Genomic DNA, 55,783 nt, shown 5'->3' on the forward strand with positions numbered 1-55,783 from the left:
CGCCGATCGCCGGGCACCAGCTCGTGCAGGAGCTCATCAGCGACATCGCCGTCGACGTGGACGCGGCCCGCCTGCTGACCTGGCGGGTCGCCGACCTGATCGACCGGGGGCTGCCGTTCGCCACCGAGTCGTCCAAGGCCAAGCTCTTCGCCTCCGAGGCCGCGGTGCGGGCCGCCAACAACGCCCTCCAGGTCTTCGGCGGCTATGGCTACATCGACGAGTACCCGGCGGGCAAACTCCTGCGCGACGCCCGCGTGATGACCCTGTACGAGGGCACCAGCCAGATCCAGAAACTCCTCATCGGGCGGGCGCTGACGGGCGTTTCGGCGTTCTGAGTACCTCCCTGAGTATCCGGACGGATGTGGCGCGGGCCACGGCGGCCGATGCTCTACCCATGAGTGACACACCGGTCAGACACCAGAACACGGCCGCCTTCTACGGGCAGGCCGTCGCCTCCTTCGCCCTCGCCCTCACGGCCACCGCCATCGGCGTCTTCCGGCTGCACGCCGACGCCTGGGTGCGCGGCTTCCTCGGCATCGCCGTGCTCTACCTCGTCACCTCCGCCTTCACTCTCGCGAAGGTCGTCCGCGACCGCCAGGAGGCCGGGCAGATCGTCAGCCGCGTCGACCAGGCCAGGCTGGAGAAGTTGCTCGCCGAGCACGACCCCTTCGAGAAGCTCTGACCCTTCGGCAGGCTCTGAGGCCCCGGCCGCCCGTGAAAAGCTCTGAGCGGGCACACTAAGCGCTCGCTCAGCCGGGGCGGTATGGTGGAGCTCCGGTATCGAGAGGGGCGAGCGAGCGATGAGTACGGCGGAGGAGACGACCGGCGGCGAGGTCGAGCCGTGGGAAGAGGTCACCCCTGACGCGGCCCGGCGCCTGCTGGTCGCCGCCGTGGAGGCCTTCGCCGAGCGTGGCTACCACGCCACCACCACCCGCGACATCGCGGGCCGGGCCGGCATGAGCCCCGCCGCGCTCTACATCCACTACAAGACCAAGGAAGAGCTGCTCCACCGGATCAGCCGCATCGGGCACGACAGGGTCCTGGAGGTCCTCCAGTCGGCCGCGCGGCGCGAGGGCACCGCCACCGAGCGGCTCGCCGACGCCGTCAGCTCCTTCGTCCGCTGGCACGCCGGGCGGCGCACCACCGCCCGGGTCGTGCAGTACGAACTCGACGCCCTCGGCCCCGACGCCCGCGCCGAGATCCTCGGCCTGCGCCGCCAGGTCGACGCCGAGGTGCGCGCGATCATCCGGGAGGGCGTTGAGTCCGGCGAGTTCGACGTCATCGACGTGCACGGCACCACCCTGGCGGTGCTGTCGCTGTGCGTCGACGTCGCCCGCTGGTTCAACGTGGACGGTCCCCGGACCCCCGAGGAGGTCGGCGCGCTCTACGCCGACCTCGTGCTGCGGATGGTCGGGGCCAAGTAGCGCCTCGCCGTCCTCAGAGGTAGTACCGGGACACCGACTCCGCGACGCAGACCGGCTTGTCGCCGCCCTCGCGCTCCACGCTGAAGGCGACCGTCACCTGGACGCCGCCCGTGACGTCCTCGACGCCGGTGATCTGCGCGGTGGCGCGCAGCCGGGAGCCGACCGGGACGGGAGCGGGGAAGCGGACCTTGTTGGTGCCGTAGTTCACACCCATCTTGACGCCCTCGACCGTGATCAGCTGGGGGCCGAAGAGCGGGAGCAGCGACAGGGTCAGGTAGCCGTGCGCGATGGTCGTGCCGAACGGGCCGGCGGCCGCCTTCTCGGGGTCGACGTGGATCCACTGGTGGTCGCCGGTCGCGTCCGCGAACAGGTCGATCCGCTTCTGGTCGACCTCCAGCCAGTCGGTGTAGCCCAGCTGCTCGCCCACGGCCGCCTTCAGCTCGTCGGGGGAGGTGAAGATCCTCGGTTCTGCCATGTCGCCGGCCCTCTCGCACTCACGGATCACGCGTGCATTGTCTAAGCAACTGCTTAGCATGGTCGGGTACGGGCGCTCTGTCAACGGACCGCGGCCGGGGCCCGGTGGGTAGTCTCTACGGGATGCCGCAGATTCCCGAGAAGATCCACGAGCTGACCGTGGGCCAGTTGTCCGCGCGCAGCGGTGCCGCCGTCTCCGCGCTGCACTTCTACGAGTCCAAGGGCCTCATCAGCAGCAGGCGGACGTCGGGCAACCAGCGCCGCTACACCCGCGACACACTGCGCCGGGTGGCCTTCGTCCGGGCGGCACAGCGCGTCGGCATCCCCCTCGCGACGATCCGCGAGGCCCTTTCGGAACTCCCCGAGGAGCGCACCCCGACCAGGGAGGACTGGGCCCGCCTCTCGGAGGCCTGGCGCGCGGAACTGGACGAGCGCATCAGGCAGCTGAACCGGCTCCGCGACCACCTGACCGACTGCATCGGCTGCGGGTGCCTGTCCTTGAGCAGCTGCGTGCTGTCCAACCCGGACGACGCGTTCGGCCAACGCCGTGCGGGGTCCCGTCTGCTGCCGGAGACGGGGCGGCCGTAGTTCGGCTGCGGGCCGGTGGGGGCTGGTCGCGCAGTTCCTCCCCCAGCCTTCGGCCGGGGGTACCCCCAGCGCCCCTGAAAGACAAAGACATAGCTGCGGGCAGGCGTGCCTCCCCCAGTGCCTCAAGGGCCTGGGAGGTGCCCCCATGGCGGCACGGGTGGGCGATGGGGGTGTCCCCTCGCGCGAGCGAAGCCGAGCGTGGGGGAGGCACCCTGCAAGCGCCGGTAAGCGACCCCCGCCCCAGCCCCCACCCCGGGCACCTACTCGAACTCGGTCCCCCCTTTCCGCGTCAGGTACGCCCCGCTCACCGCCTTCGCGATCGCCCGTCCCCCGGTCACCGCGCTGTACCGCTCCACCACCGGACGGATCACCACGCCCTCCCGCAGGTGCAGCCCCCGCCCGGACACGGTCTCCCGCCCGCTCGCGACCTCCAGTACTCGCTCGATGTCGTACGCCCCCTCGAACAGCCGTGGTACCAGCGGCAGTTCGCCCGCCAGGAACTCCGCCGCGTCCAGCCACCGCACCACCCCGCCGAACTCGGCCGACACGTCGAACGCGGCGTACCCGAGCGACTCCCGCCGCCCGTCGGCGCCGTATGTCAGGTCCTGGACCCCTGCCCCGTACACCTCCCCGAAGATCCCGACCCGGCGCGCGCCGAGCCGTTCGGCGAGGCGGCGGGCCACCGCGGCGACGCCGTGGCCGCGCACCGCCCGCCAGTAGAGGTTGCGCGGGTCCTCCTTGAGGGCCAGGGACTTCGCGCCGAAGCCCTTGGAGGACACGTACACCCGGTCCTCGTCGGCGACATAGGTGACCAGGCACGCCGAACCGTGGAGTTTCTCGGTGAGGACCACCGGTTCGCCGGACTCGAAGATGCCGGGATAGCGCTGGATGTTCTCGATGTCGACCCAGGGCAGCAGATCGGGCGCCGACTCGACGTCCCCGTCCATCGTGGGCGGGATCGGCGGCACCCACTTGGTGATGCCGAGGGTCTCCGCGAAGTCGGTACCCTCCGCCGCCGCCCGCGCCAGGTCGGCGCCGGCCAGCGCCTTCGGACGGCACACGATGCCCTGCGACAGCTCACCGCGCAGCCGCACCGCCCTGACCCGGTCCGCGTTGCTGCCCGCCAGCCGCCCGGTCAGCCCCAGTTCCTCGATCAGCCCGGCCGGCAGCACGGCCTGCTCGGGGATGTAGAGGGCGGTCTCGCCGGTCCGGTACACGCCCTTCGCGACGACCGCGCGGTAGAGGCCCACCTGGGCCAGCTCCAGCGCGTCGGCGTTGGGGTGCTCGTGGACGGTCAGCACTTCGGCGGTGACGCGCAGCGTCGACATCGGTGCTCCTCGCTCGGAGGGAACCCGCGGGGCTCCTCAGCTGGGTTTCATCGGACCCAACTCTCCGGACGGGAAACGGGTGGAACCAGTGGATTAGCCGCTGCTATGGCGGTGTCGTGAGCGGTGTCCACCGCGGGCCGCCGGCAGTTGGGGGGTGCGGCATCCCCGGCGCACCCCCATGTGGTCAGGCCGACATGAGAAGCCGCCCGCGCCTGGCATAGGCCAGGGCCTCGGGGGTGAGGACCGGACGCGGCACCAGGATCCCGCAGTCCGCGCAGACCGGACCGGCGGAGGGCTCGTGGTCCAGGTCGTACTTCCAGATGAGGCGCTCCCCTTCGCATACCGGGCAGACCGTGCCCGGCTCGCGCTCCAGGGCGGCGATCAGCCGTCGCAGCACCTCGGCGAGTGGTTCGTCGGGATGGACCCGTGGGTCGTCGCACCAGGCCACTCCGAATCCGCCCCAGGTCAGCCGGTGCCAGTCGTCCACGCTGCCCGGGCGGCGCAGCCCGTCGTGCTTCTCCTTCTTGCGGCGCTCGGCGAACTCGCTCTCATAGCCGAGCCATACCGTCCGCGCCTCCTCCAGCTCCTCCAGCGCGCCCACGAGACGCACCGGATCGGGGGACCGGTCCTCTGGACCGAACCCGGCCCGCGAGCAGAGATGGTCCCAGGTCGCGCGGTGCCCGTAAGGAGCGAACCGCTCCAGGCACTTGCGCAGCGAGTAACGCCGTAGCGCCAGATCGCACCGTGGGTCTCGCACCTGTCTCGCCAGACTCCGGAAACCGGCCATCGCCCTGCACCTCCGTCACACCTGCAGCTGTACTTCGGTCACTTCGGCGTCGCCGCACGGGCTCCGCGCGGCGTTGCCGTATAGACGTATCGACACTCGAATCGGCTCCATCCGATTTCCGATGCCGTCCATAAGGCCTCCCGCCTTGACCGACGGCGGGTGACACCGCCGACGCGGGCGACCACTCCAAAACTTGACGCATGTTCATCTTCAATCCCGGGGATACCGGCGGTAACGTCCGGCACCACCCCCGTCGTGAGGAGCTGCCATGCCACGGCGCACCAGACATCACGCGTTGTTCGACAGACTGAGAACTCCCCGCAAGCTCCCCGGGTTCCTGAAAGCCGCATCCGTATGCGCGCTCATCGCCGGGCTGCTCTCCCCGCTGGCCCAGGCGACCCCCGCAGTGGCGGCCACGGCCTCCAACGACTACTGCGGCGGCCAGTGTTCCGACATCCTGCCGCCCGGCGAGAACGGCAACGCCACCCTCGCCCAGATCCTGCTCAACCAGGTCTTCGGCACCGAGCCCGACCATGCCGAGGACCAGCTGGGCACCTACAACAGCCTGGCCACGGGCTACTCCACCCTCACCGACGCGAAGATCAACACGTTCTTCAACGACTCGTCGTTCGGGGTCGCTTCCGATCAAGTCGCCTCCACCGAGAAACCGGCCGGCCGCAGCGACGTCAGCATCGTCCGCGACAAGAAGACCGGTGTGCCGCACATCACCGGTACCACCAGATACGGCACGGAGTTCGGCGCGGGGTATGCCGCCGCTGAGGACCGGCTGTGGCTCATGGACGTGTTCCGGCACGTCGGCCGCGGCCAGCTCACCACCTTCGCCGGCGGTGCCGCCTCCAACCAGGGCCTCGAGCAGGAGTTCTACCGCAACGCCCCCTACTCCGAGGCCGACCTGCAGGCGCAGATCGACAACGCCGTCGCCAACAACGGCACCCGCGGCCAGCAGGCCCTCGCGGACGCCAACGCCTACCTCGACGGCATCAACTCCTACATCGACGCCTCCGACAGTGGGCGGTACTTCCCCGGTGAGTACGTGCTGACCGGGCACAAGGACTCGATCACCAACGCCGGCACGATCGACCACTTCAAGATCACCGACCTGGTGGCGCTGGCCTCCGTGATCGGCGCGCTGTTCGGCTCCGGTGGCGGCGGCGAGGTCAACAACGCCATATCGCTGCTGGCCGCGCAGGAGAAGTACGGCGTGACGGAGGGCACCAAGGTCTGGGAGTCGTTCCGCGAGCGCAACGACCCCGAGGCCGTGCTCACCGTCCACAACGGCGAGAGCTTCCCGTACGGCACCAAACCGGACAATCCGCAGGGCGAGGCGCTGCCCGACTCCGGCTCGGTGACCACCGAACCGCTGGTCTACAACGCCACCGGCACCGGCGCCGACCAGAGCGCCACCGCGGCCGCCGAGACGGCGACCAAGACCGCGCTCAGCTCGGCCAGACGCGGCATGTCCAACGCCCTCGTCGTGAGCGGCAAGTACACCGCGAGCGGTCATCCCATCGCCGTGTTCGGACCGCAGACCGGCTACTTCGCCCCGCAGCTGCTCATGCTCCAGGAGATCCAGGGTCCGGGCATCAGCGCCCGCGGCGCCTCCTTCGCCGGCCTGAGCATGTACGTCGAACTGGGCCGCGGCCAGGACTACGCGTGGTCCGCGACCACCTCCGGCCAGGACATCATCGACTCCTACGCGGTCGAACTCTGCCAGGACGACTACCACTACATCTTCCACGGCACCTGCACGGCCATGGACGAGGTCGAGCAGACCAACTCCTGGAAGCCGACCACGGCCGACGGCACGGCCGCCGGGTCGTACACCATGAAGGTCTGGAAGACCAAGTACGGTCCGGTCGAATACCGGGCCACCGTCGGTGGGAAGAAGGTCGCCTACACCACCCTGAGATCCTCCTACATGCACGAGGCCGACTCGATCATCGGCTTCCAGATGCTCAACGATCCCGACTACGTGAAGAGCCCGCAGACCTTCCAGAGCGCGGTGCAGCACATCAACTACACCTTCAACTGGTTCTACGCCGACTCCACGCACACCGCGTACTACAACAGCGGCAACAACCCGGTGCGGGCGAGCGGCGTCGACGCCGAGTTCCCGGTCTGGGGCCAGGCCGCCTACGAGTGGCAGAACTGGAACCCGGCCACCAACACGGCCGACTACACCCCGGCCGCCCAGCACCCCCAGTCGATCGACCAGGACTACTACGTCTCCTGGAACAACAAACAGGCCCTGAACTACACGACCGCGAGCTGGGGTGACGGCTCGGTCCACCGCGGCAACCTGCTGAACGACCGGGTCAAGAAACTCGTCGCGGCCGGGGGTGTCACCCGATCTTCGCTTGTCAAGGCCATGGCAGACGCGTCGCTCACCGACCTGCGTGCCGAGGACGTCCTGCCGGACCTGCTGAAGGTGATCAACAGCAGCACGGTGACCGACTCCACGGCCGCCGCGGCCGTCACCAAGCTCCAGACCTGGCTGACCGCGGGCGGCAAGAGAACGGAGACCTCGGCGGGTTCGAAGACGTACGCCAACGCCGACGCCATCCGGATCCTGGACGCCTGGTGGCCGCTGCTGGTGAAGGCCGAGTTCCAGCCCGGCCTCGGTGGCGACCTGTACACCGCGTTCACCAACAACCTGTACGTCGACGAGACCCCGTCGGCCGCCCACGGACCGACCGGTGCGCATGCCGGAAGCTCCTTCCAGTACGGCTGGTGGAGTTATGTCGACAAGGACATCCGGTCGGTGCTCGGGCAGACCGTGTCGGGACCGCTCGCCGAGCAGTACTGCGGCGGCGGCAGCCTCAGCGCCTGCCGGGACATCCTGATCAGCACCCTGAAGACGGCGGCCGGCACCAGCGCGTCCACCGTCTACCCCGGGGACTCGCTGTGCTCGGCGGGCGACCAGTGGTGCGCCGACTCGATCGTGCAGCGCACCCTGGGCGGCATCAAGCACTACAACATCAGCTGGCAGAACCGGCCGACCTTCCAGCAGGTCGTGGAGTTCACGTCACACCGGTGAGCTGATGCCCCACGGCGGCGGGGTCACACGATGTGCCCCGCCGTCAGCACCACCCGCGCCAGTTCGGGGTGCACGATGTCACTGTGCGCCCCGGACGGCGGACCGCCCCTCTTCACGACCGCCGCCGCGTCGACGTTGACACAGCCCGGCGCGGCGAGCGGCCCGCGCAGCGCCGCCGCCAGGTCCAGCGACCGGGTTCCCGGCACCTCCTGGACGCCGTCGTGGCCCATCGCACCCCACTTGGCGCCCAGCATCCGCGCCACGTCCTCGCCCAGCGCCGACTCGCAGTCGTCCGCCATCCGCGAGGCCAGCGGGTACAGCGTGCCGAGCGACTCGTCGAAGTGGGAGTAGCAGCACACCAGCGGGCCGTCGATCCGGTTCTGCTGCCCCTGGAGCACCCCGCCGGCGCGCGGATCGTGGGGCAGCCGGGCGGCGAACGCGTAGTGCGAGAAAGCCCCTTGCAGCAGGGTCACGGACTTCACCGTACGCACCCCGTCCGGCAGTCCGCGCAGCGCGAACGACACCAGCCGGCCGCCGAAGCTGTGCCCCACCAGATGCACCCGCACGTCCGGCGCCACCCCGGCCAGCTGCCCGATCACCCGCCCGAGCCCACGCTCCCCGACGGTCCCGGCGCGCCGCTTCATCGCGTAGTACGTCGCCTGCCGCAACAGTTCCTTCGCGCCGTCCCAGGGGTTCGGCATCGTGAACCCGGCCGCGCCGCCGTGCCCCTGAAGGGTGGCCAGCGTCGCCGCGAACTCCTCGCACAGGGCCGTCGGGTCCCCGCTGAACAGCACGGGCTCGCTCTGCGGGACGCCCTCCGCGAGCGTGTCCGCCGCGAACAGCGGCTGCGGTCCGCCGGGCAGCACCTCGACCAGCAGCCGGACCAACCGTCCGAACTCCTCCAGCTCGTTCGCCGGCCGCTGGTCCAGCATCCGCGCGATCTGGTCGACCACGGTGGCCCGCCCCGGGAACGCCTCGAGGAGCGCGTGCCGGGTGTCCTTGTCGAGGACGGGGGCCTGTGTCTCCTCCGCCTCCGTGGCCACCACCGACTTCGGGAAGTCGGGGATCGGCTCGTCGCAGAACCGCATCGACGGCCAGATCACCCCCGCGTACCCGATCCGCGCCTTGGGCGCGAGCTTCGGGATCGGCGCGAAGAACCGCCGGTACAGGCGGGTCGCGCCCGAGCGGTCGTTGTTCCAGCCGTGCGCGAAGACGATCAGGTCATGGAGGCCATGGCCGCCGATCTCGCCCAGCAGCCGGTCGCGTTCGGCGCCGTCCGGGTCCCCGTCGGCGTCGAAGGTCAGCTCCCAGTAGGGAGTCACACTCATCCCAGGATCCGCCATACCAGGCTCCTCGTCCCCCGAACCGGTGCGATGTGCGCGCATCGTCCCGCTGCGGGGCAAGGTTGGCCATACAACGCGCCTCACCTGTAGAGGAGAAATTCCGTTCGGATCCGGCGGAATGCGGCGAGTTCGTCCTGCCACGCGCCGACGATCTCGTCCGGGCCCGCGCCGGCGTCGGTCATCGTGCGCACGCGCGTGGACCCGGTGAGCTTGTCGATCCAGTCGTCCGGGCGCCAGGCGAAGCCGCTCCACACCTTCTTCGCGGTGACCAGGAGGGCGATTCCGGTGCGTACGGGGTCGTAGGCGGCCCGGTCGTGCACGTGGATCTGCACCCCGCCGACGGTCCTGCCCTGGAACTTGGAGAAGGTGGGCGCGAAGTACGCCTCCCGGAACCGCACGCCCGGCAGCGCCAGCTCGTTGGCGGCGGCCGCCCAGCGCGCGTCGATGCCCTCCGCGCCCAGCAGTTCGAAGGGGCGGGTCGTACCGCGTCCCTCCGACAGGTTCGTGCCCTCGAAGAGACAGGTCCCCGAGTAGACCAGGGCGGTGTCCGGGGTGGGCATGTTGGGGCTCGGCGGCACCCAGGGGAGGCCGTAGGCGTCGTAGAAGCGGGAGCGTTGCCAACCGGTCATCTTTACGACGTCCAAGGCGACCGGCGTGCTCAGGAACCGCTCGTTGAACAGCCGCGCGAGCTCGGCGACCGTCATCCCGTGCGCCTGCGCGATCGGCTGCCGGCCGACGAAACTGGCGAACTCCCGGTGCAGGACCGGGCCCTGGGCCGTGCGGCCGGTCACCGGGTTCGGGCGGTCGAGGACGACGAAGCGCTTGCCCGCCAGCTGTGCGGCCTCCATGCAGTCGTACAGCGTCCAGATGTACGTGTAGAAACGGGCGCCGACGTCCTGGATGTCGAAGACGACGGTGTCCACGCCGGACGCGGTGAAGACGTCGGCGAGGGGCTGTCCGCTCTTGAGGTACGTGTCGTACACGGGGAGGCCGGTCGCCGGGTCGTCGTAGCGGCCCTCGGAGCCGCCGGCCTGGGCGGTGCCGCGGAATCCGTGTTCCGGGCCGAAGACCGCCGTCAGCCTGACCCGGGGGTCGGCGTGCATGACGTCGACGATGTGGCGGGCGTCGGGGGTGATGCCGGTGGGGTTGGTGACGATGCCGGTCTTTTGGGCGGCGAGGAGGGAGTAGCCGTCGGCGGAGAGGTGGTCGAAGCCGCTCTTGAGGGTGCCGTGGGCGTCGGCCGTGGTGGCCGGCACTGCCGTGAGCGAGGCGGTTGCCGTGGCAGCCGTGAGCAGAGCTCTTCTGGACAGGCGCATGGGGTGACCTCCACGTCGAGTGCTCCCGCAGGAAGTTTGGCAGGCCGCGGGCGGCATGTGGCTGGTCGCGCAGTGCTCCGCGCCCCTTTCGGGGCGCGTTGCGGGGGGCCCTTTCCTGGAACATACCGACCGGTTAGTGTGTCGGTGCTGAGCCGAGTCTGGTCGCGTCGTGTCGAAGGAGACCGATGGTGGGAGCCGTGCAAGATGCCCGAGTCGTCGTCACCGGGGCGGGAGGGGGCATCGGGGCCGCCCTTGCCCGTCGGTTCGCCGCCGAGGGCGCGCGCGTCGTCGTGAACGACCTGGACGGGGAGAAGGCGGCCGCCGTCGCCGGGGAGATCGGCGGGATCGCCCTTCCGGGGGACGCGTCCGGCATCGTCGGCGCCGCCCGGGACGCGCTCGGCGGGAGCGTCGACGTCTACTGCGCCAACGCCGGGCTCGGGTCGGCCGGGTCCGAGGCGGCCGACGCGGTCGTGTGGGAGTCCGCCTGGGACGTCAACGTCATGGCTCACGTACGCGCCGCGCAGGAGCTGCTGCCGGAGTGGCTGGAGCGGGGGAGCGGGCGGTTCGTGTCCACCGTGTCCGCGGCCGGCCTGCTCACCATGATCGGCGCCGCGCCCTACAGCGTGACCAAGCACGCCGCCTACGCCTTCGCGGAGTGGCTGTCGCTGACCTACCGGCACCGTGGCCTGAAGGTGCACGCCATCTGCCCACAGGGCGTCCGTACCGACATGCTCGCCGCCACCGGCAGCGCGGGCGACATCGTGCTCCAGCCGACCGCCATCGAACCGGAGACCGTCGCGGACGCGCTGTTCAAGGGGATGGCGGAGGACCGGTTCCTGATTCTGCCGCATCCCGAGGTCGCCGACTTCTACCGGGCCCGGGCCACCGACCCGGACCGCTGGCTGACGAGCATGAACCACATCCAGCAGAAGTGGGAGGCATCCCGGTGAGCGAGTCGGTGACCGAGTCCATCTACGCCGCCCGGCCCTGGGTGGGGCTGCTCAACGACGCCCAGCGCGGACCGGTCGATCCGCCCGCCTCGCTGGTGCACGCCCTGCGGGCCGCCGTGGCCGAGGCGCCCGACCGCACCTGCCTCGCCTACTTCGACGCCCGCCTCAGCTTCCGCGAGGTCGACGAGCTGAGCGACTCCGTCGCCGCGCATCTCGCCGAGCGGGGCCTGGCGCGCGGCGACCGGGTCGCCGTCATCCTGCAGAACTCGCCGCACTTCGTGCTCGCGCTGCTCGGTGCCTGGAAGGCGGGCGCGACCGTCGTGCCGGTCAACCCGATGTACAAGTCGGGGGAGGTCACGCACGTCCTGCGGGACGCCGAGGTGGCCGCGCTGGTCTGCTCGCAGCGGGCCTGGGAGTCGTATCTGCGTGACACGGCCGCCGACTCGCCGGTGCGGATCGTGCTCACCGCGAGCGAGCTGGACTTCCAGACGCGCGACGACGCACGGGTGCTGGCCTTCGAGCGGCTGCCGCAGGCCGCGGACGCCGAGGACCTGGTCGCCGTCGCGCGCAAGGGCGGGAAGGCGCCCGAAGGGCGGGACCCGGAGCCCTCCGACATCGCCCTGATCAGCTACACCTCGGGGACCAGCGGCACCCCCAAGGGCGCCACCAACCTGCACTCCAACATCATGTACAACGCGGAGCGGCAGCGGACCGGGCTCGCGCTGCCCGACGCGCCGGTCTACTACGCCCTCGCGCCCCTCTTCCACATCACCGGCATGGTCTGCCAGCTCTGCGCCTGCCTCACCAGCGTGGGCACGCTCGTGCTGACCTACCGCTTCGAGCCGGGCCTGGTGCTGGAGACGTTCGCCGAGCACCGCCCGCAGTACACGGTCGGCCCGTCCACCGCCTTCATGGCCCTGGCCGCCCACCCGGACGTCACCCCGGAGCACTTCTCGTCCTTCGTCAACATCTCCTCCGGCGGCGCGCCGCTGCCGCCGGCCCTGGTGGAGAAGTTCCGCGCCGGGTACGGGCCGTACATCCGCAACGGCTACGGGCTCACCGAGTGCACCGCGCCCTGCGCCTCCGTGCCGCCGCAGCTGGAAGCGCCCGTCGACCCCGTCTCCGGGACCCTCGCGGTCGGGGTGCCCGGCCCCGACACGGTCGTCCGCATCATCGACGACGAGGGCAACGAGATGCCCTTCGGCGAGCAGGGCGAGATCGCCGTGCGCGGGCCGCAGGTGGTGCCCGGGTACTGGCGGCGGCCCGAGGCCACCGCCGGGACCTTCCCGGACGGCGAACTGCGCACCGGCGACATCGGCTTCATGGACCCGCAGGGCTGGCTGTACGTCGTCGACCGCAAGAAGGACATGATCAACGCGTCCGGCTTCAAGGTCTGGCCGCGCGAGGTCGAGGACGTGCTGTACACCCACCCGGCGGTACGCGAGGCGGCCGTCGTAGGCGTCCCGGACGGGTACCGCGGCGAGACCGTCAAGGCCTACATCAGTCTTCGCCCGGGAACTGCAACCGACCCGGACGATCTCGCCCTCTATTGCAAGGAGAGACTGGCCGCCTACAAATATCCGCGCCAGGTGGAGATCCTGCCCGACCTGCCGAAGACGGCGAGTGGGAAGATCCTCCGACGGGAACTGCGTTCCCGACCGCAACAGGGTTAGCAGAATTACGAGAAAGGCAGGTGGAGGCAGTGCCCAGGACGACGGACGGAGACGGGGCTCCTGTTCCGCAGCGGCTTCTTGCCGCCGCCACCCGGCTCTTCGCGGAGCAGGGGTACGACCGGACCTCCGTGCAGGAGATCGTGGAGGCGGCCGGCGTCACCAAGGGGGCGCTGTACCACTACTTCGGCTCCAAGGACGATCTCCTGCACGAGGTGTACGCGCGCGTGCTGCGCGTCCAGCAGGAGCGGCTCGACGCCTTCGCGAACGCGGACGAGCCGATCGAGAAGCGGCTGCGGGGCGCGGCGGCGGACGTGGTCGTCACGACCATCGAGAACCTCGACGACGCGATGATCTTCTTCCGGTCCATGCACCACCTGAGCCCGGAGAAGAACAAGCAGGTGCGCGCCGAGCGCCGCCGCTACCACGAACGCTTCCGCGCACTCGTCGAGGAGGGCCAGCGCGAGGGCGTCTTCTCCACCGCGACCCCGGCCGACCTCGTCGTCGACTACCACTTCGGCTCGGTCCACCACCTGTCGACCTGGTACCGCCCCGACGGCCCCATGACCCCCCAGGAGGTCGCCGACCACCTGGCCGACCTGCTGCTGAGGGCACTGCGCCCCTGAGGCGCCTGGGCTGGACGGCTGAACTCCGCTACGAGTCGACTCGCGGGGAAGCAGACCGAGTGCGATGGAGAAAGTCCTGTTCCTCGTCGGTGCAGGGGCCGTAGACGTCGGCGGTGTCGAGACGCCAGGATCCTCCTCGACATGCCCGGCCCCCCGCACCGGCCCGACCTCCCCGACCGCTCCGAGGTGCGGACCCACGACCGGCGACCGGGACCCGGCGACCACTGACCGGCCCGCCGCCGTCACTGGTGGCGCGCGGCACGTGCGCATAGCCTCGCCCGTATGGCAGATGCGTTTGCGGGCGTCCGGCTGCTCGGCCCGCCGGAGACCGACGGCGAGTACATCGAGCTGAGCGAGCACGAGACCTTGCACCTGCACGAGTACACGCGGATCTACGCGGTGCCCGGTCTCTACGAGCATGTCGTCCAGGAGCGGCTGCGGTGCAGATCGCCGCAGGTCGCGGCCGAGGGTTTCCTGCGCGCGGCCGCGCGCCTCGGGCTGGAGCCGCAGTCGACGACGGTGCTGGACGTGGGCTCCGGCACCGGACTGGTCGGCGAACTCGTGCGGCGCGGAGGCGTGGCGCGGGTGGTCGGGGTCGACGCGCTGCCGGCGGCGCGCGAGGCGTGTCTGCGCGACCGGCCGGGCGTCTACGCTGGCTACGTGGTCGGCGACTTCCAGCTCGGCGACGGACTCCGTGCGGCACTGCGCCCGTACGCCTTCGGCGGGCTGGTGTCGGCCGGCGCGTTCGGCGGCACACACGCCACACCGCGGGCGCTGGTCAACGCGCTCGCGGTGCTGCCGCCCGGCGCGCCCGTGGCCTTCACCGTCCACGAGCAGTGGATGGACGAAGCGGATCCGGACGGGTTCGGCGTCGCCGTCGAGCGGCTGGTGGCCGAAGGACGTCTCGAACTGCTGGAACGGACCCGGTTCCAGCACCGGGTGACCACGACCGGCGAACCGGTCTGCTACCAGCTCCTGGTGGGCCGGACGGGCTGAGGCGGACGGCGACGGGCCGGTGCGGGCAGCTCCGATGCCCGCACCGGCCCCGAACCGCGCGTCCCCTACAGGTACTTCTTCAGCTCCCGCCGCGCCAGCGAGCGCTGGTGCACCTCGTCCGGGCCGTCGGCGATCATCAGCGTCCGGGCCCCGGCGTACAGGTCGGCCAGGGGGAAGTCCTGGCTGACACCGCCCGCGCCGTGCAGCTGGATCGCGCGGTCGATGATGCCGACGACCGCCCGCGGGGTCGCGATCTTGATGGCCTGGATCTCGGTGTGGGCGCCCCGGTTGCCGACGGTGTCCATCAGCCAGGCGGTCTTGAGGACCAGCAGCCGCAGCTGCTCGACCGTCACGCGCGCGTCGGCGATCCAGTTGTGCACCACGCCCTGCTGGGCCAGCGCCTTGCCGAAGGCCTCGCGGGACACGGCCCGGCGGCACATCAGCTCGATCGCCCGCTCGGCCATGCCGATCAGCCGCATGCAGTGGTGGATCCGGCCCGGGCCGAGCCGGGCCTGGGCGATGGCGAAGCCGCCGCCCTCCTCGCCGACCAGGTTCGACACCGGCACCCGCGCGTGGTCGAAGATCACCTCGGCGTGGCCGCCGTGGTAGTGGTCCTCGTAGCCGAAGACCTTCATCGCGCGCTTCACGGTGACGCCCGGGGTGTCACGCGGGACCAGCACCATGGACTGCTGGCGCCGGATGTCGGTGCCGTCCGGATCGGTCTTGCCCATCACGATGAAGATCTTGCAGTCCGGGTTCATCGCCCCGGAGATGTACCACTTGCGGCCGGTGACGACGTAGTCGTCGCCGTCCCGCTCGATGTACGTGGTGATGTTGGTGGCGTCCGAGGAGGCCACCTCCGGCTCCGTCATGGCGAACGCCGAGCGGATCTCACCGGCGAGGAGCGGCTCCAGCCACTGCTTCTTCTGCGCGTCGTCGGCGAACTGGGCGAGCACCTCCATGTTGCCGGTGTCCGGGGCCGCGCAGTTCAGCGCGGTGGGCGCCAGGTGCGGGGAGCGGCCGGTGATCTCGGCGAGCGGCGCGTACTGGAGGTTGGTGAGGCCCGCGCCGTACTCGGCGTCGGGGAGGAAGAGGTTCCACAGGCCCTGCCTGCGCGCCTCGGCCTTCAGCTCCTCGACCACGGCCGGGGTGTCCCACGGCGAGGCCAGTGCGGCCCGCTGCTCCTCGGCCACCGCCTCGGCCGGGTGGACGTACTCGTCCATGAAGGCGAGCAGCTTGGCGCGCAGTTCCTCGGTGCGCGCGTCGAACGCGAAGTCCATGGCCGGTCAGCCTTCCTGAAGAGTGGTCAGTCCGTGGTCGATGAAGACGGGCACGAGGTCGCCGATGCGGTCGAAGCCCTGCCCGAGCGTCTGGCCCAGCGTGTACCGGTAGTGGATGCCCTCCAGGATCACGGCGAGCTTGAACCAGGCGAACGCCGTGTACCAGGAGATGTGCGAGACGTCCCGCCCCGACCGGGCCGCGTACCGCTCGACCAGCTCGCGCGGGTCCGGGTGGCCCGGCGCCTCGGCGGTCGTCGACACCGGTGAGTCCGGCGTGCCCAGCGGCAGGCTGTACATCACCAGCAGGCCAAGGTCGGTCAGCGGGTCGCCGAGCGTCGACATCTCCCAGTCGAGAATCGCCTTGATCCGGTCGTCGTCGCCGATCAGCACGTTGTCCAGGCGGTAGTCGCCGTGGATCACCGTGGGCGCCGGGGACTCGGGCAGGCGATGGCCCAGGGTCGCGTGCAGCTCCTCGATGCCGGCCAGCTCGCGGTTGCGGGAGGCGTCCAGCTGCTTGCCCCAGCGCCGGAGCTGGCGGTCCAGGAAGCCCTCGGGGCGGCCGAAGTCGGCGAGGCCGACCTCCGCGGGGTCCACGGCGTGCAGCTCGACCAGCGTGTCCACCAGGGAGAGCACGGCATCGCGGGTGCGCTCGGGGCCGAGCGGGGCGAGCTGTTCGGAGGTGCGGTAGGGGGTGCCCGCCACGAACTCCATCACGTAGAACGGCGCGCCGAGGACCTCCTCGTCCTCGCACAGCAGCACCGGGCGCGGCACCGGCACCTCGGTCGGGTACAGCGCGCTGATCACCCGGTGCTCGCGCCGCATGTCGTGCGCGGTGGCCAGCACATGACCCAGCGGCGGCCGCCGTACGACCCACTTCGAGGTGGAGTCGGAGATCGCGTAGGTGAGGTTCGACCGTCCGCCCTCGATCAGCCTTCCGGTCAGCGGACCGGTCACCAGGCCGGGGAACTCGCGGTCGAGCAGGCCGCGCAGCCGGTCGAGATCGAGTCCGGGCGGGTGGTCGGGGCTCATGCATCGCTCCTACGAACGAATGGACAGGACCCGACTCATGATGCCGACCAGTCGGTATGTCGTCCAGCGAGTGAGCCAAACGTGACCGGGACCACCCTACGACCCGAACGGCGTGCGGCGCCCCGCGCGCAGGGCGGGGAGCCGCCACGGGTGAGGGCAGGTTCAGTGATCGTCCCAGTGGCCGTTGTGCTCGGCGTGCCGGTGGCCGTCGTGCAGATAGTCGATGTGGTCGCCGTGCAGGACGCCGGTGTGTCCGCAGCCGTCGCCGTGCCGGTGCTCGTGCCCCTCGTGGGTGACGTGACCGTCGGGCTCGCACTCGTCCCAGTGGCCGCCGTGCTCGCGGTGCAGGTGCCCGTTGTGCGCGTAGTCGACGTGGTCGCCGTGCGGCACCTGGTCGTGCCCGCAGTCCGGTCCGTGGCTGTGGCCGTGCGCGGTGTGTTCCTGGTGAAGGGTGGTCATGGTGCTCGCCTTCGGGGGTGCGGGGTTCAGGAGTGTGGCGTGACGCCGACGGACAGGCTGCCACGCGAACCGCGCATATGCGGGCATCCCGGTTGCGTGGCGTCCGAGTACCCCGGAGGGTCATTTGCATGAAAGGCATCAGCTACAGCCGGTACGGCGGCCCCGAGGTGCTGGAGTACGGCGAGGTCAAGGACCCGAAGGTCGGCCCCGACTCGGTGCTGGTGAAGGTCCGGGCGGCGGCCGTCAACCCCGTCGACTGGAAATGCCGTGAGGGTCAGTTGCACGGCATCATGGACGCCGTCTTCCCGGTGATCCCCGGCTGGGACGTCTCCGGCGTCGTCGTCCAGCCGGGCCCCGCCGTCACCGAGTTCGCGGTCGGCGACGAGGTGATCGGCTACGTCCGCGAGGACTTCCTCTCCCGGGGCACCCTCGCCGAGTACGTCGCCGCCCCGGTGCGCACCCTCGCCCGCAAACCGCGCAACCTCACCTTCGAACAGGCCTCCGGCCTGCCGCTGGCCGGCCTCACCGCCTACCAGGTGCTGGTGCACGCCCTGGAGGTCAAGCGCGGCGAGACGGTCCTCGTGCACGCCGCCGCCGGCGGGGTCGGCTCCCTCGCCGTCCAGGTCGCGGCCCACCTCGGCGCCCGGGTCATCGGTACGGCGAGCGAGCGCAACCACGACTTCGTCAGGGGCCTCGGCGGCGAACCGGTGACCTACGGAGCGGGCCTGGCCGAGCGCGTGCGGGGCCTGGCCCCGGAGGGCGTGGCCGCCGTCTTCGACACCGTCGGCGGGGAGGCCCTGACCGCCTCGGCGAACCTGCTCGCCCCCGAGGGCCGGATGGCCTCGATCGCCGACCCGGACGTCGTCGACTTCGGCGGCCGCTACTGCTGGGCGCGGCCCGACGCCGCGGACCTGACCCGGCTCACCGCGCTCGCGGAACAGGGCGCGGTCACCGTCCATGTCGCCGAGACGTTTCCGCTGAAGGCGGCGGCCGACGCGCAGCGCCGCAGCCAGGAGGGGCGGACCCGGGGCAAGCTCGTGGTCACCGTGGACTGGCCGGAGGAGGGCTGAGGGGGGCTGCACGACCAGTGCGGCTACACAACCAGTGCGGCGGCACGACCAGTGCGGCTACACGACCAGTGCGGCGGCACACAGGGCGATGGCGACCGTGCACAGCACCGCTCCGGCCGCCTGCCGGGGCGTCAGCGCCGCTGGGCCGCCGCTGGCCGCGAGGGCCCGGATTCGGCGGTGGGCGACCAGGAGGAAGCCCAGCCACAGGACGCAGCAGGCGGCGCAGGCGACGACACCGGCGGCCGAGGTGCTGCCGTGCAGGGCGGTCTTCGCCCCGAGTACGGCGGCGACGGTCGCCGACAGGGTCGTACGGCGCCAGGCCAGCCGGGTCCGCTCCGGCTGGAGCCCGGGGTCGCGGGCCGGCTCCGTCATCCCTCCCACCCGACGAGCACGACGACGACCATGGCGACGGCGACCACCGCGACGACCACGCTCAGCAGCGCCGGGAACCGGGACACCGGCAGGTCCTCACCGCGCCGCATCGCCCGCTCGCAGCGCATCCAGTGGTTCACGGCACGCAACGAGCACAGGACGCCGGAGCCGAGGAGGGCGAGGGCGAGACCGAGACGCCAGCCGCGGCCGAGGTCGGGCAGGAACTGGTCCACGGCGAAACCGCCGCCGATGAGGGCGAGGGCGGTACGCAGCCAGGCGAGGAAGGTCCGCTCGTTGGCGAGGGAGAAGCGGTAGTCGGGGGTGGTGCCTTCCTGCCGCACCTCTTCGGGGGCGAACCACAAACGGACGTTCCGCGCGAATTCGATCACGTGCAGGAAGACTACCGGGGGCCGTTGCCGTCCGGCTGCGGGCCGGTGGGGGCTGGTCGCGCAGTTCCTCCCCCCGCCTCAGCCCCGCCAATCCCGCAGCCGCTCCCACGCCGCCATCCCGTCCGGCACCCACTCCCACTCCCCGAGCCGCGACACCAGTTCCTCCTCGGTCAGGAAGTCGTGCCACGCCACCTCCTCCACCTGCGGCCGCACCGGCAGCTCGCAGCGCACCTCGTACACCGCCGACCACCAGCTGTGCCCGGCCTCGTTGTGGTACAGGAACTTGAAGAGGAACGTCGGCCGGGGGAGACCGCTCACACCCAGCTCCTCCTCGGCCTCGCGCAGCGCCGCGTCGTCGTAGGACTCGCCCGCGCCGACCACACCGCCGACGAACATGTCGTACAGCGAGGGGAAGACCAGCTTGGTCGCGGTGCGGCGGTGGACGAAGATTCGGCCGGTGGCGTCGCGGGCCAGGATGAAGGCGCACCGGTGGCGCAGGCCCCGGGCGTACGCCTCGCCGCGTGGGGACGTGCCGATCACCCGGTCGTTCTCGTCGACGATGTCGAGGATTTCGTCAGCAGCGCTCATGCAGCCATCCAAGCAGGCGGACGGCGGTCGGCGTCAGCGCGGCTGGAGGTCCAGCGACGGCTCCTTCGGCGCCGTACCGCGCGGCATCGCCGGATGCAGTCCGAGCAGCACGATGCCCGCCACGATCGCCGCGAGCCCCGCCGCCTCCCAGGCCAGCGCCCCGGTGTCGGTGCGCAGCCGGTCCCCGAGGAAGCCGACCCCGCACAGGATCCCGGCGAGCGGCTGGGCCGCGGTGAGCGCGGGCAGCGAGTTGCGCAGCTCCGCCGTCTCGAACGCGCTCTGGACGAGGATCAGCCCGGTGACCCCGAGGGCCAGCACGCCGTACGGCTGCCAGCCGGTGAGGACCTCCATGATGCCGCCCTCGGAGAAGCGGGTGCTGGTGACCCGGGTCAGCGCGTCCTGGACGCCGTAGAGCAGGCCGGCGGCGAGGGCGAGCAGGGTGGGTCCCGCGCTCAGGCGGGACCGCTTGGCGTAGGTCGTGAGCAGCAGGGCTATGCCGACCATCACGCCGATGATCAACCAGTGGCGCAGCGGGTTGGTGACGGCGTCGCCGCCGCGTGGCTGGCCCGCCAGGATGAAGGAGGTCACCCCGCCCGCGAGCAGGATCAGGCCCGCCCAGCCCTGGTGGCTGAGGGGATGCTTGGTCTGGTGCCGGGAGAGCGCGAGGGCGAACAGCAGGTTCGTCGCGAGCAGTGGTTCGACGAGGGAGATCTCGCCCTTGCCGAGGGCGACCGCCCCGAGGATCATGCCGGCCACCATCAGGCCGATGCCGCCCAGCCAGCGCGGCACCCGCATCAGGTCGAGCAGCAGCCGGGGCGAGAGGAAGTCGCTGAGCGGTGCCTTCTGGGCGACGTTCTGCTGGAGCACGAACCCGAAGCCCAGGCAACAGGCCGCGCTCACGGCGAGAATCAGTACCAGAACGGACACGCTGCGTACCTCGATCTGCGGCCGGGCTACGGAGTGCGTAGTGGCCGACTGTAGCGCTCCCGGATGGGGATTGCTCCGGGAGTACCCGGAACCGGGCGGTTGACTCGGTCACGCCGCCCGGGTCGGTCACGGTGGGCGGATCGGGACGGCGGCGGGACCCTACGGCCATGGTCCGACGCCCGGGCGGCCCGCGCCATGGCGTACGCCACAGCCGGGACCCGGAGCCCCACGGCCACCGTACGCCAACCGAACCCCGGCGCGCGCCAAGTTCCGCTACGCACAAGGTAGTTGAACGGGGTACCAGCCCCGTTCAGCTTGACGCAAAGTCTTGGCTGGGGGTTTGCTGTGCGTGATCGGCCGATGGCAGCCCGACAACCAGGAAGTCCCGCGGTGCCCCCAACCCCGCCCCTCTTAGGCCCAGGCCCGGCCCTCTCGCGCCCAGGTCGGGCCGTCGCGGAAGCTCCCCCCGCGACAGCGCACCCCGGGTGCGAACACTGTCCCGACGACGCCCTCGACGACGCCGAACTCATCTCGGCGCGGGCCGCGTTGGCCCAGGGCCGCTGGCAGCCCGCCCGCTCCCTGCTACTCCACACGGGTGAGGACTGGGACCGCCGCGGCCACCGGGTCACCGTCCTCGCCCGTGAGCCCTACGCCATCGCCTGGGCCCGCGAGTGGCTGCTCGCCGAGCCCGGCTCCGCCGGCGCCGCCACCCTGTACGCCGTGACCCTGGTCAGGCGCGCCCTGCGCGGCAAGGAGGAGCCGGAGCGGGCCCGCGAGGCCTGCGCCCGCGCCGCCGTGCTCGCCCCCGCCGACCCCACCCCCTGGCTCGGCCTCCTGCTGCTCGCCCGCCACCTGGGCACCGACGAGGAGACGCGCCGCGTCTTCACCGAGGTGCGCCGCCGTCACCCCGAGCACCACCACGCCCACCACCTGATGGCGGCCCGGATCGCGGAGACCGAGACCCTGGGGACGTACGAGCTGTGCGCCTTCGCGGAACGCGCGGCGGCCGAGGCCCCGGCCGACTCCCCGCTCGCCGTCCTGCCGGTCGTCGCGTACACCGAACGCCACCGGGTGCTGGCCGCCACCGGCCGGGCCCCCGCCGACCCGGCCGCCGCCGGGCACTGGTCCGAGCCGTCGGCGCTGCGCGCCCTGGGCGCCGCCTTCGACTGGTGGCTGGAGTGGGGGATCGAGGAGCATCCCCGCCGCCACATCGACCTCAACCACCTCGCCCACGCCACCTTCGGGGCCGGCCGGTACGCCGAGGCCGCGGCCCTGTTCCAGCGGATCGGCCGCCATGCCACCCCGGCACCCTGGTCGTACCCGGACCGCGACCCGTGCGAGGCGTTCCGGGCGGCCCGGGAGCGGACGCTGGGAGGTTGAGGGGAGGTTCATGAGAAGAGGTTGTGGATTCCTTACGGCCGCCGGATTTCGTGGCCGAGCACGCCCCGATGGTGTTCGAATGAGTGCGTGAACTCTGAACAATCCGAGGAACGCAGGCGCCCCGAGGAGGGCAACCCGGTCGGCCGCCGGGTGTTCCTCGGCACGATCGGTCTCGGCGCGCTCGGCCTGGTGACCGCGCCGGTGCTGCAGCGCATGACCGAGACGGTCCTCGGCGCCTTCTCCGGCAAGGACCCCACGGGCCTGACCGGGCTCCTCCCGAACGGCGGCGGCTTCCGCTACTACTCGGTGACCGGGTCCGTGCCGGACAAGACCGCCGCGAACTACCAGCTGAAGATCGACGGGCTGGTCGACAAGCCGCAGACGTACACCCTGGCCGACCTGCGGGCCCTGCCGCAGACCAGGCTGGTCAAGGACGTCCAGTGCGTGACCGGCTGGCGGGTCCCCGACACGCCCTTCGAGGGCGTCCGCCTCTCCCATCTCCTGGACCTGGCGGGCGTCCGGGACACGGCCAAGGCGATCCACTTCACCTGCTTCGACGGCGCGTACACCGAGAGCCTCACCCTCGACCAGGCGCGCCGGCCGGACGTCCTGGTCGCGCTGCGCATGCAGAACAAGGCCATCACCCACGACCACGGCGGCCCGGTCCGCCTCTACGTCGCCCCCATGTACTTCTACAAGTCGGCCAAGTGGCTCTCGGGCATCACGGTCACCGACAAGGTCGAACCGGGTTACTGGGAGAACCTCGGCTACGACGTCGACGCCTGGGTCGGCCGCTCGAACGGACGTGACGATGACCCTACGAGCTGAGGCCCCGGCCGCCACCGACCGGCTGCACCGCTTCACCGCGGCCGAGCGCTGGATCCACCGCACCACGGGGCTGCTGATGGGCCTCTGCGTCGCGACGGCCGCCTGCCTCTACATCCCGCAGCTGGCGGTCCTCGTCGGCCGCCGCGAACTGGTCGTCCGCATCCACGAGTGCGCGGGCCTCGCCCTTCCCGTCCCGGTCATCCTCGGCCTCGCCTCCCGCGCCTTCCGCAGGGACCTCGGCTTCCTGAACCGCTTCGGCCCCCACGACAAGCTCTGGCTGCACGCCGCCCTGAGCCGCGACAAGCGCCCGTCCTCCCGCCCGGCGGGCAAGTTCAACGCCGGCCAGAAGATCTACGCGAACTGGATCGCCGGCGCGACCCTCGTCATGCTCGCCACGGGCCTCCTCATGTGGTTCACCCATCTCACCCCCCTGATGTGGCGCACCTCGGCCACCTTCGTCCACGACTGGCTGGCCCTCACGATCGGCATCGTCCTGGCCGGCCACATCGGCATGGCCCTGGGCGACCCGGAGGCGAGACGAGGCCTGCGGACAGGCACGGTGAGCAGGCAGTGGGCCAAGCGCGAACATCCACTGTGGCGGCCGTAGCCGGGGCGGCGCCCGTCGAACGAGCTCCGACGCCGTAGCGGGCACCGCCGGTCTCCTCCGTCGTGGCTGACCGCCGTTGCGGTGGAGAGAAGAAAGAGAAGAAGGGGACGTCCCGCCGCGGCACTCCGACGGCACGTCGGGCACCGCCGGTCTCCTCCCTCGTGGCTGATCGCCGTTGCGGCGGAGGAAATCCCGGAAGCCCTGCTTCCTCCTCCCCCCCGCAACGGCGACCAGCCGAGACGGAGGAGTCCGGCGGTGCCTCGTCGACCGCACCGCCGGACTCCGCCTCCGTCCTGCCTCTAGATCACCAGGGACAGCAGCAGCACCAGCCCGCCCGCGACCACCGAGATGATCGTCTCCATGACCGACCAGGTCTTCAGCGTCTGGCCGACGGTCAGGCCGAAGTACTCTTTGACCAGCCAGAATCCCGCGTCGTTGACATGGCTGAAGAACAGCGAGCCCGCGCCGATGGCCAGGACCAGGAGGGCCGTGTGGGCCGTCGACATGTCGGCCGCCAGGGGGGCCACCAGGCCCGCCGCGGAGACCGTGGCGACCGTGGCCGAGCCGGTCGCGAGGCGGATCGCGACCGCGATCAGCCAGGCCAGCAGCAGCGCCGGGATCGACCAGTGCTTGGAGACGTCCAGGATCATCTGGCCGGCACCGCAGTCGATCAGCGTCTGCTTGAAGCCGCCACCCGCGCCGACGATCAGCAGGATGCCCGCGATGGGCATGAGCCCCTTCTCGACGGTCTGTGAGATCCGCTCCCTGGAGAACCCGGCCGGCCGGCCCAGCGTGAACATACCGACGATCACGGCCGCGAGCAGCGCGACCAGCGGTGAGCCGACGACGTCGAAGACGCGCTGGACGGTGTCCGCCGGGTCGTCGACGACTATGTCGACCAGTGCCTTGGACAGCATCAGGGCGACCGGCAGCAGGATGGTGGCGAGGGTGGCGCCGAAGCCGGGGCGGTTCTCCAGTTCCTCGGACGGGCGCTGCGGGAGCATCCGGTCCGGGGCCTGCACGTCCACCCAGCGGGCGGCGACCTTCGAGAACAGCGGGCCGGCGATGATCACGGTCGGGATCGCGACCAGGACGCCGAGGGCCAGGGTCACGCCCAGGTTCGCGTGGACCGCGTCGATCGCGACCAGCGGGCCGGGGTGCGGGGGCACCAGGCCGTGCATCACGGACAGGCCGGCGAGGGCCGGGATGCCGATGCGCATCAGGGAGTAGTGGCCGCGCCTGGCGACCATCAGCACCACCGGGATGAGCAGCACGATGCCGACCTCGAAGAACAGCGGCAGTCCGACCACGGAGGCGATCAGCACCATCGCCCAGGGCATCGCCCGGCCGCCGGCCCTGGCGAGGATCGTGTCGACGATCTGGTCGGCGCCGCCGGAGTCGGCCAGCAGCTTGCCCAGGATCGCCCCGAGCGCGATCAGGACACCCACGCCGGCGACGGTGGCACCGAGCCCGGTGGTGAAGCTGGTGATGGCCTTGTCGAGCGGTGCCCCGGCGAACGCGCCGAGCGCGAGCGAGCCGATGGTCAGCGCCAGGAAGGCGTGGAGCTTGAACTTGGTGATGAGCAGGACGATGACGGCGAAGCCCAACAGGACGGCGATGCCGAGCCGGGCGTGTCCGGCCGAGGTGATGGGCGCGACGGTGTCCGCTGCCAGCATCTCGACGCTGAGTCTGGTCACGGGGTTCCTTGCAGTTATGAGTTATGGGGGACGAGAAAACGGGGGGTTACTGCGGGGTGCGGTCGGGCAGCGCGGCGAGCGCGCGCACGGCCCGTGCGGTGATCTCCTCGGGGGTGCCCGAGACCTCCACGGCGACACCGGCCTCGTCCGCCTCCAGCGGCTGGAGCGTGGCGAACTGGGAGTCCAGCAGCGCGGTCGGCATGAAGTGGCCCTGCCGGTGCGACATCCGGTCCTCGATGAGCCGCCGGTCGCCGGACAGGTGCAGGAACACGATGCCGGGGGCCGCGGCCCGGAGCCGGTCGCGGTACGACCGCTTCAGCGCGGAGCTGCTGACCACCCCGCCGAGCCCCGCCCGCCCGTGCGCCCAGGCGCCGATGGCGTCCAGCCACGGCCACCGGTCGGCGTCGTCGAGCGGGTGGCCGGCCGACATCTTGGCGATGTTGGCCGGCGGGTGGAAGTCGTCGCCCTCGGCGTACGGGACGCCGAGCCGGGCGGCGAGCAGGGGACCGATCGTGGTCTTGCCCGTGCCGGCGACGCCCATCACCACGACGACGTGAGGGGTCCGCATCACTGCCTCGCTGTCTACCTCGGGTTCCTCGACGAGACCTCGACGAGGAGGCACCGGCGTACGGCATCCGGTGCCGGCCTCACTGAAACCCATTAGGTACGACGAATTCAAGAGTCTGTGACATATAAGTCTGACTTTATGGCTCGGTGATCCACTCGGTACGCTGAGTGCATGAGCACACCGGGCCGGGGCCTGCACGGCCGAGTACTCGACACCCTCGGTCCCGCCATCACCGCGGGCGAGTACCCGCCGGGCAGCGTCCTGCGCACCGACGAGCTGGCCCAGCACTTCCAGGTGTCGCGCTCCGTGATGCGCGAGGCGGTCCGGGTCCTCGAATCCATGCACCTGGTCGAGTCCCGCCGCCGGGTCGGCGTCACCGTCCGCCCCAAGGCCGAGTGGAACGTCTACGACCCGCAGGTCATCCGCTGGCGCCTGGCCGGCGCCGACCGCCCGCACCAGCTGCGCTCGCTCACCGTGCTGCGCTCGGCGATCGAGCCGGTGGCGGCCGGTCTGGCGGCGCGGCACGCCACGGCCGGGCAGTGCGCCGAGCTCACCGAGTGCGCCCTCGGCATGGTCGCCCACTCACGCGGTCACGCGCTGGAGAAGTACCTGCTCCACGACGTGGCCTTCCACCGGGTGATCCTGGTGGCGTCGGGCAACGAGATGTTCGCCCGGCTCGGCGACGTCGTGGCCGAGGTCCTCACGGGCCGTACCCACCACGAGGTCATGTTCGAGGACCCCGACCCGGCCGCCGTCACCCTCCACGTCCAGCTCGCGGAGGCGGTACGCGAGGGCGACGCCCCCCGCGCGGAACAGCTGACCCGCGAGATCACGGTGGGCGCCCTCCAGGAGCTGGACATCCTGGCGCCGTAGCGCTACTGCTCCGGGAACTCCCCGTCCAGATACACCCAGACCCCGTCGACCCGCTCGAACCGGCTGCGCTCCAGCAGCGAGCCGTCCCGGTACGAGGCGCGGAAGGTCACCGTGCCGGTGGAGTGGAAGGCCGAGCCGTCGGTCGCCGCCAGGATCTCCAGACCGGTCCACCGCATCCCGGGGTCCAGGTCCAGCCGGGCCGGGCGGGTCCGGGGATGCCAGGTGCGCAGCAGGTAGGGCTCGTCACGCCTGACGAAGGCGCTGTAGCGCGAGCGCATCAGCGCCTCCGCGGTGGGCGCCGCCGCACCGCGGTGGAACCGGCCACAGCAGTTCTCGTACGTCTCCCGGAGACCGCACGGGCAGGCGGCGGCGGACTGCTGCCGGGGTCGCTTCGATGCCACGGCCCCGCCCCCTACGCCGACTCGGCGTTGGTGGGCGGCTGGGCCGGACGTACCGGGACGGCCAGGGTGGGCAGCGCGGGCAGCGCCGTGCGGTGCACCCAGGCGTCGAGGAGACCGTCCAGCGGCTCGTCCGCGAACCGGTTGACGTGAGCCGTGAACATCGCGGTCGTCACCGACCCGCCCCGGTGCAGCCCCGCCCACGCGCGCAGCATGTGGAAGAACCGCTCGTCGCCGAGCGCGCAGCGGATCGCGTGGATCGTGACCCCGCCGCGCTCGTAGAGCCGGTCGTCGAACATCGCCTTCTTGCCCGGCGCGGCGATCCGGATGTCCTGCGGCAGCCCGGAGAGCAACCGGTGTGCGATGGCGGCCAGTTGCTGCGCGCTACGGCCGCCGGACCGCTCCGACCACAGCCACTCCGCGTACTTGGCGAGCCCCTCGTTCAGCCAGATGTGCCGCCAGTCGGCGATGGACACGCTGTTGCCGAACCACTGGTGCGCCAGCTCGTGCGCCACCAGCCGCTCCGAACCCCGGGCCCCGTCCACGTGGTTGACGCCGAACAGCGACAACCCCTGGGCCTCGACGGGGACGTCGAACTCCTCGTCGGTGACGACGACGGCGTACTCGTCGAAGGGGTAAGGCCCGAACAGCCGTTGGAACAGGTCCATCATCGCGGGCTGCCGTGCGAAGTCCCTCGAGAACTCGGGGAGCAGCTGCGCCGGTATGTGGCCGTGCATCGGGATCCCGCCGAAGCCCGGGTCGCCGAGCAGCACCGTCTGGAACTTGCCGATGGCGAGGCCGACCAGATAACTCGACGTCGGCGCCGCCTGCTCGTACACCCAGGTCGTCGTGGACGCCTTCGTGGTCCGGGTGAGCAGCCGGCCGCCGGCCACCACCGAGTACGCCGACGGGCAGGTGACCGAGAGCAGGTACGACGCCTTGTCGGCCGGCCGGTCGTTGCACGGGAACCAGGAGGGCGCGCCGATCGGCTGGCTGGCCACCAGCGCGCCGTCCGTCAGCTCCTCCCAGCCGATCCCGCCCCAGGGGCTGTTCACCGGCTTCGGGTTGCCCGACCAGTGGATCTCCACGGTGAAGGCGGCCCCGGCGCGCAGCGGCTTCGCGGGCTTGATCCGCAGCCGGCCGCCCCGGTGCGTCCAGTGCGGCTGGCGGCCGTCCACCCGGATCCGGCCGATCTTGAAGTCGGCCAGGTTCAGCTGGAACTCCGGCAGCGCGGCACGGCCCGCGATCGCGTTGATCCGGGCCATGCCGGCCAGGCGGTTGGGTCCTGGCCGGTAGTCCAGCGTGAGCTCATAGCGATGCACCCGGTACCGGGGATCGCCGTTGTCCGGGAAGTACGGGTCCGGACCCGCCGACTGCTGCACTGCCACTTCCGCGTTCGCTCCCTGCGCTGTGCTCGAACCGTCCCTCGGTGCACCGATGCCCGCGGCCACCACCGGACGGCCCGCGCTCAGGGACGCCATGCCTCGATCGGGTTGCCGAGCCAGCGGGTGTCGTCGGGGACCGACTCCGCCGCCATGACGAGCGACGCGGGACCCAGGGTGGTGCGGGCCCCGATCGTGCTGCCGGGCAGCACGATCCCGCCAGGGCCCAGGGTGGCGCCCTCACGGAGAACCACAGTATCCGTCCGCAAGATCCGGTCGTGGAAGAGGTGAGTCTGCAGGACACAGCCGCGGTTCACGGTGGCCGCGTCCTCCAGTGTGACCAGATCCGTCTCCGGCAGCCAGTAGCTCTCCACCCAGACACCCTTGCCGATACGGGCGCCGAGGCCGCGCAGCCAGGCCGTCATCACCGGTGTACCCGGAACCGAGCCGGCCAGCCACGGCACCGCCAGCACCTCGACGAACGTGTCCGCCAGCTCGTTGCGCCATACGAACGAACTCCACAGCGGGTGCTCCCCGCTGCGGTGCCGCCCGACCAGCACCCACTTGGCGAGCACGGAGACCAGGCCCGCGACCGCCCCGGCGCCGAGCAGCACAAGCCCCGAAAGGAGCGGCGCCCAGGCACCCAGCGCGCCCAGGGCGGCCACCGTCAGCCCGGCCAGCGCCACCGAGCACAGCACCGGCACGATCCGGCACGTCTCCACCAGCGCCCGCGCCCACAGCAGCCGGGCCGGCGGCTCGTACGTCCGGCTCTGGTCGCCGTCGGCCGCGCTGCGCGGCAGCTTCACCGGGGGCAGCCCCAGGTACGAGGTGCCCTTCTTGGCCTTCTTCGGCGTCGCCGACAGCACACCCACCAGCCCGCCGTCCGGCACGCTGCGGCCCGGCGCGGTCATCCCGGAGTTCCCGAGGAACGCCCGCCGCCCGATCTCCGCGCGCCCTATCCGCACATACCCGCCACCCAGCTCGTACGGCGCGGTCAGCGTGTCGTCGGCCAGGAACGCGCCCTCGCCGACCGTCGTCAGGCTCGGCAGCGCGAGCACGGTCGACACCTCGGCCCCGCGCCCGATCCGCATCCCGAGCAGCCGCAGCCACACCGGCGTGACCAGGCCCGCGTACAGCGGGAAGAGCGTCTCGCGGGAGCGGTCCATCAGCTGGGACACCGTCCACGCCTGCCAGCCGGTCCGGCTGTGCGTCGGATAGGTGCCGGTGCGCAGCCCGAGGCTCAGCAGCCGTACGGAGACGAGGATCAGCAGCGCGTACGCCAGGCCGAAGGCCAGGGTGGCCGGGACCAGCGCGACCGCCGCGCCCCGCAGGGCCTCGGCCAGGCCGTCGCCCGGGGTCACGAAACGCCCGGCGACCAGCAGCGCCGCCGCACCGGACAGCACCGGAAGGGCGCTGAGCCCGAGCCCGGTGAGGCCGTACATCACCCGCCAGTACGTGCCGCGCTGCGGCCGGTGCTTGGGCCAGTTCCGCTTGGCCTTGCCCAGCTTCACCGCCGGGGCGCCGGCCCAGCGCTGGCCGGTCGGGATCTGCCCGGTGACCGCGGAGCCGGGGGCCACCTCGGCGCGCTTGCCGACGCGGGCGCCCGGGAAGAGCATGCTGCGCGTGCCGACGACCGCGTGGGCGCCGATCCGGACCGGGCCGATCACCAGCCGGTCGCCGTCCAGCCAGGAGCCGGACAGGTCCACCTCGGACTCCACGGCCGCGCCCCGACCGACCCTGAGCAGGCCGGTGACCGGCGGCAGCGAGTGCAGGTCCACCTCGGGACCGATCTTGGCGCCGAGCGCCCGCGCGTACCGCTCCAGCCAGGACCCGGTCAGCGTGGTCGCCCCGGCGAACTCGGCCAGCCGCTCCGCCGCCCACAGCCGCAGATGGACGGAGCCGCCGCGCGGGTACGTGCCGGGCTTCACGCCCCGCAGCAGCAGCCGTGCGCCGCCGGCCGCGACCGCGATCCGGCCGGGCGGGGTGAACAGGGCCAGGGCCCCGAGGCCGACCAGCCACCAGGGCGCGGTGGGCAGCCAGCCGTAGCCGCCCAGCACGTTGCCGAGCGCCGCGAGAACCACCGTCCAGCGCAGCCCGAGGACGGTGAACAGCGGGAGCAGGAGCAGCAGCTGTACGAACTGGGCACTGCGCGGCACCGGCGCGATCGTCCGCTCGGCGCCGTCGTCCTGCACGGACTCCTCCAGCCGGCGCGCCAGCTTGCGCAGCACCGGCTGCTGGTAGATGTCGAGGACGGCCGCGCTCGGGTAGCGGGTGCGCAGCCGGGTGGTGAGCTGGGCGGCGGACAGGCTGCCGCCGCCGATCGCGAAGAAGTCGTCGGAGGCGCCGCCCACCGGGATGCCGAGGACCTCGGTCCACTGCTCGGCGAGCCAGGCCTCGGTGCCGTACAGCTGCTCGGCCGGCCCGCCGGTCTCCAGGCCCTCCAGGGGCCAGGGCAGGGCGTTGCGGTCGACCTTGCCGGAGGTGCGGGTGGGCAGCTCGGCGACCGGCGCAAGCAGCGGGACGAGGGCCGCGGGCAGCTCGGTGCGCAGCTTCTCGACGGCGGCCGCGTGGTCCCAGCCGTCCTGGGTGACGACATAGCCGACCAGGAGCTGGTTGCCGCTGCGCGCGGTCCGCACGGCCGCGGCCGCGCCCGCGACACCGGGGAGCGCCTGGAGGGCCGCGTCGACCTCGCCCAGCTCGATCCGGCGGCCGCCGAGCTTGATCTGCTCGTCGGCGCGGCCGAGGAAGACCAGCCCCTCGCGGTCGGCGCGCACCAGGTCGCCGCTGCGGTACGCCCGCTCCCAGCCCAGCGACTCCAGTGGCGCGTACTTCTCCGCGTCCTTCTCGGCGTCGAGATACCGGGCGAGGCCGACCCCGCCGATCACCAGCTGGCCGCTCTCGCCCATCGCCACGGGCTCGCCCGCGTCGTCCACCACGGCGAGCTCCCAGCCGTTCAGCGGCAGCCCGATGCGGATCGGCTCCTCGCCGGTCATCAGGGCGGCACAGGCGACGACGGTGGCCTCGGTGGGCCCGTAGGTGTTCCAGACCTCGCGGCCCTCGGTGACCAGGCGCTGCGCCAGCTCGGGCGGGCAGGCCTCGCCGCCGAAGATGAGGAGGCGGACGTCGTTGAGGGTCTCGGGCTCCCAGAGGGCGGCCAGGGTGGGCACGGTCGAGACGACGGTGATCTCCTGCTCGACCAGCCAGGGGCCGAGGTCGGCACCGCTGCGGACCTGGGAGCGCGGCACGGGCACCAGGCAGGCGCCGTAGCGCCAGGCGAGCCACATCTCCTCGCAGGAGGCGTCGAAGGCCACCGAGAGGCCCGCCATGACCCGGTCGCCGGGCCCGATCGGCTCCTCGGTCAGGAACAGCGCGGCCTCGGCGTCCACGAAGGCGGCGGCGCTGCGGTGGGTGACGGCGACGCCCTTGGGCCTGCCGGTGGAACCGGAGGTGAAGATGATCCAGGCGTCGTGCTCCGCGCCGGGGCGCCCGGAGGGCTGCTCGGACGCGCGGCGTACGTCGATGTGCAGCCCCTCGCCGAGGACGGCCGCCACCTCCGCCTCGCCGAACACCAGGGCGGCCCGTTCGTCCGGGTCCTCGGCGTCGACGGGAACGTAGGCGGCGCCGGCCGCGAGGACGCCGAGCACGGCGATGTAGAGGTCGTTGGTCCCGGAGGGGACCCGGACGCCCACGCGGTCCCCGAGCCCGATCCCGGCCTCGGCGAGCCGCCGCCGCAGTCGGGCCACCTCTATGGCGAGCGCGCGGTAGGTGAGCTGGGTGGTGCCGTCGTCCAGTGCGGGCTCATCGGGGTGCGCCCGTACCGTTGCCTCGAACACGTCCACGAGCGTGCGCGGCGAAGCCGCCGCCCCGGCCGAGAATCGCGCCGTGTCCCCGAACTCCTCGCGGATCTCTTCGTCGAGCAGGCCGAGAGCACTGCTCTCGTCAATCGCTGCCATCCGGTCCTCGCGTCTCGTTCCCGGAACCTCCGGGGTGCCGGCGGGCCCGCAGGTCTGCCTGGGGTTGTCCGGCTCCGGCTAGGTAACAAGCCGGAAATATTAGTACGACGCTAGGCGCGCGTTCATTTCGCGGCCACCTGGAGACGGCCGTTCGGAGCAGTCCCTTGGATCTTGAGCAACTCCTGACCTGCGGTTCCTGGCGCACGACGAGAGATGGGACACACAGCGTGAGGCAGGTCAACTCCATGTGTCCGGCGGCCCGTACGACAACGGCCGGCCCTGCGGCGAAGAGGGGGGAGAGAACGCCGCGGAACCGGCCGTCGCCGTGGGGGCGGAGGAAACGTCACGGAGCGCCGGACGTCACACGGCGCTGACCTCCGCCCAGATGGACTTGCCCCAGGGCAGATTGCCCACACCCCAGCGGCCCGAGCACAGCGCGTCGAGGATCAGCAGACCGCGCCCGCGGTCGCGTTCGACCGAGATGGGCCGCAGCCGGGGATGGCGGCCCAGCGGGTCGTGCACCTCGACCCGGGTCCGGGAGCCGTCGGTGTCGATGAGGAGACGGACCGGGTCGTCCGGGTCGGTCTCGTAGCGCAGGGAGTTGGTGACCAGCTCACAGGTGACCAGGGCGACCGCGTCGATGTGGTCGCGGGAGGCGTCGGGGGTGTGGTGCGCGATGAAGTCGCTCACGAACAGCCGGGCGGCTTTGGCCGACTGAGGCTCGCTGGCCAGTAACAGGACCGGCGGTGGGGCGACTTGCACGGGGCGGGGTTCGGTCGTGGTGCTCCGCTGGCGTTCGATCATGTGCATCCCCTCACGGGCATGTCCCAACGCAGGCACGGTAGTTCGCCATGCGAGTGCGGTCACTGTCGTATTTCCCGGATTCATGGTGCCTTCACGGCACAGTCGATAGCAATACGTCCCACGGGATGTGAAATATTGCGCATCGCCTTGAGAGACTTGCGGCACAAGTCGTCAGTCGGTGGCGGGGGTAGGGGCGGCACGGGCAGACTGTCGGGCAGTTCACCGGAGAGAAGGGGGACCCCGTGAGCACGCCCACGGTGCGCCGGCGACGGCTCGGTGCGAAGTTGCGCGAACTGCGCGGCGAACTCACCCTCGACGAGGTCGCCGAGCACTCCGAGGGCGCGTTCGTCTCCTCCAAGCTGTCCCGGATGGAGACCGGCAAGACCGCCCCCAAGGCAGCGGACATCGAGGCGCTGCTCCACCTGTACGGCGAACTCGGCCGCGACGTCAGCGACGAACTGCGCGCGGCCCTGATCACGCTCACCAAGGAGGGCGGCCGGCGCGGCTGGTGGCACTCGTACCGGGGTGTCCTCACCCCGGTGTACGAGGACCTGATCAGCCTGGAGGCGGAGGCCGAGACGGTCTCCACCTGGCAGCTGGGCATGGTCCCCGGACTGCTCCAGACCGCCGAGTACGCCCGCGAGATCATCCGGGCGACCGCCATGTCCGAGGCGGTCGAGGCACGGGTCGACGCGCTCGTCGAGGTACGGCTGGCACGCCAGGCCGTCCTCACCCGGGACACCGACCCGCTGGCGCTCTGGGCGATCATCTCCGAACAGGCCCTGCGCTCCACCACCGAGGATCCCGCCCTGATGTACGACCAGTTGGGGCGCCTGCTTACGATGGGGCGGCGCCCGAACATCAACATCCAGGTGTTGAGATCGGACGCTCCCCTGCACGCCGGGCTCACCGGCACCTTCAGCATCCTGGGCTTCGGTCCGCACACGGACCTGGACGTCGTCCACCAGGAAGGGCTGACCTCCGCCCTGTACATCGAGGAACGTGATCGGGTCTCCACGCACCGGGCCGCGTGGCAACGCCTCACGTCTGCCGCCGAGTCCGTCGAGGCGTCGGTGGAACTGATCACCCAGATAAGGAAGAACGAATAGCGAATGAAGCACGTTGACGACGCGTCGACTCTGCCGGTGACCTGGTGGAAGTCCTCGGCGTCCGCATCACAGTCCGACTGCGTGGAATGCGGGATCGTCGACGAGGCGACGGTCGCCGTCCGCGACAGCAAGCGGCCCGACGGGCCCGTGCTCCTGCTGGACCGCACCACGCTCCGCGCGTTCACCTCCGCCGTGGCCCTCCGTGACGGCCGAATAGGCGGCCCGGTCGACCTCGGCTGAGACAGCGGCGCCCACCGCGAGGTGGTCGCCCGCACTCCGCTCCGAAACCGCTCAAAAACCAAGAAACCCCTGCTCAGCAGGGGTTTCTTCGTGGTGTCCGAGGGGGGACTTGAACCCCCACGCCCGTTAAAGGGCACTAGCACCTCAAGCTAGCGCGTCTGCCATTCCGCCACCCGGACAAGGTGTCTGTCGTGCGAGATGTTCCGTGTGGGTTTCCCCCGCGGCGACGGAGGAAACACTACCAGGCTTTCGGGGGTGGCCGATCACACCCCGTTCCGTGGCTCGCGGGCGTGAACGGCGTGTGACGGGCCGGGACCGGCCTTGGGTCCGCGCGGGAAGGGAGAGAGGATGGCGGGGACCGGGCGGCAGTGACAGCGGAAGGAAGCAGCGTGAGCGAGACGGACACGGCCAGGGGCGTCACCGGCGAGGACGAGGTCGTGGACCTCTGCCGCGAGCTGATCCGGTTCGACACCAGCAACTACGGCGACCACTCCGGTCCCGGCGAACGCAAGGCCGCCGAGTGGGTCGCCGAGAAGCTCGCCGAGGTCGGCCTGGAGCCGAAGATCTTCGAGTCGCACCCGGGCCGCGCCTCGACGGTGGCCCGCATCGAGGGCGCGGACCCGTCCAGGCCCGCCCTGCTGATCCACGGCCACCTCGATGTCGTACCGGCCAACGCCGACGACTGGACCCACCACCCCTTCTCCGGTGAGGTCGCGGACGGGTGCGTGTGGGGCCGCGGCGCCGTCGACATGAAGGACATGGACGCCATGACCCTGGCGGTCGTACGGGACCGGCTGCGCAGCGGCCGGAAGCCGCCCCGGGACATCGTGCTGGCCTTCCTCGCCGACGAGGAGGCCGGCGGCACCTGGGGTGCCCGGCACCTGGTCGACCACCACCCGGACCTCTTCGAGGGCGTCACCGAGGCGATCAGCGAGGTCGGCGGATTCTCCTTCACGGTCAGCGAGCAGCGCCGGCTCTACCTCATCCAGACGGCCGAGAAGGGCATGCACTGGATGAAGCTGAAGGTGGCCGGCACCGCCGGGCACGGCTCGATGATCCACCGCGACAACGCGATCACCGAACTCTCCGAGGCCGTGGCCCGGCTCGGGCGGCACAAGTTCCCGGTCCGGGTCACCAAGACCACCCGGGCCTTCCTCGACGAGCTGGGCGACGCGCTCGGCACCGAGCTGGACCCGGAGGACATGGAGTCGACGCTGGCCCGGCTCGGCGGCATCGCCAAGCTGATCGGCGCGACCCTCGGCAACACCGCCAACCCGACCCAGCTGAACGCCGGCTACAAGGTCAACGTCATCCCCGGCGAGGCCACCGCGCACGTGGACGGCCGCTTCCTGCCCGGCCACGAGGAGGAGTTCCTCGCCGACCTGGACCGGATCCTCGGCCCGAACGTGGTCCGCGCGGACGTGCACTCCGACAAGGCGCTGGAGACCAGCTTCGACGGGGCCCTGGTGGAGGCCATGCAGTCCTCGCTGCTCGCCGAGGACCCGACCGCCAAGGCCGTCCCCTACATGCTCTCCGGCGGCACCGACGCCAAGTCCTTCGACGACCTCGGCATCCGCGGCTTCGGCTTCGCGCCGCTCAAGCTGCCGCCGGAGCTGGACTTCGCGGGCATGTTCCACGGCGTGGACGAGCGGGTGCCGGTGGACGGGCTCCAGTTCGGGGTGCGCGTGCTCGACCGCTTCATCGACGCGTCGTGAAGCCGTACGCGTCGTGAAGCCCTGGCTTCAGCTAATCGGGCGGCTGTACGAGGTCGACTGAAAAGAGTGAATGCGACGATAAGCTCGTAGCTCCATTACTCCCTCCTCGTTACATCTCATGCGATCCGCTACTTGGAATCGCATTGCCAACAAGGAGGAATAATGCTCAAGAAGGTCGTCGCTGCTGCGGCTGCCACTGGTGGTCTGGTTCTCGCGGGTGCGGGCCTGGCCGTCGCCGACTCGGGTGCCCAGGGCGCTGCCGTGGGTTCCCCGGGTGTCGTCTCCGGCAACGTGATCCAGGTTCCCGTGCACGTCCCGGTGAACGTCTGCGGCAACACGATCTCCGTGATCGGGCTGCTGAACCCCGCCTTCGGCAACACCTGCATCAACAAGTGACGCCGACTCCCTGAGGGGCGCCGTCATTCCGTCGGCCCCGGAGCGCGCGCCATGCGCTCCGGGGCCGACCGGTTTTTCCGCAGGTTTTCTCTGCGGTGAATGTTAGGTCAGGATCCAAGGCAGGGGGGAATTCATAAAATGCGACAGGGCACCCGTAAGGGCCTTATGACAGTGGCCGCGGCGACCGGTGTGATCGCTGCGGCGGGCGGTTACGCCCACGCCGACTCGGGAGCCGTCGGCTCCGCCACCGACTCACCCGGTGTGCTCTCCGGCAACACCGTGCAAGCGCCGGTACACGTGCCGGTGAACGTCTGCGGCAACACCGTGAACGTCGTCGGCGCCCTCAACCCGGCGATGGGCAACAAGTGCGCCAACCACGGCGGCGGGGGCAGGCCTTCGGCCGGCTACGGCGACACCGGAGGCTACGGCGATCACGGCAGCCACAGCAGCCACGGCGGCGCGCACGCCGGGGGACACACCAGTGGCTCACCCGGCGTCGGTTCGGGCAACACCGTGCAGGCGCCGATCGACGTTCCGGTCAATGTCTGCGGCAACAGCGTCGACGTCATCGGCGTCGGCAACGCCGCGGTGGGCAACGAGTGCGCCAACGGCGGGGGTTCCGGACACCCGGGCCACCCCGGTCACCCCGGACATCCGGGTGGCGGTCACCCCACGCAGCCGCCCGGACACGGTGGGCACGGAGGCCATGGCGGTCACGGCGGTGATGGCGGCCACGGCACGCCCCCTGGGCACGGGGGACACGGGAGCACCCCGCCCGGGAAGCCGGGGAACCCCGGAACTCCGGGCCACCCGGGCACTCCGGGCCACCCGGGCACTCCGGGTCAGCCGGGACACCCGGGCCAGCACCCGGGAACGCCCCCCGCTCACACCGGCGGCAACACCGGCCCGACCGGTGCCCACAGCTCCAGCGTCGTCAATCCGCTCGGCAGCGCCTCGGTGAGTCAGCCCGTCGCCGCAGCGCAGCTCGCGCACACCGGCAGTGACCTGCCGCTCGGCCTCGCGGTGCCGGCGGGCGCGGGCGCTCTGCTCGCGGGCGTGGTGCTGTACCGCAGGGCGCGCGCCGCGGCGTAGCGCACCGACGGTGACGCACCGGCGGCGGTGCGTGGAACGGGACGGGCCCCGTCGACGCGGGGCCCCTTCCGTCAGTCGGCGAGTCTCACCATGTGGCACGCACCTGGCGGATGATCCGCCGGCGCAACCGCACCCTGCGGCTGCCGTCGCGCATGAGGCTCAGTCGGTCCAACTCCCAGTGTCCGTACTCGGCATGGTCCGTCAGCAGGCGTGTCGCCTCCTTGCGGGACACCCCGCGAGGTACGTACACGTCGACAAATTCGTATTCCGGCATCGCATCTATTGTGCGGGCTGGTGCCCGGTACGGATAGCGTCTGCACTATGTCTGATGCTGCGCAGCCCACCGCTGCCGAGGTACGCGCCGCCGCCGAGGCGGTCAAGACCGCGCTCGACCGCCATCTGGCCGCGGTCGAACGCAGGTCGGGGGAGGACGACCCGGCTGTCTACGAGGCGTTCAACCAGCTGGCCGCGGCCGCCGAGGTCTACGACGAGCTCCTGTACGACCGCTACGACGAGGTCACACCCTTCGAGATCCCCGGTACGGAAGACTCGCTGCCGCCGTACGCGGGCCCCGAGGAGCCGAACGCGATCAGTGTGCTGATCCGCCGCGACTACTCCGTGGCGGAACCGCAGCGGCTGCTGGCGCAGGCCCAGCGGGTCGAGGCGGCGGAGTACGACGACGGCCCCGGCGCGGACGAGGACGCGGCCGGCACGATCCACGGGGCGCTGGGCGTCCTGTTCGGCGAGTTCGAGCCGGACGAGATCGCCTCCCGGCACAAGGAGTTCGGCCTGGAGGAGGGCGACTCCACGCTCTGGGTCACCGCGGCGGACGAGCCGGCCGAGCCCGGCGAGTGGCTGGAGATGCCCTTCGAGCAGGTCGACCCGCAGCGGGTGGTGTGCCGCTTCGACGTCAGCGCGGTCTTCGACGACGAGGACGCGGAAGGCGTCGGGGACTCCGAGGAGACCGACGAGCTGGACGACGACCTCGACCTGGACGAGGACGAGGACCTGGAGCCGTTGGACGCGGAGCGCTGATCCGCCGGCCGGCGGTGCCCTCCGGAGGCCGAGTCCGGACGGGCACCGCCGGCCGGCGCCGTTGGGGCCGATCGCCGTCGCGACGGGAACCCCGTCAGTTCACCGCGGGGACCTGCGTCTTCAGCAGCAGTGGCAGGCGGGTCGTGCGCGGCTTGGGCAGGGTCTCGGCCACCGCCTTCGGCAGGGCCTGTTCCACGCCGTGCACCACCGACAGGTGGCGCTCCGCCCGGCTGAACGCCGTGTACACCCAGGGGCGGCTGAGCGACTGGACCGCGTCCCCGGGCAGCACCACGACCGCCGCCGGCCAGCGGCTGCCCGCCGCCTGGTGGGCGGTCAGGGCCCAGCCGTGGCGGACGGACTGCTCCACCCGCTCCTTCGGTACGACCACGGGCCCGCCGGCGCAGGACAGGTGCAGCCCGTCGGCGTCGGCCTTCACCACCTGGCCCGGCACCGTACGGCCCGGCGCGGGGGAGTAGGCGATCCGGTCACCCGGGTCGAAGCCGCCGAAGCGGCCCGGGCCCGGATTGAGCCGTTCCTTGAGAGCGGTGTTGAGGGCGCGGGTACCGGCCGCTCCGCCGTGGCCCGGGGTGATCACCACGGTCTGCTCGGCGGGGACGCCGATCGCGCGCGGGACGGAGTCGGCGACCAGCTGCACCGTCCGGTGCACCGCCTCGCCCGCGTCCCGCACCGGCACGATCATGACCTCCTTGCCGGGCGCCTCGACCTGGGTGAGCTCGCCGACCCCGATCCCGGAGACCAGCTCGCCGAGCGGGCCGGGGTCGGGCGTGCGGGAGGCGATCTGCGGGCACACGCGGGCCGCCAGCAGGTCGGCGAAGACCCGCCCGGGGCCCGCGGACCACAGCGCCGCCGGGTCCCCGCTCAGCACCAGCCGGGCCCCGTCGGGCAGCGCCTCCACGAGCATCGCCGCACCCTCCACGTCCAGCTGGGGCGCGTCCAGCACGATCAGCAGGTCGAGGGCCAGGGCGCCGTCCGCGTCCCGGCCGGGTCCCGCGGCGCCGGCGAGCAGGTCGGCGACGGTGCCCACGACCCCTTCGCCGACCGCGAGGCGCCGGCTGCCGTCAGGGGTGTGGGTGGCCGCGAAGGCGCGCAGTCCGGCCGCGCGGGCGGCGCTGAGCAGGGCCGCGGGTTCGGCGCGGGCCGCCTCGCCGCCCGTGTGCAGCACCAGGCCGTGCCCGGCGACCGCCCGCGCCAGCTCGGCCGCGCCGCCGGCCGCCGCCGCGGCCGCCTCCCAGGGCTCCGAGGCGTCCTTGGCCAGGGTGTTGACCAGCCGGGCCAGCCCGTCGGCGAGGCTCTCCTCGGCCAGCGCGTACCGCTCAAGGGCGACCAGGACCCGGACCGGCCGCTCCTCCTCGTCGTCCTCGGGCTCCGGGGCGCCCGGATCCAGGGCGTCCTGGAAGACCAGCGCCTCGCCCTCCGCGACCGCGCTCTGCACGGCCTCCTCCGGGTCGGGCACCGCCCGCTGGGACAGCGCGGCGGTCAGCGCCGGCATCTCCAGCGCGGTGTGCCCGGCCACGGCGGCCTGTTCGAGAAGCCAGCCGGTCACCGCCCGGCCGCGTCGTTCGTCGTCCGGACCGCATTCCGCGCCGAGCAGCGCCCGCGCGAACCCGTCGGCCTGGTCCGGCCGTACCCCGGTGACCCGGAGCAGCTGCCAGGGGTCCTCCCGCAGCAGCGCGTCCGCGCCCTCGCCGAGAGCGGTGGCGACCTGGGGCGCGAGCGACTCGGGCGCACCGCCGTCGGTCAGGACCCGTCGTACCGCCCCGATCGTCTCCGTGGCGGGAGCGGCGGTGCCCGGCGCGGGCTGGGGCCGGCGGACGGGCTCCGGGGCGGGGGCCGCCCGGGGCGGGGCCGGCTCCGGTTCGGTGAACACGGTGGCCGCCGGCTTCTCGCCGCTCTCCACGGCCCGGATCGCCGCGAGCAGATCGGCCGCCTTTCCGCTGAGCTTGGCCCCGCTCTCGATCGGCGCGGACTTCTCGGCCTTCCGCCGCGCGATCCGCTCCCGCTCGACCCGCTGAGCGGCCAGCTCGGCCTCGGCCTCGGACACCTGAGCCGCACCGTCGGCGCCGCCGCCGGCTTCGCCGCTCGCCGCGTCCGCCCCGTCGGAGTCGGCCGTGTGGGCCCCGGTGGTCTCCGCCCCGTCGGAGTCCGTCGTACCGGACCCGGCGGTGGCCGTGTCGCTCGCCGCGGCCGGGCCTGCGGTGAGGTCGCCGGCCCCCGTCGTCCCCCCGGCCGTCGTGCCCCCGTCGGCCTCGGGCTTGGCGCCCAGCCCCGGCTCCGTGCTCACAGCGTGCTCCAGTCGTGATCGGGATAGCGGTGCACGGGCGCCGACACGTCGTCGAGCGCCCGGCAGATCTCGTCAGGAAGACTAAGCGCCTCCACTGACAATGCCCCCGCGAGCTGCTGCGCGTTGCGCGCGCCGACGATCGGGGCGGCCACGCCGGGCCGGTCCCGCACCCATGCGAGCGCCACCTGGAGCGGGGTGACCGCGAGCCCGTCGGCCGCCGTCTGCACCGCGTCCACGATCCGGGTGGCGGTGTCGTCGAGGTACGGCTCGACGAACGGCGCCAGATGCTCGGAGGCGCCGCGCGAGTCCGGGGGAGTGGAGTGCCGGTACTTCGCGGTCAGCACGCCCCGGCCCAGCGGGGAGGACGGCAGCAGTCCGATGCCCAGGTCGAGGGCGGCGGGCAGCACCTCGCGCTCGATGCCCCGCTGGAGCAGCGAGTACTCCAGCTGCGTGCTGGCCAGCCGGGTGCGCGTGCCCGGCGCCGCGAGCTGCCAGGTCGCCGCCTTCGCCAGCTGCCAGCCGCAGAAGTTGGAGACCCCGGCGTACCGGGCGCGACCGCTGCTCACCGCCAGGTCGAGGGCCTGCAGGGTCTCCTCCAGCGGGGTGTCCGGGTCGTAGGCGTGCACGTGCCAGACGTCGACGTAGTCGGTGCCGAGGCGGGCCAGGGAGGCGTCCAGCGCGGCGAGCAGATGGCCGCGCGAGCCGTCGAAACGCCGGTCGGGGTCGGGGACGCTGCCCGCCTTCGTCGAGATGACCAGGTCCCGGCGCGGCACCAGCCCTTCCATGAGCTGCCCGAGCAGATACTCGGCCTCGCCGTCGCCGTACACGTCCGCGGTGTCGACGAGGGTCCCGCCGGCCTCCCAGAACGCCTTCAGCATGTCCGCGGCGTCGTGCTCGTCGACGTCCCGGCCCCAGGTGAGGGTGCCGAGCCCGATCCGGGACACGCGCAGGCCGGTACGGCCGAGATGCCTCTGCTCCATGTCCGCGAGATTACTGGCCAGAGCTGGTGCGTTGGGTTGCCTGTGGATAACCGATTTCACAAGGCGGCTGTGCGTTGCAGGAGGCGGGAGCCGCCCTGCCCAGAGGCGCTGGGGGTACCCCCGGCCGAAGGCGGGTGGAGGAAGTGCGCGACCGGCCCGCCACGGCCCGCAGCGAACCACTGCCGATCCCCACGGCCACAACCCCCGCGCTAAGGTCTCTCGCAACAGCGACGTTACTGATCGGTAAGGGGAACGGCCATGCAGCTCGGGATCAACCTCGGCTACTGGGGTGCCGGGATGGACGGGGACAATCTGGCCGTGGCGCAGGAGGCCGAGCGGCTCGGGTACGCCGTGTGCTGGGCCGCCGAGGCCTACGGCTCCGACGCCGCCACCGTGCTCAGCTGGGTCGCCGCCCAGACCGAGCGCATCGACGTCGGCTCGGCCATCTTCCAGATCCCGGCCCGGCAGCCGGCCATGACCGCGATGACCGCCGCGACCCTCGACTCGCTCTCCGGCGGCCGGTTCCGGCTCGGCCTCGGCGTCTCCGGACCGCAGGTCTCCGAGGGCTGGTACGGCGTCAAGTTCGACAAGCCGCTCTCCCGCACCCGCGAGTACGTGGAGATCGTGCGGCGGGCGATGAGCCGGGAACGGCTGTCGTACGAGGGCGAGCACTGGACGCTGCCGCTGCCGGGCGGCCCCGGCAAGCCGATCAAGCTGACCGTGCACCCGGAGCGCGAGCACATCCCGGTCTACATCGCCGCCATCGGCCCGAAGAACCTGGAGCAGACCGGCGAGATCGCCGACGGCGCGCTGCTGATCTTCCCCTCCGCCGAGCACCTGGAGGAGACGGCCGTGAAGTACCTGCGCGCGGGACGGGAGAAGGCAGGCAAGACCCTCGACGGGTTCGACATCTGCCCGACGCTGCCGCTGGCCGTCGGCGACGACAAGGACGTGGCCTCGCTCGCCGACACCTTCCGGCCCTACACCGCGCTGTACGTCGGCGGCATGGGCAGCCGCAAGCAGAACTTCTACAACCAGCTCGCCCAGCGCATGGGCTACGAGCGGGAGGCCGCCGAGATCCAGGACAAGTACCTGTCCGGGGACAAGAACGGGGCCGCGGCCGCCGTACCGCAGGAGCTGATCGACCAGACCACGCTGCTCGGCTCCGTGGACCGGATCGCCGACCGGATGAAGGCCTACGCGGCCGCCGGGGTCACCACGCTCTCCCTCGCGCCCGCCGGTTTCGCCCTGGACGAGCGGCTCGCCTCGCTGCGGGCCGGCGCCGAGGCACTGGAGCGCGCCGGGCTCGCGTGAGCGTCTGACACGGAAGAAAGTCCACGGCCGTGGTGGGGGCTCGGGGGGTCTTCCCCGCCACGGCCGTCACGGAGAACAACGCGTCGCCGTCCGCGCGGTTACGCCCTCGGCGCGACCCCGGTGCTCCTCCTTTCGGCCGAGTCGGCCCGCACACCTGTTGCAGCGCCCGTGATGCGGCATTTGACTCGTTCTTTACGGGTCTGGTGAGTCCTCCGGAGAGGTGCCCACGATGCTTTCGGCCAGGAGTCTGTTCCAGGAGATCCTCGACAACGACGAGTCCTTCCGGCTCTTCTGCTCCATCGCCGCCGGCGGGGAGTCCCAGGGCGGCTGGGAGAACGCGCGGATCGCCGCACTGGTACCGCGGAGCGAACGCGACCTCGCCCCCAAGATCACCCGCCACGGCGCCGACGAGGACAAGCACGGGCGCATCTTCCACGCCCTGCTCAGGAAGCGCGGGCTGACGCCCGTTCCGGTGCCGGCCGACACCGACTACACGATGATCCTGGAACGGCACGGCATCGGGCTCGCCCACGCCCGGCTCCGGGCCGACCGTGCGCTCACGGTGCCGGACATCGTCACCTACCTCGCCCACAGCCGGGTCACCGAGCAGCGCGCCTCCGAGCAGATGGAGCTGCTGCGCCGGGCCTTCGGCGGCCACCCGGAGGTGGGCCCCGCCGTGCGCATGATCTCCGGTGACGAGGACAACCACCTCGCCTACTGCCACGAGGAACTGCTGCGTTTCGCCGCCGCCGGGCACGGCCGCGCCATCCAGCGCACGCTCCGCGCGTGCGCCCTCGCCGAGATCCGCATCTACCGGGACGTCAGCCTCGCCGTCATGGCCCACATGGGCCGCATCCTCGGCTGGCCGAGGGCCAGGTCCGCGCTCCTGGCGTTCGGCATCCACGCCGTCTACGCCTACGAACGCGCCGTCGGCTGGCGCCGCATGGTCTCCCTGCGGATGCCGGAGCACAGGAACGCGCTGGGCGGCCCCGCGACCCCCGCCCCCGAGTTCGCCTGAGCCCACCGGGCCCAGGGCCCGAGGGCCGCAGGCGTCCCTCACATCCACCCGCGGCGCTTGAACAGCCGGTACAGCGACAGCTCCAGCAGGGCCATGAGCATGATCACCGCCGGGTACGCCCAGAGCCAGTGCAGCTCGGGCATGTGGTCGAAGTTCATGCCGTAGATCCCCGCGATCAGCGTCGGTACCGCGGCCATGGCCGCCCACGCGGAGATCTTCCGCATGTCGTCGTTCTGCCGCACGCTCATCTGCGCGAGATGGGCGCTGAGGACGTCCGACACCAGCCGGTCCAGACCCTCCACACTCTCGTTCACCCGCGTCAGGTGGTCGTTGACGTCCCGGAAGAACGGGCGGGCCTCCGCGTGCACGAAGGGCACGGTCACGCCGCTGGCGGGGCCCACTCCCGCCAGCTTGGTCATGGGCAGCGCCAGCGGCACCGTGGCCCGGCGGAACTCCAGGATCTGCCGCTTGAAGGTGTAGATCCGCGACGCGGTGTGCCGGGAGCCGCCGCCGCTCGGCGAGAACACCTCGGTCTCCACCTCCTCCAGGTCGTTCTGCAACTCGGTCGCGACCGCCAGGTAGTTGTCGACGACCGCGTCGGAGATCGAGTGCAGCACCCCCGTCGGACCGTGCTTGAGCATCTCGTGCTGCTCCTCCAGGTGCCGCCGGATGTCACCGAGGGGTGAGGGCGTCCCGTGGCGCACGGTGACCACGAAGGAGTCCCCGATGAAGATCATCAGCTCGCCGGAGGTCACCGTGTCGCTCTTCGGCTCGTACGTCACCGGCTTCAGGACGACGAACAGCGAGTCGTCGTACACCTCCAGCTTGGGCCGCTGGTGGGCGGTCAGGGCGTCCTCGACGGCCAGCGGATGCAGCCCGAACTCGTCGGTGACCAGGTCGAACTCGCGCTCCGTCGGCTCATACAGGCCGATCCACAGAAAACTGTCGCCACGCGCGCGTGCCTCCGCGAGGGCGTCGGAGAAGTCCTGCGGGGTCTCCGTCCGCTCCCCGTCCCGGTAGATGGCGCAATCGACGATCACGGAGCGTATTCTCCCGTCGCCCGCCCGCCTGCGCACTTCGGGGTGCGCCTACGCTGGGCCGCATGCCCACGCTGATCCTCGTAAGGCACGGACGGTCCACCGCCAACACCTCGGGTGTGCTCGCCGGCTGGACGCCGGGCGTCGCCCTCGACGAGCGGGGGGCCGCCCAGGCCGCCGCGCTGCCCGGCCGGCTCGCCGGGCTGCCGATCTCCGAGCTCGTCACCAGCCCGCTGCAACGCTGCCAGGAGACGATCCGCCCGCTGCTCGACGCCCGCCCCGAGCTCACCGCCCACACCGACGAGCGGATCGGGGAGGCCCACTACGGCGACTGGTCCGGCCGCAAGCTCGCCGAACTCAAGGACGAGCCGCTGATGCAGGTCGTCCAGGCCCACCCGTCGGCGGCCGCGTTCCCCGGCGGCGAGTCCATGCGGGCCATGCAGACCCGCGCCGCCGAGGCGGTACGCGAGTGGAACGCGCGCGTGGAGCGCGACCACGGCTCGGACGCGGTCTATCTCATGTGTTCGCACGGTGACATCATCAAATCCCTCGTCGCGGACGCGCTCGGTCTGCATCTCGACCTCTTCCAGCGGATCTCCGTCGAGCCGTGTTCCATCACAGCGATCCGTTACACCCGCCTCAGGCCGTTTCTCGTTCGTCTCGGGGACACCGGGGATCTCGCCTCCCTTGCCCCGCGCGAGGAACCACCCGGCGAAGACGCCACGGTCGGTGGCGGCGCCGGCGCGCCGTGATCGTCGGCCGCAGTAGGGTGAAGCGATCCACGTAAGCGGCCCCCGGTCGCATCGTCGCCCTCCCGAAACCCACGCACTCTCGATTCCCATGGAGACAGGACGTGTCCCGTCAGGTGTTCCTCTACGATCCGCCGGACCGCTTCGTCGCGGGCACGGTCGGGATGCCCGGACGCCGTACGTTCTTCCTCCAGGCCACGGCCGGCCCCCGGACGACCAGCGTGGCCCTGGAGAAGACCCAGGTCGCCGCACTCGCCGAACGCATGGACGAACTCCTCGACGAGGTCGTGCGCCGCAGCGGCGGCAACGCGGCCGTGCCCGCCGTCGCGCCCACCGAGGTCGCCGACAGCGCCCCCCTCGACACCCCCATCGAGGAGGAGTTCCGCGTCGGCACCATGGCGCTCGCCTGGGACGGCGAGGAAGAGCGCATGATCGTCGAGGCGCAGGCCCTCGTGGAGCTGGACGCCGACTCCGAGGAGGACCTCGCCGAGGCCGAGGAGCGGCTCCTGCAGGACGAGGAGAACGGGCCTCCGATGCTGCGGGTCCGGCTGACCGGCGCGCAGGCCAGGGCCTTCGCCAAGCGCGCCCTCGACGTCGTCAACGCCGGGCGGCCGCCGTGCCCGCTGTGCAGCCTCCCGCTCGACCCGGAAGGACACGTATGTCCGCGCCAGAACGGATACCGCCGCGGAGCGTGACCGCCGCCGAGCTGCTCGCCCACGGTGAGCTGAAGGTACGCGGCCGCATCCGCGACGCCTCCAACGCCGCACTGTTCTGCACGGTCGCGTACGACGGCCAGGAGGCGTCCTGCGTCTACAAGCCGGTCGCCGGGGAGCGCCCGCTGTGGGACTTCCCCGACGGCACCCTCGCGCAGCGCGAGGTGGCCGCCTACGAAGTCTCCGCGGCCACCGGCTGGGACCTGGTCCCGCCCACCGTGCTGCGCGACGGGCCGTACGGCGAGGGCATGGTCCAGCTGTGGATCGACGTCGACCCCGAGGGCACCGAACTGCTCGCCCTGGTGGACGCGGAGGAGCCCGAACCCGGCTGGAAGGCGATCGGGCTCGCCGAGGTCGGCGAGGGCAGGACCGCGCTGCTGGTGCACGCCGACGACGAACGGCTGCGCCGGCTCGCCGTCCTCGACGCCGTCATCAACAACGCCGACCGCAAGGGCGGCCATCTGCTGCCCACCGCCGACGGCCGCCTGTACGGCATCGACCACGGCGTCACCTTCAACGTCGACAACAAGCTGCGCACCCTGCTGTGGGGGTGGGCGGGGGAGGACCTGACCGGCGAGGCCGTCGAGGTCCTCAAGGGCCTGCGCGAGGCCCTCGGCGGGCCGCTGGGAGCCCGGCTGGCCGAGCTGATCACCACGGCCGAGCTGGACGCCACGCGCGCGCGTGTCGAGACGTTGCTCACCGCCGGGAAGCACCCGGAACCCGGCGGCGAGTGGCCGGCCATCCCCTGGCCGCCCGTATAGCGCCCACCAGCACATTCCGGCCCCGAGATCAAGACTGCCTTCCCGGCCGTCCGGTTCGTATACCGAACTCGGGTCCGGTTACGCTCATGTACATGCATGCCTGGCCCGCTTCCGAGGTCCCCGCCCTGCCTGGTCAGGGCCGCGACCTGAGGATCCACGACACCGCGACCGGCGGTCCGGTCACCCTTGACCCCGGTCCCGTCGCCCGTATCTACGTCTGCGGCATCACGCCGTACGACGCGACCCACATGGGGCACGCGGCGACCTACAACGCGTTCGACCTGGTTCAGCGCGTGTGGCTCGACACCAAGCGGCAGGTGCACTACGTCCAGAACGTGACGGACGTCGACGACCCGCTCCTGGAGCGCGCGGAGCGCGACGGCGTCGACTGGGTCGCCCTCGCCGAGCAGGAGACCACCCTCTTCCGCGAGGACATGACCGCCCTCCGGATGCTGCCGCCGCAGCACTACATAGGCGCGGTCGAGGCCATACCCGGCATCGTGCCGCTGGTCGAGCGGCTGCGCGACCTCGGCGCCGCCTATGAACTCGACGGTGACATCTACTTCTCCGTCGAGTCCGACCCCAACTTCGGCAAGGTGTCCAACCTCGACGCGGCCGCCATGCGGCTGCTGTCCGCCGAGCGCGGCGGCGACCCCGACCGTCCCGGCAAGAAGAACCCCCTCGACCCGATGCTGTGGATGGCCGCCCGGGAGGGCGAACCGAGCTGGGACGGCGGCTCCCTCGGCCGCGGCCGCCCCGGCTGGCACATCGAGTGCGTGGCGATCGCCCTCGACCACCTGGGCATGACCTTCGACGTCCAGGGCGGCGGCTCCGACCTGGCCTTCCCGCACCACGAGATGGGCGCCTCGCACGCCCAGGTGCTGACCGGCGAGTTCCCGATGGCCAGGGCGTACGTCCACGCCGGCATGGTCGCCCTGGACGGCGAGAAGATGTCCAAGTCCAAGGGCAACCTGGTCTTCGTCTCCCAGCTCCGGCGGGACGGCGTCGACCCGGCCGCCATCCGCCTCGCCCTCCTGTCCCACCACTACCGCGCCGACTGGGAGTGGACCGACCAGGTGCTGGCCGACGCGGTGGCCCGCCTGGGCCGCTGGCGCGCGGCGGTCTCCCGTCCGGACGGCCCGCCCGCCGAGTCCCTGGTGGAGGAGATCCGCGAGGCCCTGAGCAACGACCTGGACGCCCCGGCCGCGCTGGCCGCGGTGGACCGCTGGGCGGCCGTACAGGAGCAGCAGGGCGGCACCGACACGGGCGCCCCCGGAGTGGTGTCGCGAGCAGTGGACGCGCTGCTGGGCGTGGCCCTGTAAGGAGACGTCAGGCCCCGCGCCCTGTCCTTCAGGGCCGCGGGGCCGTGTCGATCTGCGGCTTCGCCGTGTGGGCGCGCTCGGCCGCCACCGGCGCAGGGCCGGCACTCGACGCGCACGCCCCAGCCTGGTCAGTCCCCGGACACAGCCTCTGTGATCAGTCCTCGGACGTGTCCTCGCCGTCCGGCCCCGGGTTCCCGGAATCACCGGTGTCCCCGGAATTCTCCGTGCTCCCGGGCGTGTCGGGCCTCGGCGGGCGCGGCGGCCGGGCCTTGCCTGCCGGGTTGCCGGGGTTGTCCCGCAGGTACGACGCGCCGTCGCTGCCGTCCGCCGTGGCGTGACCGCCGGGCGGGTTCACGTCCCGGCGCCGCAGGTAGCGCTCGAACTCACGGGCGATCGCCTCTCCCGAGGCCTCCGGCAGCTCGGCGGTGTCCCGGGCCTCCTCCAGCGTCTGCACGTACTCGGCGACCTCGCTGTCCTCGGCGGCCAGCTGGTCCACCCCGACCTGCCAGGCGCGCGCGTCCTCGGGCAGCTCACCCAGCGGGATCCGCAGGTCGAGCAGGTCCTCCAGGCGGTTGAGCAGCGCCAGCGTGGCCTTCGGGTTGGGCGGCTGGGAGACGTAGTGCGGGACGGCCGCCCAGAGCGAGACCGCCGGCACGCCGGCGTGCGTGCACGCCTCCTGGAGGACGCCGACGATGCCCGTCGGGCCCTCGTACTTGGTCTCCTCCAGGTCCATCCGCTGCGCCAGGTCCGAGTCCGAGGTGACCCCGCTGACCGGCACCGGACGCGTGTGCGGGGTGTCGCCGAGCAGCGCGCCCAGGACGACCACCAGCTCGACGCCCAGCTCGTGGGCGAAGCCCAGCAGCTCGTTGCAGAACGAGCGCCAGCGCATGGACGGCTCGATGCCTCTGACCAGCACCAGGTCCCGCGGCTTCTCGCCGCCGACCCGGACCACCGACAGCCGTGTCGTCGGCCAGGTGATCTTGCGCACGCCGGCGTCCATCCACACGGTGGGGCGGTTCACCTGGAAGTCGTAGTAGTCCTCGGCGTCGAGCGCCGCGAACACCTCGCCCTTCCACTCCCGCTCCAGGTGCGCGACCGCGGTGGAGGCGGCGTCGCCGGCATCGTTCCAGCCTTCGAACGCGGCCACCATGACTGGGTCGATCAGCTCGGGAACCCCCTCCAGCTCGATCACCCAGTGCCTCCTTCCGACGTGCCCTCGCGTACGCCCCAACCTTACGGCGTGAGGCGGGGGCGCCCGCAGCCCCCTTGCACGGGGGAGTGAACGGATCACTGCCCCGTTCGCCGTCCTCGAACACCCCCGGTTCCAGGAAGCCGGTAAGCGCTTCACAGGCTGCTGCGCAGCCACTGCTCCACGCTCGCGATGTGCACGGTCGCCCAGGACCGGGCCGCCTCCGCGTCCCGGTCGCGCAGCGCGGCCAGGATCGCCCCGTGCTCCCGCAGGGTCCGGGCGACCGCGTCCTCCTGGGTCAGGCCGCGCCAGATCCGGGCCCGGGTGGTCGGCCCCGACAGCCCGTCAAGGAGCGAGCACAGCACCGAGTTTCCCGAGCTCTGCACGATGCCCCGGTGGAACTCCAGGTCGCAGGCGACCAGCTCCTCCACCGACGGCTCGGCGCCGAGCGCGTCCAACTGGGCGTCCAGTGCGTCCAGTTGCTGCTCACTGATCCGGGAGGCGGCCATCGCGGTCGCGGCCGGCTCCAGGATCCGGCGCACCGCGAGGAACTCCAGGACCGTGTCGTCGCGGTGGAAGTCGACGACGAAGCTCATCGCCTCGAGGAGCAACTGCGGGTCCAGGCTGGTGACATACGTGCCGTCGCCCTGCCGGACGTCCAGGATCCGGATCAGCGACAGGGCCCGCACCGCCTCCCGCAACGAGTTGCGGGACAGGCCCAGTTCGGCGGCGAGTTCGCTCTCCTTGGGCAACCGCTCACCGGGGCGCAGCGCACCGGAGACGATCATGTCCTTGATCTTCTCGATCGCCTCATCGGTGACTGCCATACCGGCCTCCTTGTCGCCCAGACATCCGATGTCTCAGACTCATTATGCGGCCTGGTCAAGGCGTCCGCGGTCACGCTTCGTCCCCCTCCGCCGACCTCGGCGAACCTGCTGCTGGAACCACGTGTGAAGGAGCGTGCCGGAGTGATCGCGGGCGGTCACCGGAGGCACGAGGCGACGGCATACCGCCTTCCGGCGGGCATGCGAGAGGGGCGGCTCCCCAGGGGAGGGGAGCCGCCCATCCTGTCGCCCGCCCCCGGTACGGCGGGGCCGGGTCTTCAGCGGTTGCCGGGACGGTCAGGGGAGGACCCGGCAGCCGCCTGTTCCTGGTGTCAGCCCTTGTCGAGCAGGTCCTGGACCTTGGCCCGGACGTCGTCCGTGGCCAGGCCGCGGATCGTCAGGGTGGTACGGCGGCGCAGCACGTCGTCCGCGGTCTCGGCCCACTCGTGGTCGCGGGCCCAGACGACCTGCGCCCAGATCTCCGGGGCGTCCGGGTGGACGCGCTCGGCGAGCTGCGGGTCCTCGTTGGCGAGGCGCGCGATGTCGAAGGCCAGCGAACCGTAGTGGGTGGCCAGGTGCTTCGCCGTGTCGGCGGCCATCCGCGGGCCCGGGGCCGGGTTGTCCACCAGCAGGCGGTGGGCGACGGCACGCGGGTTGGCGACACCGGGCAGCGGCAGCTTCTTCGGCAGCGAGGCGATGGGCTCGAAGTCGTCGCCCAGCGGGTGGCCCGGCAGCGCCTCCAGCTTCTCCATCACGGTGCGGCCGATGTGCCGGAAGGTGGTCCACTTGCCGCCCGCGACGGACAGCATGCCGCCCTTGCCCTCGGTGACCACGGTCTCCCGCTTGGCCTTGGCGGTGTCGCCGGGGCCGCCCGGCAGGACGCGCAGGCCGGCGAAGGCGTAGGTGATCAGGTCGCGCTCGAGCTGCTGGTCCCGGACGGAGAACGCGGCCTCGTCCAGGATCTGGGCTATGTCCTTCTCGGTGACGGAGACGTCCGCCGGGTCGCCCTCGTACTCCTCGTCGGTGGTGCCGAGCAGCAGCATGTCCTCCCAGGGGAGGGCGAAGGTGATCCGGTACTTGTCGATGGGGGTGGCCAGCGCGGCCTTCCAGGGGGAGGTGCGCTTGAGGACCAGGTGGGCGCCCTTGGAGAGGCGGATGGACGGGGCCGCGTTCGGGTCCTCCATCCGGCGCAGGTGGTCGACCCAGGGGCCGGTCGCGTTGAGCACCAGACGGGCGTTGACGCCGAACTCCTCGCCGGAGACCGCGTCCTTCAGGTCGGCACCGGTCACCCGGCCCCGGGTGAAGCGCAGCCCGGTGACCTGGGCGTGGTTGAGGACGACCGCGCCCGCCTCGACGGCCGCGCGGACCGTCATCAGCGCCATGCGCGCGTCGTTCATCTGGTCGTCGCCGTAGACCGCGACGGCCTTGAGGTTCTCGGTGCGCAGCTCCGGCACGTCCCGCTGGGCCCGAGCGGGCGAGAGCAGGTGACCGACGCCGTCACCGAACGCGGAGAGCGCGGAGTAGGCGAACACGCCCGCCCCGAGCTTCGCGGCGCCGTGCGGACCGCCCTTGTACACGGGGAGGTAGAACGTGAGCGGGTTCGCCAGGTGGGGGGCCACCTGGCGGGAGACCGCACGGCGCTCGAAGTGGTTCTCCGCCACCAGCTTCACCGCGCCGGTCTGCAGGTAGCGCAGACCGCCGTGGAGAAGCTTGGAGGAGGCGGAGGAGGTGGCGCCGGCGAAGTCGCCGGCGTCGACCAGTGCCACCCTGAGCCCGGACTGCGCGGCGTGCCAGGCGGTGGAGATGCCCAGGATGCCGCCGCCGATCACGAGAAGGTCGTACGACGCCTTGGAGAGCTGCTCCCTGGTCTCGGCCCGGCTCGGGTTCGAGCCGGAGGCCGGGTGCGTCCCCAGGGCAGGTACGGACTGCAGGGTGGACTGACTGGTCATGTCGGGTTCTTACTCCTCGTCAGAGCTCGATCGTGAGAGCGGTGCGCGCTCTCGTCAGCTCTCGTCGTCGATCCAGCCCATGGTCCGGTCGACGGCCTTGAGCCAGTTCTTGTACTCACGGTCGCGGGTCTCCGCGTCCATGCGGGGGGTCCACTCGGCGGCCCGGCGCCAGTTGGCGCGCAGTTCGTCGGTGCTGGACCAGAAGCCGACGGCGAGGCCGGCGGCATAGGCGGCGCCGAGGCAGGTGGTCTCGGCGACCATCGGGCGCACCACGGGTGCGTCCAGGACGTCGGCGAGGGTCTGCATCAGCAGGTTGTTGGCGGTCATGCCACCGTCGACCTTGAGGGCCACCAGCTCGTCGCCGGAGTCCTTCACCATGGCGTCCGCGATCTCGCGGGTCTGCCAGGCGGTGGCCTCCAGGACGGCGCGGGCCAGGTGCGCCTTGGTGACGTACCGGGTCAGGCCGGCGATCACGCCGCGGGCGTCGGAGCGCCAGTGCGGGGCGAACAGGCCGGAGAAGGCCGGCACGAAGTAGGCGCCGCCGTTGTCCTCGACCGAGAGCGCGAGCGTCTCGATCTCGGCCGCGGTGGAGATCAGGCCCATCTGGTCGCGCATCCACTGCACCAGCGAGCCGGTGACGGCGATCGAGCCCTCCAGCGCGTACTGGGTCGGCTGGTCGCCGATCTTGTAGCCGACCGTGGTCAGCAGACCCGCGTAGGAGTTGATGATCTTGTCACCGGTGTTCATCACCATGAAGGTGCCGGTGCCGTAGGTGGACTTGACCTCGCCCTCGGAGAAGCAGCACTGGCCGAACAGGGCCGCCTGCTGGTCGCCGAGCGCGGAGGCGACCGGGATGCCGCCGAGCAGGTCGCCGAGCTTGCCGCCGGTGACCTCGCCGTAGACCTCGGCGGAGGAGCGGATCTCGGGCAGGATCTGCAGCGGCACGCCGATGGACTCGGCGATCTTCTCGTCCCACTGCATGGTGTGCAGGTTCATGAGAAGGGTGCGGGAGGCGTTGGTCACGTCGGTGACGTGCCGGCCGCCGTTGGCACCGCCGGTCAGGTTCCAGATGACCCAGGTGTCCATGGTGCCGAAGAGGATGTCGCCCGCCTCGGCGCGCTCCTTGAGGCCGTCGACGTTGTCGAGCAGCCAGCGGGCCTTGGGGCCGGCGAAGTAGGAGGCCAGCGGCAGGCCGGTCTCGCGGCGGAAGCGGTCCTGGCCGACGTTGCGGCCGAGCTCGCGGCAGAGGGCGTCGGTGCGGGTGTCCTGCCAGACGATGGCGTTGTGGACCGGCTCACCGGTGTTCTTGTCCCACAGCACGGTGGTCTCGCGCTGGTTGGTGATGCCGATGGCCTTGATGTCGTCGCGGGTGATGCCGGCCTTCTGGATGGCCCCGGCGACGACTTCCTGGACGTTGGTCCAGATCTCGTTGGCGTTGTGCTCGACCCAGCCCGGCTTCGGGAAGATCTGCTCGTGCTCCTTCTGGTCGACCGAGACGATACGGCCGTCCTTGTCGAAGACGATGCAGCGGCTGGAGGTCGTGCCCTGGTCGATCGCGGCGATGAAGGGGCCTGCGGTGTGGGCGTCGGTCACTGTGTGCTCCTCAAAGATCCGTGGTGTGTGCCGGTACGTCTGTTTCTTCGGCGAAGCCTGCTGCTTTAAGCGAAGGCGACGTTGTAGATACCCGCGGCTATGGCTCCGCCGATCAGCGGGCCGACGACCGGGATCCAGGCGTAGCTCCAGTCGGAACCACCCTTGTTGGGCAGGGGGAGGAGCGCGTGCACGATGCGCGGGCCGAGGTCACGGGCCGGGTTGATCGCGTAACCCGTCGGGCCGCCGAGCGACAGACCGATCGAGACGACCACCAGGGCGGTGATCAGGCCGCCCAGCACACCGAGGCCGTTGCCCTTGTCGTTGAGGCCCTGGGTGAGGACCGCGAGGATCAGCACGACGGTGCCGATGATCTCCGTGGCGAGGTTCTGGACCGCGTTCCGGATCTCCGGACCGGTGGAGAAGATGCCGAGGACCGGTCCTGCGCCCTTCTCCTGGGCCTCGACGGCCTTGGCCGTGGTGGCCTGCGCGCCCGGACCGCCGACGATCTCCTTGTCGGTGAGGTGCGCCTGGAACTGGCCGTAGTAGGCGACCCACACCAGGGAGGCGCCGATCATCGCGCCGAGCAGCTGTCCGGCGAAGTAGACCGGGACGTTGCTCCAGTCGCTGTTCTTGATGGCGAGAGCGACGGTGACGGCCGGGTTGAGGTGGGCACCGGACAACGGTCCGGAGATGTAGACGGCCGTCAGGACGGCGAAGCCCCAACCGAAGGCGATGGCGAGCCAGCCGGCGTTACGGGCCTTCGAGGCCTTGAGCGTGACAGCGGCGCAGACGCCGCCGCCGAGCAGGATGAGTATGGCGGTACCGATGGTCTCGCCGATGAAGATGTCGGAGCTGGACACCCGCGACTCCTTTGTCCTTCGTCCAGGGAAGCCGAACCCCGAGTCCCTTCGGGGTGTTGGCGCCCTCGGGGGTGAGAGCGATGTCGGCCTTTGGCGTTGTCACACTCTAGCGCGTATTGCCGGTAGGTGTTCGACAATGCCGACCGATGGACGGGAGTCTTGCTCCGGCGTTACGCGTGCGTCAAGGGTTCTGTTATCGAAAGCGCGATCGTTATTGATTGCTGTGGGTTATCGATGAGTCGGGTCGTCCGCCGGGTGTCCCGCGCTAACTCCACTGATCTGCAAGTTTGCCCTGTTATGTCCATCTCAGGGTACGGCTGAGGCCGGTCCGCCACACGCGAACCGGCCTCGGTCGTCGGTCAGGGGCGCGCCGTCAGAACCGGCCCGCGCCCAGGTCCCGCGACACCGCACGGGCACAGTC

The 55,783-nt window shown here is 71.6% G+C and carries 54 protein-coding genes and 1 tRNA gene (2 of these 55 cut by a window edge); 26 read left to right on the top strand and 29 right to left on the bottom strand.

The annotated features are described in order from the left end of the window. The 3 genes from ACFY0P_RS41140 to ACFY0P_RS41150 form a co-directional block, all read left to right on the top strand. Positions 1–335, top strand: the end of a protein-coding gene (locus ACFY0P_RS41140; RefSeq protein ID WP_388925892.1) for an acyl-CoA dehydrogenase family protein. The gene continues 817 nt to the left of window position 1, outside the view; only the last 335 of its 1,152 coding nucleotides appear in the window; its start codon lies off the left edge, out of view; the stop codon is at positions 333–335. 59 nt (positions 336–394) lie between these two features. Then, entirely contained in the window at positions 395–682 is a 288-nt protein-coding gene (locus ACFY0P_RS41145) for a YiaA/YiaB family inner membrane protein (RefSeq protein WP_388925696.1), read from the top strand. Between the two features lie 118 nt (positions 683–800). Continuing rightward, complete coding sequence (locus ACFY0P_RS41150; RefSeq protein ID WP_388925699.1) at positions 801–1,424, top strand: TetR/AcrR family transcriptional regulator; 624 nt, start codon at positions 801–803, stop codon at positions 1,422–1,424. A gap of 13 nt (positions 1,425–1,437) precedes the next feature. Here ACFY0P_RS41150 and ACFY0P_RS41155 read toward each other — a convergent pair whose 3' ends face one another. Then, entirely contained in the window at positions 1,438–1,899 is a 462-nt protein-coding gene (locus ACFY0P_RS41155; protein WP_388925701.1) for a MaoC family dehydratase, read from the bottom strand. A 122-nt stretch (positions 1,900–2,021) separates the two neighbouring features. Between ACFY0P_RS41155 and soxR the strand changes: the two genes are divergently transcribed. Next, positions 2,022–2,486: a redox-sensitive transcriptional activator SoxR gene (soxR, locus tag ACFY0P_RS41160; RefSeq protein ID WP_388925704.1), complete on the top strand. Its 465-nt coding sequence runs from the start codon at positions 2,022–2,024 to the stop codon at positions 2,484–2,486. A gap of 260 nt (positions 2,487–2,746) precedes the next feature. Here the strand turns inward: soxR and ACFY0P_RS41165 are convergent, their stop codons facing one another. Both ACFY0P_RS41165 and ACFY0P_RS41170 read right to left on the bottom strand, forming a co-directional pair. Beyond that, a complete protein-coding gene (locus tag ACFY0P_RS41165; RefSeq protein ID WP_388925707.1) occupies positions 2,747–3,814 on the bottom strand; it encodes an RNA ligase (ATP) in 1,068 nt (355 codons plus the stop codon). A gap of 184 nt (positions 3,815–3,998) precedes the next feature. Beyond that, a complete protein-coding gene (locus tag ACFY0P_RS41170; RefSeq protein ID WP_351488492.1) occupies positions 3,999–4,601 on the bottom strand; it encodes a hypothetical protein in 603 nt (200 codons plus the stop codon). Positions 4,602–4,869: 268 nt separating this feature from the next. On the opposite strand from ACFY0P_RS41170, the gene ACFY0P_RS41175 reads away from it, so the two are divergent. Continuing rightward, positions 4,870–7,659, top strand: a complete 2,790-nt coding sequence (locus ACFY0P_RS41175; protein ID WP_388925711.1) for a penicillin acylase family protein — start codon at positions 4,870–4,872, stop codon at positions 7,657–7,659. A gap of 23 nt (positions 7,660–7,682) precedes the next feature. On the opposite strand, the gene ACFY0P_RS41180 is transcribed toward ACFY0P_RS41175, so the two are convergent. Together ACFY0P_RS41180 and ACFY0P_RS41185 are read right to left on the bottom strand one after the other, a co-directional pair. After that, on the bottom strand, positions 7,683–9,002 hold the full coding sequence (locus ACFY0P_RS41180; protein WP_388925714.1) for a serine-threonine protein kinase: 1,320 nt from the start codon (positions 9,000–9,002) through the stop codon (positions 7,683–7,685). Positions 9,003–9,082: 80 nt separating this feature from the next. Further along, complete coding sequence (locus ACFY0P_RS41185; protein WP_388925717.1) at positions 9,083–10,318, bottom strand: exo-beta-N-acetylmuramidase NamZ domain-containing protein; 1,236 nt, start codon at positions 10,316–10,318, stop codon at positions 9,083–9,085. Between the two features lie 185 nt (positions 10,319–10,503). Here ACFY0P_RS41185 and ACFY0P_RS41190 point away from each other — a divergent pair, with 185 nt between their 5' ends. The 4 genes from ACFY0P_RS41190 (at position 10,504) to ACFY0P_RS41205 (ending at position 14,560) form a co-directional block, all read left to right on the top strand. Beyond that, positions 10,504–11,268 carry an SDR family oxidoreductase gene (locus tag ACFY0P_RS41190; protein ID WP_388925720.1) on the top strand — a complete coding sequence of 255 codons (765 nt, stop codon included), beginning with the start codon at positions 10,504–10,506 and terminating at the stop codon, positions 11,266–11,268. Between the two features lie 8 nt (positions 11,269–11,276). Further along, a complete protein-coding gene (locus ACFY0P_RS41195; protein WP_388925895.1) occupies positions 11,277–12,941 on the top strand; it encodes a class I adenylate-forming enzyme family protein in 1,665 nt (554 codons plus the stop codon). A gap of 29 nt (positions 12,942–12,970) precedes the next feature. Then, entirely contained in the window at positions 12,971–13,564 is a 594-nt protein-coding gene (locus ACFY0P_RS41200; protein WP_351703894.1) for a TetR/AcrR family transcriptional regulator, read from the top strand. Positions 13,565–13,846: 282 nt separating this feature from the next. Further along, a complete protein-coding gene (locus ACFY0P_RS41205) occupies positions 13,847–14,560 on the top strand; it encodes a methyltransferase domain-containing protein (RefSeq protein ID WP_388925723.1) in 714 nt (237 codons plus the stop codon). A 65-nt stretch (positions 14,561–14,625) separates the two neighbouring features. Here the strand turns inward: ACFY0P_RS41205 and ACFY0P_RS41210 are convergent, their stop codons facing one another. From ACFY0P_RS41210 to ACFY0P_RS41220, 3 genes are all read right to left on the bottom strand, one after another. Beyond that, positions 14,626–15,840: an acyl-CoA dehydrogenase family protein gene (locus ACFY0P_RS41210; protein WP_388925726.1), complete on the bottom strand. Its 1,215-nt coding sequence runs from the start codon at positions 15,838–15,840 to the stop codon at positions 14,626–14,628. 6 nt (positions 15,841–15,846) lie between these two features. Further along, positions 15,847–16,869, bottom strand: coding sequence for a phosphotransferase family protein (locus ACFY0P_RS41215; protein ID WP_388925729.1), 1,023 nt, complete (start codon positions 16,867–16,869; stop codon positions 15,847–15,849). Positions 16,870–17,031: 162 nt separating this feature from the next. After that, on the bottom strand, positions 17,032–17,328 hold the full coding sequence (locus ACFY0P_RS41220; protein ID WP_388925732.1) for a hypothetical protein: 297 nt from the start codon (positions 17,326–17,328) through the stop codon (positions 17,032–17,034). Between the two features lie 128 nt (positions 17,329–17,456). Here ACFY0P_RS41220 and ACFY0P_RS41225 point away from each other — a divergent pair, with 128 nt between their 5' ends. Beyond that, the gene (locus ACFY0P_RS41225) at positions 17,457–18,398 is read left to right on the top strand and encodes an NADP-dependent oxidoreductase (RefSeq protein ID WP_388925735.1); all 942 of its coding nucleotides are present in this window, start codon (positions 17,457–17,459) and stop codon (positions 18,396–18,398) included. Positions 18,399–18,455: 57 nt separating this feature from the next. Here the strand turns inward: ACFY0P_RS41225 and ACFY0P_RS41230 are convergent, their stop codons facing one another. From ACFY0P_RS41230 to ACFY0P_RS41245, 4 genes are all read right to left on the bottom strand, one after another. Next, the gene (locus ACFY0P_RS41230; RefSeq protein WP_388925738.1) at positions 18,456–18,770 is read right to left on the bottom strand and encodes a DUF202 domain-containing protein; all 315 of its coding nucleotides are present in this window, start codon (positions 18,768–18,770) and stop codon (positions 18,456–18,458) included. After that, positions 18,767–19,159 carry a YidH family protein gene (locus tag ACFY0P_RS41235; RefSeq protein ID WP_388925741.1) on the bottom strand — a complete coding sequence of 131 codons (393 nt, stop codon included), beginning with the start codon at positions 19,157–19,159 and terminating at the stop codon, positions 18,767–18,769. Before ACFY0P_RS41235 ends, ACFY0P_RS41230 begins: the two co-directional genes overlap by 4 nt. 78 nt (positions 19,160–19,237) lie before the next feature. Next, positions 19,238–19,747, bottom strand: a complete 510-nt coding sequence (locus ACFY0P_RS41240) for an NUDIX hydrolase (RefSeq protein WP_388925744.1) — start codon at positions 19,745–19,747, stop codon at positions 19,238–19,240. Positions 19,748–19,780: 33 nt separating this feature from the next. Next, the gene (locus ACFY0P_RS41245; RefSeq protein WP_388925747.1) at positions 19,781–20,674 is read right to left on the bottom strand and encodes a DMT family transporter; all 894 of its coding nucleotides are present in this window, start codon (positions 20,672–20,674) and stop codon (positions 19,781–19,783) included. A 360-nt stretch (positions 20,675–21,034) separates the two neighbouring features. Between ACFY0P_RS41245 and ACFY0P_RS41250 the strand changes: the two genes are divergently transcribed. From ACFY0P_RS41250 to ACFY0P_RS41260, 3 genes are all read left to right on the top strand, one after another. Then, complete coding sequence (locus ACFY0P_RS41250) at positions 21,035–22,054, top strand: hypothetical protein (protein WP_388925750.1); 1,020 nt, start codon at positions 21,035–21,037, stop codon at positions 22,052–22,054. A gap of 87 nt (positions 22,055–22,141) precedes the next feature. Next, on the top strand, positions 22,142–22,882 hold the full coding sequence (locus ACFY0P_RS41255; protein WP_388925753.1) for a molybdopterin-dependent oxidoreductase: 741 nt from the start codon (positions 22,142–22,144) through the stop codon (positions 22,880–22,882). Further along, on the top strand, positions 22,866–23,489 hold the full coding sequence (locus tag ACFY0P_RS41260; protein WP_388925756.1) for a cytochrome b/b6 domain-containing protein: 624 nt from the start codon (positions 22,866–22,868) through the stop codon (positions 23,487–23,489). Before ACFY0P_RS41255 ends, ACFY0P_RS41260 begins: the two co-directional genes overlap by 17 nt. A 299-nt stretch (positions 23,490–23,788) precedes the next feature. Here ACFY0P_RS41260 and ACFY0P_RS41265 read toward each other — a convergent pair whose 3' ends face one another. Next, positions 23,789–25,186, bottom strand: a complete 1,398-nt coding sequence (locus ACFY0P_RS41265) for a GntP family permease (protein WP_388925759.1) — start codon at positions 25,184–25,186, stop codon at positions 23,789–23,791. Between the two features lie 46 nt (positions 25,187–25,232). Next, a complete protein-coding gene (locus tag ACFY0P_RS41270; RefSeq protein ID WP_388925762.1) occupies positions 25,233–25,754 on the bottom strand; it encodes a gluconokinase in 522 nt (173 codons plus the stop codon). A 171-nt stretch (positions 25,755–25,925) separates the two neighbouring features. Between ACFY0P_RS41270 and ACFY0P_RS41275 the strand changes: the two genes are divergently transcribed. Next, positions 25,926–26,627 (top strand): FadR/GntR family transcriptional regulator, encoded by a 702-nt coding sequence (locus tag ACFY0P_RS41275; protein WP_388925764.1) that lies wholly within the window; start codon positions 25,926–25,928, stop codon positions 26,625–26,627. A gap of 2 nt (positions 26,628–26,629) precedes the next feature. Here ACFY0P_RS41275 and ACFY0P_RS41280 read toward each other — a convergent pair whose 3' ends face one another. The 4 genes from ACFY0P_RS41280 to ACFY0P_RS41295 all read right to left on the bottom strand — a co-directional run bounded on the left by ACFY0P_RS41280 (position 26,630) and on the right by ACFY0P_RS41295 (position 33,164). Continuing rightward, positions 26,630–27,028, bottom strand: a complete 399-nt coding sequence (locus ACFY0P_RS41280) for a YchJ family protein (RefSeq protein WP_388925767.1) — start codon at positions 27,026–27,028, stop codon at positions 26,630–26,632. Between the two features lie 11 nt (positions 27,029–27,039). Continuing rightward, entirely contained in the window at positions 27,040–28,413 is a 1,374-nt protein-coding gene (locus ACFY0P_RS41285; protein ID WP_388925770.1) for a M1 family metallopeptidase, read from the bottom strand. 80 nt (positions 28,414–28,493) lie between these two features. Next, complete coding sequence (locus ACFY0P_RS41290) at positions 28,494–32,360, bottom strand: Pls/PosA family non-ribosomal peptide synthetase (protein WP_388925773.1); 3,867 nt, start codon at positions 32,358–32,360, stop codon at positions 28,494–28,496. 360 nt (positions 32,361–32,720) lie between these two features. After that, the gene (locus ACFY0P_RS41295) at positions 32,721–33,164 is read right to left on the bottom strand and encodes an ATP-binding protein (protein WP_388925776.1); all 444 of its coding nucleotides are present in this window, start codon (positions 33,162–33,164) and stop codon (positions 32,721–32,723) included. A gap of 242 nt (positions 33,165–33,406) precedes the next feature. Here ACFY0P_RS41295 and ACFY0P_RS41300 point away from each other — a divergent pair, with 242 nt between their 5' ends. After that, a complete protein-coding gene (locus ACFY0P_RS41300; protein WP_388925779.1) occupies positions 33,407–34,273 on the top strand; it encodes a helix-turn-helix domain-containing protein in 867 nt (288 codons plus the stop codon). A gap of 3 nt (positions 34,274–34,276) precedes the next feature. Further along, entirely contained in the window at positions 34,277–34,513 is a 237-nt protein-coding gene (locus ACFY0P_RS41305; protein WP_388925782.1) for a DUF397 domain-containing protein, read from the top strand. A gap of 91 nt (positions 34,514–34,604) precedes the next feature. Here the strand turns inward: ACFY0P_RS41305 and ACFY0P_RS41310 are convergent. Beyond that, positions 34,605–34,692, bottom strand: a tRNA-Leu gene (locus ACFY0P_RS41310). Positions 34,693–34,902: 210 nt separating this feature from the next. Between ACFY0P_RS41310 and ACFY0P_RS41315 the strand changes: the two genes are divergently transcribed. The 3 genes from ACFY0P_RS41315 (at position 34,903) to ACFY0P_RS41325 (ending at position 37,716) form a co-directional block, all read left to right on the top strand. Continuing rightward, the gene (locus tag ACFY0P_RS41315; RefSeq protein ID WP_388925785.1) at positions 34,903–36,228 is read left to right on the top strand and encodes a M20/M25/M40 family metallo-hydrolase; all 1,326 of its coding nucleotides are present in this window, start codon (positions 34,903–34,905) and stop codon (positions 36,226–36,228) included. 162 nt (positions 36,229–36,390) lie between these two features. After that, on the top strand, positions 36,391–36,624 hold the full coding sequence (gene chpH, locus ACFY0P_RS41320; protein WP_123978334.1) for a chaplin ChpH: 234 nt from the start codon (positions 36,391–36,393) through the stop codon (positions 36,622–36,624). 138 nt (positions 36,625–36,762) lie between these two features. Then, positions 36,763–37,716 carry a chaplin gene (locus tag ACFY0P_RS41325; RefSeq protein WP_388925788.1) on the top strand — a complete coding sequence of 318 codons (954 nt, stop codon included), beginning with the start codon at positions 36,763–36,765 and terminating at the stop codon, positions 37,714–37,716. An 85-nt stretch (positions 37,717–37,801) separates the two neighbouring features. Here the strand turns inward: ACFY0P_RS41325 and ACFY0P_RS41330 are convergent, their stop codons facing one another. Continuing rightward, entirely contained in the window at positions 37,802–37,990 is a 189-nt protein-coding gene (locus tag ACFY0P_RS41330) for a DUF5703 family protein (protein WP_046732800.1), read from the bottom strand. A gap of 47 nt (positions 37,991–38,037) precedes the next feature. On the opposite strand from ACFY0P_RS41330, the gene ACFY0P_RS41335 reads away from it, so the two are divergent. After that, positions 38,038–38,751, top strand: a complete 714-nt coding sequence (locus ACFY0P_RS41335; protein WP_388925790.1) for a hypothetical protein — start codon at positions 38,038–38,040, stop codon at positions 38,749–38,751. 94 nt (positions 38,752–38,845) lie between these two features. Here ACFY0P_RS41335 and ACFY0P_RS41340 read toward each other — a convergent pair whose 3' ends face one another. Next, a complete protein-coding gene (locus tag ACFY0P_RS41340; RefSeq protein ID WP_388925793.1) occupies positions 38,846–41,053 on the bottom strand; it encodes a helix-hairpin-helix domain-containing protein in 2,208 nt (735 codons plus the stop codon). After that, positions 41,050–42,033, bottom strand: coding sequence for an aldo/keto reductase (locus ACFY0P_RS41345; RefSeq protein ID WP_388925796.1), 984 nt, complete (start codon positions 42,031–42,033; stop codon positions 41,050–41,052). Before ACFY0P_RS41345 ends, ACFY0P_RS41340 begins: the two co-directional genes overlap by 4 nt. 258 nt (positions 42,034–42,291) lie before the next feature. Here ACFY0P_RS41345 and ACFY0P_RS41350 point away from each other — a divergent pair, with 258 nt between their 5' ends. After that, a complete protein-coding gene (locus tag ACFY0P_RS41350) occupies positions 42,292–43,347 on the top strand; it encodes an LLM class F420-dependent oxidoreductase (RefSeq protein ID WP_350789242.1) in 1,056 nt (351 codons plus the stop codon). 229 nt (positions 43,348–43,576) lie between these two features. Next, positions 43,577–44,365 (top strand): ferritin-like domain-containing protein, encoded by a 789-nt coding sequence (locus ACFY0P_RS41355; protein WP_388925799.1) that lies wholly within the window; start codon positions 43,577–43,579, stop codon positions 44,363–44,365. 38 nt (positions 44,366–44,403) lie between these two features. Here the strand turns inward: ACFY0P_RS41355 and corA are convergent, their stop codons facing one another. Further along, complete coding sequence (gene corA / locus ACFY0P_RS41360) at positions 44,404–45,405, bottom strand: magnesium/cobalt transporter CorA (protein ID WP_388925802.1); 1,002 nt, start codon at positions 45,403–45,405, stop codon at positions 44,404–44,406. A gap of 62 nt (positions 45,406–45,467) precedes the next feature. Between corA and ACFY0P_RS41365 the strand changes: the two genes are divergently transcribed. From ACFY0P_RS41365 to mshC, 4 genes are all read left to right on the top strand, one after another. Further along, on the top strand, positions 45,468–46,154 hold the full coding sequence (locus tag ACFY0P_RS41365; RefSeq protein WP_388925804.1) for a histidine phosphatase family protein: 687 nt from the start codon (positions 45,468–45,470) through the stop codon (positions 46,152–46,154). Positions 46,155–46,255: 101 nt separating this feature from the next. Continuing rightward, positions 46,256–46,846, top strand: coding sequence for a DUF3090 domain-containing protein (locus ACFY0P_RS41370; protein ID WP_388925807.1), 591 nt, complete (start codon positions 46,256–46,258; stop codon positions 46,844–46,846). Beyond that, positions 46,810–47,625: an SCO1664 family protein gene (locus tag ACFY0P_RS41375; protein WP_388925810.1), complete on the top strand. Its 816-nt coding sequence runs from the start codon at positions 46,810–46,812 to the stop codon at positions 47,623–47,625. The genes ACFY0P_RS41370 and ACFY0P_RS41375 overlap by 37 nt, the downstream gene beginning before the upstream one ends. 92 nt (positions 47,626–47,717) lie before the next feature. Beyond that, positions 47,718–48,947: a cysteine--1-D-myo-inosityl 2-amino-2-deoxy-alpha-D-glucopyranoside ligase gene (gene mshC, locus ACFY0P_RS41380; RefSeq protein WP_388925813.1), complete on the top strand. Its 1,230-nt coding sequence runs from the start codon at positions 47,718–47,720 to the stop codon at positions 48,945–48,947. A gap of 154 nt (positions 48,948–49,101) precedes the next feature. Here the strand turns inward: mshC and ACFY0P_RS41385 are convergent, their stop codons facing one another. The 6 genes from ACFY0P_RS41385 to ACFY0P_RS41410 form a co-directional block, all read right to left on the bottom strand. Next, positions 49,102–50,139, bottom strand: a complete 1,038-nt coding sequence (locus ACFY0P_RS41385; protein WP_388925816.1) for a PAC2 family protein — start codon at positions 50,137–50,139, stop codon at positions 49,102–49,104. A 152-nt stretch (positions 50,140–50,291) separates the two neighbouring features. Continuing rightward, positions 50,292–50,963, bottom strand: a complete 672-nt coding sequence (locus ACFY0P_RS41390) for a FadR/GntR family transcriptional regulator (protein WP_388925819.1) — start codon at positions 50,961–50,963, stop codon at positions 50,292–50,294. 329 nt (positions 50,964–51,292) lie between these two features. Then, positions 51,293–52,909 carry an FAD-dependent oxidoreductase gene (locus tag ACFY0P_RS41395; protein WP_388925822.1) on the bottom strand — a complete coding sequence of 539 codons (1,617 nt, stop codon included), beginning with the start codon at positions 52,907–52,909 and terminating at the stop codon, positions 51,293–51,295. 54 nt (positions 52,910–52,963) lie between these two features. Beyond that, entirely contained in the window at positions 52,964–54,502 is a 1,539-nt protein-coding gene (glpK, locus tag ACFY0P_RS41400; RefSeq protein ID WP_388925825.1) for a glycerol kinase GlpK, read from the bottom strand. Positions 54,503–54,567: 65 nt separating this feature from the next. Continuing rightward, the gene (locus tag ACFY0P_RS41405) at positions 54,568–55,362 is read right to left on the bottom strand and encodes an MIP/aquaporin family protein (protein WP_189264814.1); all 795 of its coding nucleotides are present in this window, start codon (positions 55,360–55,362) and stop codon (positions 54,568–54,570) included. Positions 55,363–55,735: 373 nt separating this feature from the next. Then, positions 55,736–55,783, bottom strand: the 3' portion of a protein-coding gene (locus tag ACFY0P_RS41410; protein ID WP_351490182.1) for an IclR family transcriptional regulator. Its footprint extends 717 nt past the window's final position; only the last 48 of its 765 coding nucleotides appear in the window; its start codon lies beyond the right edge, outside the window; it ends in the stop codon at positions 55,736–55,738.

It is taken from the genome of Streptomyces sp. NPDC001714 (genome assembly GCF_042892755.1).
Lineage (GTDB): Bacteria > Actinomycetota > Actinomycetes > Streptomycetales > Streptomycetaceae > Streptomyces.

Excerpts from the sequence above, each read along its gene's own strand:
- ACFY0P_RS41145 (WP_388925696.1), top strand. The coding sequence starts at position 395 with ATGAGTGACACACCGGTCAGACACCAGAACACGGCCGCCTTCTACGGG.
- ACFY0P_RS41150 (WP_388925699.1), top strand. The coding sequence starts at position 801 with ATGAGTACGGCGGAGGAGACGACCGGCGGCGAGGTCGAGCCGTGGGAA.
- ACFY0P_RS41155 (WP_388925701.1), bottom strand. The coding sequence starts at position 1,899 with ATGGCAGAACCGAGGATCTTCACCTCCCCCGACGAGCTGAAGGCGGCC.
- soxR (WP_388925704.1), top strand. The coding sequence starts at position 2,022 with ATGCCGCAGATTCCCGAGAAGATCCACGAGCTGACCGTGGGCCAGTTG.
- ACFY0P_RS41165 (WP_388925707.1), bottom strand. The coding sequence starts at position 3,814 with ATGTCGACGCTGCGCGTCACCGCCGAAGTGCTGACCGTCCACGAGCAC.
- ACFY0P_RS41170 (WP_351488492.1), bottom strand. The coding sequence starts at position 4,601 with ATGGCCGGTTTCCGGAGTCTGGCGAGACAGGTGCGAGACCCACGGTGC.
- ACFY0P_RS41175 (WP_388925711.1), top strand. The coding sequence starts at position 4,870 with ATGCCACGGCGCACCAGACATCACGCGTTGTTCGACAGACTGAGAACT.
- ACFY0P_RS41180 (WP_388925714.1), bottom strand. The coding sequence starts at position 9,002 with ATGGCGGATCCTGGGATGAGTGTGACTCCCTACTGGGAGCTGACCTTC.
- ACFY0P_RS41185 (WP_388925717.1), bottom strand. The coding sequence starts at position 10,318 with ATGCGCCTGTCCAGAAGAGCTCTGCTCACGGCTGCCACGGCAACCGCC.
- ACFY0P_RS41190 (WP_388925720.1), top strand. The coding sequence starts at position 10,504 with ATGGTGGGAGCCGTGCAAGATGCCCGAGTCGTCGTCACCGGGGCGGGA.
- ACFY0P_RS41205 (WP_388925723.1), top strand. The coding sequence starts at position 13,847 with ATGGCAGATGCGTTTGCGGGCGTCCGGCTGCTCGGCCCGCCGGAGACC.
- ACFY0P_RS41210 (WP_388925726.1), bottom strand. The coding sequence starts at position 15,840 with ATGGACTTCGCGTTCGACGCGCGCACCGAGGAACTGCGCGCCAAGCTG.
- ACFY0P_RS41215 (WP_388925729.1), bottom strand. The coding sequence starts at position 16,869 with ATGAGCCCCGACCACCCGCCCGGACTCGATCTCGACCGGCTGCGCGGC.
- ACFY0P_RS41220 (WP_388925732.1), bottom strand. The coding sequence starts at position 17,328 with ATGACCACCCTTCACCAGGAACACACCGCGCACGGCCACAGCCACGGA.
- ACFY0P_RS41225 (WP_388925735.1), top strand. The coding sequence starts at position 17,457 with ATGAAAGGCATCAGCTACAGCCGGTACGGCGGCCCCGAGGTGCTGGAG.
- ACFY0P_RS41230 (WP_388925738.1), bottom strand. The coding sequence starts at position 18,770 with ATGACGGAGCCGGCCCGCGACCCCGGGCTCCAGCCGGAGCGGACCCGG.
- ACFY0P_RS41240 (WP_388925744.1), bottom strand. The coding sequence starts at position 19,747 with ATGAGCGCTGCTGACGAAATCCTCGACATCGTCGACGAGAACGACCGG.
- ACFY0P_RS41250 (WP_388925750.1), top strand. The coding sequence starts at position 21,035 with ATGGCAGCCCGACAACCAGGAAGTCCCGCGGTGCCCCCAACCCCGCCC.
- ACFY0P_RS41260 (WP_388925756.1), top strand. The coding sequence starts at position 22,866 with ATGACCCTACGAGCTGAGGCCCCGGCCGCCACCGACCGGCTGCACCGC.
- ACFY0P_RS41270 (WP_388925762.1), bottom strand. The coding sequence starts at position 25,754 with ATGCGGACCCCTCACGTCGTCGTGGTGATGGGCGTCGCCGGCACGGGC.
- ACFY0P_RS41275 (WP_388925764.1), top strand. The coding sequence starts at position 25,926 with ATGAGCACACCGGGCCGGGGCCTGCACGGCCGAGTACTCGACACCCTC.
- ACFY0P_RS41290 (WP_388925773.1), bottom strand. The coding sequence starts at position 32,360 with ATGGCAGCGATTGACGAGAGCAGTGCTCTCGGCCTGCTCGACGAAGAG.
- ACFY0P_RS41295 (WP_388925776.1), bottom strand. The coding sequence starts at position 33,164 with ATGATCGAACGCCAGCGGAGCACCACGACCGAACCCCGCCCCGTGCAA.
- ACFY0P_RS41305 (WP_388925782.1), top strand. The coding sequence starts at position 34,277 with ATGAAGCACGTTGACGACGCGTCGACTCTGCCGGTGACCTGGTGGAAG.
- chpH (WP_123978334.1), top strand. The coding sequence starts at position 36,391 with ATGCTCAAGAAGGTCGTCGCTGCTGCGGCTGCCACTGGTGGTCTGGTT.
- ACFY0P_RS41325 (WP_388925788.1), top strand. The coding sequence starts at position 36,763 with ATGCGACAGGGCACCCGTAAGGGCCTTATGACAGTGGCCGCGGCGACC.
- ACFY0P_RS41330 (WP_046732800.1), bottom strand. The coding sequence starts at position 37,990 with ATGCCGGAATACGAATTTGTCGACGTGTACGTACCTCGCGGGGTGTCC.
- ACFY0P_RS41335 (WP_388925790.1), top strand. The coding sequence starts at position 38,038 with ATGTCTGATGCTGCGCAGCCCACCGCTGCCGAGGTACGCGCCGCCGCC.
- ACFY0P_RS41345 (WP_388925796.1), bottom strand. The coding sequence starts at position 42,033 with ATGGAGCAGAGGCATCTCGGCCGTACCGGCCTGCGCGTGTCCCGGATC.
- ACFY0P_RS41350 (WP_350789242.1), top strand. The coding sequence starts at position 42,292 with ATGCAGCTCGGGATCAACCTCGGCTACTGGGGTGCCGGGATGGACGGG.
- ACFY0P_RS41355 (WP_388925799.1), top strand. The coding sequence starts at position 43,577 with ATGCTTTCGGCCAGGAGTCTGTTCCAGGAGATCCTCGACAACGACGAG.
- ACFY0P_RS41365 (WP_388925804.1), top strand. The coding sequence starts at position 45,468 with ATGCCCACGCTGATCCTCGTAAGGCACGGACGGTCCACCGCCAACACC.
- ACFY0P_RS41375 (WP_388925810.1), top strand. The coding sequence starts at position 46,810 with ATGTCCGCGCCAGAACGGATACCGCCGCGGAGCGTGACCGCCGCCGAG.
- mshC (WP_388925813.1), top strand. The coding sequence starts at position 47,718 with ATGCATGCCTGGCCCGCTTCCGAGGTCCCCGCCCTGCCTGGTCAGGGC.
- ACFY0P_RS41390 (WP_388925819.1), bottom strand. The coding sequence starts at position 50,963 with ATGGCAGTCACCGATGAGGCGATCGAGAAGATCAAGGACATGATCGTC.
- ACFY0P_RS41395 (WP_388925822.1), bottom strand. The coding sequence starts at position 52,909 with ATGACCAGTCAGTCCACCCTGCAGTCCGTACCTGCCCTGGGGACGCAC.